This is a genomic window from Sphingomonas hankookensis (assembly GCF_028551275.1).
Lineage (GTDB): Bacteria > Pseudomonadota > Alphaproteobacteria > Sphingomonadales > Sphingomonadaceae > Sphingomonas > Sphingomonas hankookensis_A.
Genome location: NZ_CP117025.1, coordinates 1,980,816 through 2,036,325 on the forward strand (window position 1 = coordinate 1,980,816; position 55,510 = coordinate 2,036,325).

57 protein-coding genes (2 of these 57 only partly in view) are annotated in these 55,510 nt (G+C 65.8%); 30 read left to right on the top strand and 27 right to left on the bottom strand.

From position 1 onward, the window contains the following. From nuoN to PPZ50_RS09500, 5 genes are all read left to right on the top strand, one after another. Positions 1-1,174: the 3' portion of an NADH-quinone oxidoreductase subunit NuoN gene (nuoN, locus tag PPZ50_RS09480; protein WP_066687318.1), read on the top strand. 272 nt of this gene lie to the left of the window's left edge; the window shows 1,174 of its 1,446 coding nt (coding positions 273-1,446); its start codon lies off the left edge, out of view; it ends in the stop codon at positions 1,172-1,174. Next, entirely contained in the window at positions 1,141-1,872 is a 732-nt protein-coding gene (locus PPZ50_RS09485) for a biotin--[acetyl-CoA-carboxylase] ligase (RefSeq protein ID WP_066687321.1), read from the top strand. The genes nuoN and PPZ50_RS09485 overlap by 34 nt, the downstream gene beginning before the upstream one ends. Positions 1,873-1,983: 111 nt before the next feature. Further along, the gene (locus PPZ50_RS09490; RefSeq protein ID WP_066687324.1) at positions 1,984-2,772 is read left to right on the top strand and encodes a type III pantothenate kinase; all 789 of its coding nucleotides are present in this window, start codon (positions 1,984-1,986) and stop codon (positions 2,770-2,772) included. 48 nt (positions 2,773-2,820) lie between these two features. After that, complete coding sequence (locus tag PPZ50_RS09495) at positions 2,821-4,461, top strand: ribonuclease J (RefSeq protein WP_066687327.1); 1,641 nt, start codon at positions 2,821-2,823, stop codon at positions 4,459-4,461. A gap of 5 nt (positions 4,462-4,466) precedes the next feature. Then, positions 4,467-4,727, top strand: a complete 261-nt coding sequence (locus PPZ50_RS09500) for a DUF1467 family protein (protein WP_066687336.1) — start codon at positions 4,467-4,469, stop codon at positions 4,725-4,727. 200 nt (positions 4,728-4,927) lie between these two features. Here PPZ50_RS09500 and PPZ50_RS09505 read toward each other — a convergent pair whose 3' ends face one another. Next, positions 4,928-7,213, bottom strand: a complete 2,286-nt coding sequence (locus PPZ50_RS09505; protein WP_066687340.1) for a hypothetical protein — start codon at positions 7,211-7,213, stop codon at positions 4,928-4,930. A 79-nt stretch (positions 7,214-7,292) separates the two neighbouring features. Between PPZ50_RS09505 and PPZ50_RS09510 the strand changes: the two genes are divergently transcribed. Continuing rightward, the gene (locus PPZ50_RS09510) at positions 7,293-7,583 is read left to right on the top strand and encodes an Hpt domain-containing protein (RefSeq protein ID WP_066687343.1); all 291 of its coding nucleotides are present in this window, start codon (positions 7,293-7,295) and stop codon (positions 7,581-7,583) included. Here the strand turns inward: PPZ50_RS09510 and PPZ50_RS09515 are convergent, their stop codons facing one another. The 8 genes from PPZ50_RS09515 to PPZ50_RS09550 form a co-directional block, all read right to left on the bottom strand. Continuing rightward, a complete protein-coding gene (locus PPZ50_RS09515) occupies positions 7,584-8,762 on the bottom strand; it encodes a vWA domain-containing protein (RefSeq protein ID WP_126012219.1) in 1,179 nt (392 codons plus the stop codon). 9 nt (positions 8,763-8,771) lie between these two features. Continuing rightward, positions 8,772-10,124: a hypothetical protein gene (locus PPZ50_RS09520; protein ID WP_157092658.1), complete on the bottom strand. Its 1,353-nt coding sequence runs from the start codon at positions 10,122-10,124 to the stop codon at positions 8,772-8,774. Between the two features lie 53 nt (positions 10,125-10,177). Continuing rightward, entirely contained in the window at positions 10,178-10,720 is a 543-nt protein-coding gene (locus PPZ50_RS09525; RefSeq protein ID WP_066687352.1) for a CHAP domain-containing protein, read from the bottom strand. 103 nt (positions 10,721-10,823) lie between these two features. Continuing rightward, positions 10,824-11,669 (bottom strand): AAA family ATPase, encoded by an 846-nt coding sequence (locus PPZ50_RS09530; RefSeq protein ID WP_066687355.1) that lies wholly within the window; start codon positions 11,667-11,669, stop codon positions 10,824-10,826. A 48-nt stretch (positions 11,670-11,717) separates the two neighbouring features. Next, on the bottom strand, positions 11,718-12,368 hold the full coding sequence (locus tag PPZ50_RS09535; protein WP_232307825.1) for a DUF6975 family protein: 651 nt from the start codon (positions 12,366-12,368) through the stop codon (positions 11,718-11,720). A gap of 174 nt (positions 12,369-12,542) precedes the next feature. Continuing rightward, positions 12,543-14,582 carry an RNA polymerase sigma factor RpoD gene (rpoD, locus tag PPZ50_RS09540; RefSeq protein ID WP_066687359.1) on the bottom strand — a complete coding sequence of 680 codons (2,040 nt, stop codon included), beginning with the start codon at positions 14,580-14,582 and terminating at the stop codon, positions 12,543-12,545. A 165-nt stretch (positions 14,583-14,747) separates the two neighbouring features. Continuing rightward, positions 14,748-16,553, bottom strand: a complete 1,806-nt coding sequence (gene dnaG, locus PPZ50_RS09545; protein ID WP_066687361.1) for a DNA primase — start codon at positions 16,551-16,553, stop codon at positions 14,748-14,750. A 35-nt stretch (positions 16,554-16,588) separates the two neighbouring features. Beyond that, entirely contained in the window at positions 16,589-17,041 is a 453-nt protein-coding gene (locus PPZ50_RS09550; RefSeq protein ID WP_066687363.1) for a GatB/YqeY domain-containing protein, read from the bottom strand. 146 nt (positions 17,042-17,187) lie between these two features. On the opposite strand from PPZ50_RS09550, the gene carA reads away from it, so the two are divergent. The 5 genes from carA (at position 17,188) to PPZ50_RS09575 (ending at position 23,177) form a co-directional block, all read left to right on the top strand. Continuing rightward, positions 17,188-18,381 (top strand): glutamine-hydrolyzing carbamoyl-phosphate synthase small subunit, encoded by a 1,194-nt coding sequence (gene carA, locus PPZ50_RS09555; protein WP_066687365.1) that lies wholly within the window; start codon positions 17,188-17,190, stop codon positions 18,379-18,381. A 15-nt stretch (positions 18,382-18,396) separates the two neighbouring features. Next, the gene (locus tag PPZ50_RS09560; protein WP_066687367.1) at positions 18,397-18,618 is read left to right on the top strand and encodes a hypothetical protein; all 222 of its coding nucleotides are present in this window, start codon (positions 18,397-18,399) and stop codon (positions 18,616-18,618) included. Positions 18,619-18,620: 2 nt separating this feature from the next. Next, positions 18,621-21,953 carry a carbamoyl-phosphate synthase large subunit gene (gene carB / locus PPZ50_RS09565; protein WP_066687368.1) on the top strand — a complete coding sequence of 1,111 codons (3,333 nt, stop codon included), beginning with the start codon at positions 18,621-18,623 and terminating at the stop codon, positions 21,951-21,953. Between the two features lie 84 nt (positions 21,954-22,037). Next, positions 22,038-22,514 carry a transcription elongation factor GreA gene (gene greA, locus PPZ50_RS09570; RefSeq protein ID WP_066687369.1) on the top strand — a complete coding sequence of 159 codons (477 nt, stop codon included), beginning with the start codon at positions 22,038-22,040 and terminating at the stop codon, positions 22,512-22,514. Between the two features lie 6 nt (positions 22,515-22,520). After that, positions 22,521-23,177 carry a rhomboid family intramembrane serine protease gene (locus PPZ50_RS09575; RefSeq protein ID WP_066687370.1) on the top strand — a complete coding sequence of 219 codons (657 nt, stop codon included), beginning with the start codon at positions 22,521-22,523 and terminating at the stop codon, positions 23,175-23,177. Positions 23,178-23,344: 167 nt separating this feature from the next. Here the strand turns inward: PPZ50_RS09575 and PPZ50_RS09580 are convergent, their stop codons facing one another. The 5 genes from PPZ50_RS09580 to PPZ50_RS09600 all read right to left on the bottom strand — a co-directional run bounded on the left by PPZ50_RS09580 (position 23,345) and on the right by PPZ50_RS09600 (position 25,261). Then, positions 23,345-23,566 (bottom strand): DUF4170 domain-containing protein, encoded by a 222-nt coding sequence (locus tag PPZ50_RS09580; RefSeq protein ID WP_066687371.1) that lies wholly within the window; start codon positions 23,564-23,566, stop codon positions 23,345-23,347. Positions 23,567-23,657: 91 nt separating this feature from the next. Then, entirely contained in the window at positions 23,658-24,107 is a 450-nt protein-coding gene (locus PPZ50_RS09585) for a hypothetical protein (RefSeq protein WP_066687373.1), read from the bottom strand. A gap of 4 nt (positions 24,108-24,111) precedes the next feature. Next, complete coding sequence (locus PPZ50_RS09590) at positions 24,112-24,417, bottom strand: hypothetical protein (protein WP_066687375.1); 306 nt, start codon at positions 24,415-24,417, stop codon at positions 24,112-24,114. Then, entirely contained in the window at positions 24,414-24,749 is a 336-nt protein-coding gene (locus PPZ50_RS09595; protein WP_066687376.1) for a phage holin family protein, read from the bottom strand. The genes PPZ50_RS09590 and PPZ50_RS09595 overlap by 4 nt, the downstream gene beginning before the upstream one ends. Before the next feature lie 8 nt (positions 24,750-24,757). Beyond that, positions 24,758-25,261, bottom strand: a complete 504-nt coding sequence (locus PPZ50_RS09600; protein ID WP_126015163.1) for a hypothetical protein — start codon at positions 25,259-25,261, stop codon at positions 24,758-24,760. Positions 25,262-25,405: 144 nt separating this feature from the next. Here PPZ50_RS09600 and eno point away from each other — a divergent pair, with 144 nt between their 5' ends. Both eno and PPZ50_RS09610 read left to right on the top strand, forming a co-directional pair. Continuing rightward, on the top strand, positions 25,406-26,680 hold the full coding sequence (eno, locus tag PPZ50_RS09605; protein WP_066687378.1) for a phosphopyruvate hydratase: 1,275 nt from the start codon (positions 25,406-25,408) through the stop codon (positions 26,678-26,680). Positions 26,681-26,793: 113 nt separating this feature from the next. Further along, the gene (locus PPZ50_RS09610; protein ID WP_066687384.1) at positions 26,794-27,705 is read left to right on the top strand and encodes a hypothetical protein; all 912 of its coding nucleotides are present in this window, start codon (positions 26,794-26,796) and stop codon (positions 27,703-27,705) included. An 8-nt stretch (positions 27,706-27,713) separates the two neighbouring features. Here the strand turns inward: PPZ50_RS09610 and PPZ50_RS09615 are convergent, their stop codons facing one another. Continuing rightward, positions 27,714-28,439 (bottom strand): hypothetical protein, encoded by a 726-nt coding sequence (locus PPZ50_RS09615; protein WP_066687386.1) that lies wholly within the window; start codon positions 28,437-28,439, stop codon positions 27,714-27,716. A gap of 113 nt (positions 28,440-28,552) precedes the next feature. Here PPZ50_RS09615 and PPZ50_RS09620 point away from each other — a divergent pair, with 113 nt between their 5' ends. After that, a complete protein-coding gene (locus PPZ50_RS09620) occupies positions 28,553-29,905 on the top strand; it encodes a hypothetical protein (RefSeq protein WP_066687389.1) in 1,353 nt (450 codons plus the stop codon). Here the strand turns inward: PPZ50_RS09620 and PPZ50_RS09625 are convergent. Then, a complete protein-coding gene (locus PPZ50_RS09625; protein ID WP_066687391.1) occupies positions 29,902-30,270 on the bottom strand; it encodes a tRNA-binding protein in 369 nt (122 codons plus the stop codon). The two genes, PPZ50_RS09620 and PPZ50_RS09625, sit on opposite strands and share 4 nt — an antisense overlap. Positions 30,271-30,332: 62 nt before the next feature. Between PPZ50_RS09625 and PPZ50_RS09630 the strand changes: the two genes are divergently transcribed. From PPZ50_RS09630 to PPZ50_RS09640, 3 genes are all read left to right on the top strand, one after another. Beyond that, positions 30,333-30,689, top strand: a complete 357-nt coding sequence (locus tag PPZ50_RS09630; protein ID WP_066687393.1) for an FtsB family cell division protein — start codon at positions 30,333-30,335, stop codon at positions 30,687-30,689. Positions 30,690-30,791: 102 nt separating this feature from the next. Next, the gene (gene pdhA / locus PPZ50_RS09635) at positions 30,792-31,841 is read left to right on the top strand and encodes a pyruvate dehydrogenase (acetyl-transferring) E1 component subunit alpha (RefSeq protein ID WP_066687398.1); all 1,050 of its coding nucleotides are present in this window, start codon (positions 30,792-30,794) and stop codon (positions 31,839-31,841) included. 1 nt (position 31,842) lies between these two features. Continuing rightward, positions 31,843-33,282 (top strand): pyruvate dehydrogenase complex E1 component subunit beta, encoded by a 1,440-nt coding sequence (locus PPZ50_RS09640; RefSeq protein ID WP_066687404.1) that lies wholly within the window; start codon positions 31,843-31,845, stop codon positions 33,280-33,282. Positions 33,283-33,392: 110 nt separating this feature from the next. Here PPZ50_RS09640 and PPZ50_RS09645 read toward each other — a convergent pair whose 3' ends face one another. From PPZ50_RS09645 to PPZ50_RS09655, 3 genes are read right to left on the bottom strand one after another with little or no spacing between them, the layout of a single operon-like run. Continuing rightward, positions 33,393-34,067, bottom strand: coding sequence for a TadE/TadG family type IV pilus assembly protein (locus PPZ50_RS09645; RefSeq protein WP_066687407.1), 675 nt, complete (start codon positions 34,065-34,067; stop codon positions 33,393-33,395). After that, positions 34,064-34,615, bottom strand: coding sequence for a TadE/TadG family type IV pilus assembly protein (locus PPZ50_RS09650; protein ID WP_066687410.1), 552 nt, complete (start codon positions 34,613-34,615; stop codon positions 34,064-34,066). Before PPZ50_RS09650 ends, PPZ50_RS09645 begins: the two co-directional genes overlap by 4 nt. Before the next feature lie 26 nt (positions 34,616-34,641). Then, positions 34,642-36,618 carry a TadE/TadG family type IV pilus assembly protein gene (locus PPZ50_RS09655; protein ID WP_066687416.1) on the bottom strand — a complete coding sequence of 659 codons (1,977 nt, stop codon included), beginning with the start codon at positions 36,616-36,618 and terminating at the stop codon, positions 34,642-34,644. Positions 36,619-36,727: 109 nt separating this feature from the next. Here PPZ50_RS09655 and PPZ50_RS09660 point away from each other — a divergent pair, with 109 nt between their 5' ends. From PPZ50_RS09660 to PPZ50_RS09675, 4 genes are read left to right on the top strand one after another with little or no spacing between them, the layout of a single operon-like run. Then, on the top strand, positions 36,728-37,366 hold the full coding sequence (locus PPZ50_RS09660) for a squalene/phytoene synthase family protein (protein WP_066687418.1): 639 nt from the start codon (positions 36,728-36,730) through the stop codon (positions 37,364-37,366). Between the two features lie 39 nt (positions 37,367-37,405). Continuing rightward, positions 37,406-37,870: an EF-hand domain-containing protein gene (locus PPZ50_RS09665; RefSeq protein WP_066687420.1), complete on the top strand. Its 465-nt coding sequence runs from the start codon at positions 37,406-37,408 to the stop codon at positions 37,868-37,870. Between the two features lie 32 nt (positions 37,871-37,902). Continuing rightward, a complete protein-coding gene (locus PPZ50_RS09670; RefSeq protein ID WP_084401208.1) occupies positions 37,903-38,346 on the top strand; it encodes a MerR family transcriptional regulator in 444 nt (147 codons plus the stop codon). A 4-nt stretch (positions 38,347-38,350) separates the two neighbouring features. Beyond that, positions 38,351-40,153, top strand: a complete 1,803-nt coding sequence (locus PPZ50_RS09675; protein ID WP_066687425.1) for an acyl-CoA dehydrogenase C-terminal domain-containing protein — start codon at positions 38,351-38,353, stop codon at positions 40,151-40,153. Between the two features lie 122 nt (positions 40,154-40,275). Here PPZ50_RS09675 and purC read toward each other — a convergent pair whose 3' ends face one another. The 3 genes from purC to PPZ50_RS09690 form a co-directional block, all read right to left on the bottom strand. After that, positions 40,276-41,055: a phosphoribosylaminoimidazolesuccinocarboxamide synthase gene (gene purC / locus PPZ50_RS09680; protein ID WP_066687427.1), complete on the bottom strand. Its 780-nt coding sequence runs from the start codon at positions 41,053-41,055 to the stop codon at positions 40,276-40,278. Positions 41,056-41,149: 94 nt separating this feature from the next. Continuing rightward, a complete protein-coding gene (locus tag PPZ50_RS09685) occupies positions 41,150-41,956 on the bottom strand; it encodes a hypothetical protein (RefSeq protein WP_066687429.1) in 807 nt (268 codons plus the stop codon). Positions 41,957-42,009: 53 nt separating this feature from the next. Beyond that, positions 42,010-42,846, bottom strand: a complete 837-nt coding sequence (locus PPZ50_RS09690) for an alpha/beta hydrolase family protein (RefSeq protein ID WP_066687432.1) — start codon at positions 42,844-42,846, stop codon at positions 42,010-42,012. Between the two features lie 182 nt (positions 42,847-43,028). Between PPZ50_RS09690 and PPZ50_RS09695 the strand changes: the two genes are divergently transcribed. Genes PPZ50_RS09695 through PPZ50_RS09705 form a run of 3 tightly spaced genes read left to right on the top strand, consistent with a single transcriptional unit; the run spans position 43,029 to position 47,733 of the window. After that, positions 43,029-43,610, top strand: a complete 582-nt coding sequence (locus tag PPZ50_RS09695) for a TetR/AcrR family transcriptional regulator (protein WP_126014137.1) — start codon at positions 43,029-43,031, stop codon at positions 43,608-43,610. Positions 43,611-43,670: 60 nt separating this feature from the next. Further along, positions 43,671-45,923, top strand: a complete 2,253-nt coding sequence (gene parC / locus PPZ50_RS09700) for a DNA topoisomerase IV subunit A (RefSeq protein ID WP_066687438.1) — start codon at positions 43,671-43,673, stop codon at positions 45,921-45,923. Between the two features lie 55 nt (positions 45,924-45,978). After that, entirely contained in the window at positions 45,979-47,733 is a 1,755-nt protein-coding gene (locus PPZ50_RS09705) for a putative bifunctional diguanylate cyclase/phosphodiesterase (protein ID WP_084401210.1), read from the top strand. On the opposite strand, the gene PPZ50_RS09710 is transcribed toward PPZ50_RS09705, so the two are convergent. The 4 genes from PPZ50_RS09710 to PPZ50_RS09725 form a co-directional block, all read right to left on the bottom strand. Then, positions 47,703-48,839, bottom strand: coding sequence for a CCA tRNA nucleotidyltransferase (locus tag PPZ50_RS09710; RefSeq protein ID WP_232307846.1), 1,137 nt, complete (start codon positions 48,837-48,839; stop codon positions 47,703-47,705). The genes PPZ50_RS09705 and PPZ50_RS09710 overlap by 31 nt on opposite strands. 61 nt (positions 48,840-48,900) lie before the next feature. Beyond that, positions 48,901-49,491, bottom strand: coding sequence for a CoA pyrophosphatase (locus PPZ50_RS09715; protein WP_066687449.1), 591 nt, complete (start codon positions 49,489-49,491; stop codon positions 48,901-48,903). Then, positions 49,488-50,051 carry a DUF1285 domain-containing protein gene (locus PPZ50_RS09720; RefSeq protein WP_066687456.1) on the bottom strand — a complete coding sequence of 188 codons (564 nt, stop codon included), beginning with the start codon at positions 50,049-50,051 and terminating at the stop codon, positions 49,488-49,490. The genes PPZ50_RS09715 and PPZ50_RS09720 overlap by 4 nt, the downstream gene beginning before the upstream one ends. 41 nt (positions 50,052-50,092) lie before the next feature. After that, complete coding sequence (locus PPZ50_RS09725) at positions 50,093-50,590, bottom strand: GNAT family N-acetyltransferase (RefSeq protein WP_066687458.1); 498 nt, start codon at positions 50,588-50,590, stop codon at positions 50,093-50,095. Positions 50,591-50,728: 138 nt separating this feature from the next. On the opposite strand from PPZ50_RS09725, the gene PPZ50_RS09730 reads away from it, so the two are divergent. Both PPZ50_RS09730 and PPZ50_RS09735 read left to right on the top strand, forming a co-directional pair. Next, complete coding sequence (locus tag PPZ50_RS09730) at positions 50,729-51,100, top strand: dihydroneopterin aldolase (protein WP_066687460.1); 372 nt, start codon at positions 50,729-50,731, stop codon at positions 51,098-51,100. Continuing rightward, positions 51,097-51,846 (top strand): SDR family oxidoreductase, encoded by a 750-nt coding sequence (locus PPZ50_RS09735; protein ID WP_066687462.1) that lies wholly within the window; start codon positions 51,097-51,099, stop codon positions 51,844-51,846. The genes PPZ50_RS09730 and PPZ50_RS09735 overlap by 4 nt, the downstream gene beginning before the upstream one ends. 7 nt (positions 51,847-51,853) lie before the next feature. Here PPZ50_RS09735 and PPZ50_RS09740 read toward each other — a convergent pair whose 3' ends face one another. Beyond that, positions 51,854-52,714 (bottom strand): hypothetical protein, encoded by an 861-nt coding sequence (locus PPZ50_RS09740; protein WP_066687467.1) that lies wholly within the window; start codon positions 52,712-52,714, stop codon positions 51,854-51,856. A gap of 224 nt (positions 52,715-52,938) precedes the next feature. Between PPZ50_RS09740 and PPZ50_RS09745 the strand changes: the two genes are divergently transcribed. The 4 genes from PPZ50_RS09745 to PPZ50_RS09760 all read left to right on the top strand — a co-directional run. After that, complete coding sequence (locus PPZ50_RS09745) at positions 52,939-53,631, top strand: energy transducer TonB (RefSeq protein WP_066687468.1); 693 nt, start codon at positions 52,939-52,941, stop codon at positions 53,629-53,631. An 85-nt stretch (positions 53,632-53,716) separates the two neighbouring features. After that, positions 53,717-54,511, top strand: a complete 795-nt coding sequence (locus PPZ50_RS09750) for a MotA/TolQ/ExbB proton channel family protein (RefSeq protein WP_066687469.1) — start codon at positions 53,717-53,719, stop codon at positions 54,509-54,511. A gap of 76 nt (positions 54,512-54,587) precedes the next feature. Next, positions 54,588-55,073, top strand: a complete 486-nt coding sequence (locus PPZ50_RS09755; RefSeq protein ID WP_066687470.1) for an ExbD/TolR family protein — start codon at positions 54,588-54,590, stop codon at positions 55,071-55,073. A 12-nt stretch (positions 55,074-55,085) separates the two neighbouring features. Next, positions 55,086-55,510 carry the 5' portion of an ExbD/TolR family protein gene (locus tag PPZ50_RS09760; protein WP_066687471.1) on the top strand. The gene runs 4 nt beyond the window's last position, so only the first 425 of its 429 coding nucleotides appear in the window; the start codon lies at positions 55,086-55,088; its stop codon lies beyond the right edge, outside the window.

Genomic DNA, 55,510 nt, shown 5'->3' on the forward strand with positions numbered 1-55,510 from the left:
TGCGCCGCGCTTTTTCGAACGGACCAGCGGCGACGACCTGAAGCCCGAATATCCGGTGCTGATCCTGTTGTCGGCCTGCGGCATGGGCATGATGGTGTCGGCGTCCGACCTGTTGCTGCTCTATGTCGGTCTCGAGTTGCAGAGCCTTGCGGCGTACGTCCTCGCCAGCTTCATGCGGCGCGACACGCGTTCGGCCGAAGCGGGCCTGAAATATTTCGTGCTGGGTGCGCTGGCGTCGGGCATCCTGCTGTACGGCATCAGCCTGGTCTATGGCTTTGCCGGCACTACCCTGTTCGACGATATTGCGATTGCCTATGCCGGCCCGCGCAACATGGGCTTGCTGTTCGGGCTGGTGTTCGTGTTCGCCGGGCTTGCGTTCAAGCTCGCCGCCGTGCCGTTCCACATGTGGACGCCGGACGTTTATGAAGGCGCGCCGACGCCGGTGACCGCCTTCTTCGCCTCGGCGCCGAAGGTTGCGGCGATGGCCATGGCGCTACGCGTGGCGGTCGAGGCGATGGGCCCGGCGGTCCTCGAATGGCGCCAGATCGTGATCTTTGCGGCGCTCGCTTCGATCATTCTCGGTGCGGTCGGTGCGATCGGGCAGAGGAACATCAAGCGGCTGCTCGCTTATTCTTCGATCAACAATGTCGGCTTCGCGCTTATCGGCCTCGCCGCCGGATCGGCGCAGGGTGTCGCGGGCGTGCTGTTCTACCTCGCCGTCTATATCGTGATGACGCTGGGGTCGTTCCTGATCGTCCTGCAGATGCGCGACGAGAACGGCCAGCCGGTCGAGACGGTTGCCAGCCTGGCAGGCCTGTCGCGGACGCGGCCGGCACTGGCGTTCGCGCTGATGATCTTTATGTTCTCGCTCGCCGGCATCCCGCCGCTGTTCGGTTTCTGGGCGAAGTACGCGGTGTTCGAAGCCGCGGTGCAGGCAGGCCTGTTGTCGCTGGCGGTGATCGGTATCGCCGCATCGACCATCGGTGCCTTCTATTACCTGCGCGTCGTCAAGACGATGTATTTTGACGAACCGGCCCCGGCCTTCGGACGTGAGCCGGCGCTGGTCGAAGGTGGCCTGACCCTGGCGGCGGCGATCGTGATTTCGCCGGTCAGCCTGTTCCTGATCGCGCCCTTGTCGGCATGGTCGCTGGCCGCGGCGCGGGCGCTGTTCTGACGGTTCGCGTTATCGGCGAGACGGGGTCGACCAACGCCGACCTCCTTGCCGCATCGCAGGCCGGTGCCGCGGAAGGCATTTGGTTGCGGGCGGAACGCCAGAATGCCGGGCGGGGACGGGTCGGGCGTCCCTGGTCGGATGGTGCGGGCAATTTGTTTGCCAGCACGATCGTGCGGCTGGCGCCCGGCGATCCGCCGGCACCAACGCTGACGCTCGTTGCGGCGATTGCGCTGGCGGAGGCGGTGGCAGCGGTCGCGCCCGGGCTGGCAACGATCAAATGGCCGAACGACTTGTTGATCGGCGGCGCGAAGTTGTCAGGTATTCTGCTGGAACGCGGCGACGGTAACGCCGTCGTGATCGGATTCGGGGTTAATCTGGCGAGCCACCCGCATCTGACCGATCGCCCGACGACGAGCTTGTTGGAGCATGGCGTAGCCGCCGACCCCGCGATGTTGCTCGACCTGTTGCGCGATCATTTTGCAGTTTGGCTGGACCTGTGGCGCGGTCATGCGATGACCATGATCCGCGACGCGTGGGAAGCATCCGCCCATCCCCGCGGCACTCCGCTCCGGGTCCGTCTGCCGGACGGTGGCGAGCGGCAGGGACGGTTCGATGGGCTGGATTCCGATGGCGCGCTTCGCCTGTTGGATGGCGATGGCGTGGTAATCCTGGTCCACGCGGGTGACGTCTTTGCTTGAACGAGGCTGCCTGGCCCTGCGGCGTCAGCTTCGACGGCAGAGCTTGTCGTCGGTCGGCGGACCCTCTACCGCGGGACGAAGCGTGCCGTGCGGGCATGGCGGGGAAATTCGATGCTGCTAGCGATCGACGCCGGCAATACCAATATCGTGTTTGCGCTGGTCGATGGCGATGCGATCGTCGCACGCTGGCGCATCGCGACCGATCCCCGCCGTACGGCCGATGAATATGCGGTATGGCTCAGCCAGTTGCTGGCGCTCGACGGCCGCGACCGTTCGGTCGTGACCGGCGTCATCATCGGCACTGTCGTCCCGCGCGCACTCCACAATCTCGAAGTGCTGGCGATCAAATATTTCGGGGTCGAGGCAGCGGTGGCAGGACGCGGCGCGGCGGCATACGGCATCGCGCTCGACGTCGAGGAACCGCATGCGGTCGGCGCGGATCGTGCGTTGAACGCAATCGCGGCGCACGCGGCGCATCCCGGTGACCTGATCGTCGTGGATTTCGGCACGGCGGCTACGTTCGATGTCGTCGATTATTCGGGCGCCTATAAGGGCGGCATCATCGCGCCGGGAATCAACCTATCGCTCGACGCGCTGGTGACGGCGGCGGCGAAACTGCCGCGCATCGCGATCGAGGCACCGGTGTCGACAAGCGTCATCGGCCGCAACACCGCCGATCAGATGCATATCGGCATCTATTGGGGCTATATCGCGATGATCGAGGGGCTGGTCGCGCGGATGAAGGCGGAAATCGGCCGCCCGGTCCGCGTGATCGCCACGGGCGGTCTGGCGATCCTTTTCGAGAAACATACGCAGGTGTTCGACCATGTCGAACAGGACCTGACCATCACGGGACTGGCGATGCTGTGGCGCCGCACCCATATCACTACAGCACCATAACGAAGCAAACCGAACCCGCGAATGGGCGCGGGCATTGAAAGAAATTGAGTGACACCAAAGAAAGAACTGCTCTTCGTCGCGCTCGGCGGATCGGGCGAAATCGGCATGAACGTCAACCTGTACGGCACCGCCGGCAAGTGGCTGATGATCGATTGCGGCGTGACCTTTGCCGACCCGGCCTATCCGGGCATCGACGTGATGCTGCCCGACCTCCAGTTCATCGAGGAACGCGGCGACCAGTTGCTCGGCATCGTCATCACCCACGGGCATGAGGACCATATCGGCGCGCTGCCCTATCTAGCCGCCGATCTGGGCGTGCCGATCTATGCGACGCCGTTCACCGCCGGGCTGATCCGGGGCAAGCTGGACGAAGAAGGCATTGCCGACCGGGTGAAGCTGAAGATCGTGCACCTGGGCGGCAACGTGAACGTCGGGCCGTTCGGCGTGAAGTTCGTGCCGATGGCGCATTCGATCCCCGAATCGACCTCGCTGGTCATTTCCACGCCGCATGGGAATGTTTTTCATTCGGGTGATTGGAAGCTGGATGCGCAACCGATGGTCGCGACCCCCGCGACGCCGGAAGAGCTTACCGCGATCGGGGACGAGGGCATTCTCGCGCTCGTTTGCGATTCGACCAACGTCTTCAATACCGAAGCGTCAGGTTCGGAAGCGGACGTCCGAAAGGGGTTGTTCAAGCAGATCTCGTCGGCGCAGGGGCGGCGGGTGATGGTCACCAGCTTCGCGTCGAACGCGGCGCGATTGCACACGCTGGGCGAAGTGGCGCGCGATACCAACCGCAAGGTCTGCGTGGCGGGCCGTTCGCTCGACCGAATCCTGAAGGTCGCGAAGGCCACCGGTTATCTGAAGGATTTCCCGCAGACGGTCGATTTTGACACCGCGATGCGGCTGCCGCGCGATCAGGTGCTGATCATCGCAACCGGTGGACAGGGCGAGCAGCGTGCCGCGCTGGCACGCATTGCGAACCGCGAACATCAGCTGAGCCTCGAAGCCGGCGACCGGGTCATCTTCTCGTCGAAGCAGATTCCGGGCAACGAAGTCGCGATCGGCCGAATCCAGAACCAGCTGGCCGCGGCCGGGATCGAGATGATCACCGACCGGCAGGCGCATGTGCACGTGTCGGGCCATCCGGGCCGACCGGAACTGGCCAAGCTCTATGGCTGGCTGCGGCCCAAGGTGCTGATGCCGGTGCATGGCGAAATGCGGCACCTGATGGAACATGCCCGGTTCGGCCTGTCGCAAGGGATCAAGCAGACGCTGGTCCAGACCAATGGCGACATCGTGCGCCTGGCCCCGGGCAATCCGGTCAAGGTCGGCAACGCGGTCGTCGGGCGTCTGGCGCTGGATGGCGACGTCATCCTGCCCGCCGACGGCACGACGATCAACGAACGGCGCAAGCTGGCGGCCTATGGCCACATGTCGGTGGCGGTGGCGGTCGACCGGCGCGGGCAATTGATCGGCGAACCGCAGATCCGCGTGCAGGGCGTGCCGGTCGAGGAAGATCGCGAACCCTTTCTCGAGGAAGCGGTCGATGCCGCGGTGGAGGCTGTCGCGTCGAAGGGGCGCGAGCGGTCCAAGCTGCCCGAGGCGATCCGTCTGGCGGTGCGCCGCGTCGCGACGCGCTGGACGGGCAAGAAGCCGGTCGTCGACGTCCTCATCATCCCGGCCTGACCGACATGGCATGGCAGTCGGCGCTGGCGATCTACCTGCTCTTCTGGGTGTTCGCCATGTTCCTGGTCCTGCCGTTCGGGGTTCGCACGACGCATGAAGCGGGCGAACCCCCGGTGCCGGGACAGGCCGACAGCGCGCCGGCGGGGTTCAGTTTCGGGCGGATGGCGTGGCGGACGACCATCGTCGCGACCGTGCTGTTCGCGATCTTCTATCTGAACTTCGTGTTCGGATGGGTGACGGCGGATATGCTGGATTTCTATCGCTGAGGGCGGCTTTTGAGCGTAGCGTGTCATCCGCGCTCGTTTGTATGAACCCTTCAGCCGTTTGCTTCGGGCGCAGGTTCGAGCTTGTCGAGAACCGTAGTCGAGAAGGGGTTGCCCCAAACTACGGCGTTCTCGACAAACGCTTCTCGACAGGCTCGAAGCTGCTCGAACTGAACGGTGGTGATTGGTGATGAGCCTGAGCCTCAGCTCCGCAACCGCTCGATCGCCTGCGCCAGCACCACGTAGAGCTTGCCCATATCCGACGACAGCAAGGTCACACCCATCGGCGATCCGTCGCGAAGGGTCAGGATGTGGCGCAGCATCGCTTCGAAATCATGGATGTAGCGGTTCACCTGATCGCGGAAGCCGTCGTCCTGATCGTACAGCGACGCGATCTCACGCGCCTGCGCGCTGTCGATCAGGCGGACCGCGCGGCGGGTGAAGACCCCTCGGTCACCCTTGAGGTAGGCGGCCCATGCCGTGTCCGACACATCGGTCGACAGCGAACGGGCAATGTCGATCGCGGCGGAGTTCATCGCTTCGATCAGCAACGACACCCGGCGCGAGAATTGATCGCTGTCCGCCGCTTCGCGCTCGGCACGGGCAGCGGCGATGCGTTCGTCCAACTGCTTGCTGGTATCCGCGATGTCGAGCATCTGCCGCGACAGCCGTTCGGACGCCTCGATCGCCGAAGCAACCGCATGGTTCGCGATGGTCGAAAGCTCGGCCACCTGCGCGGTCACGGCATTGTCGACGGCATTCGCGAGCGCGCGGGCGCCCTGTGTCTCCAGATCGCGGGCGGCGTCAGGCAAGACCTTGGCCAGCGTATCGCGCGCCTGTTGACTGGCCGCTTCGGCGGTGTCGCGGATGCGCAGCATCGCCTCCGACAGGCGGGGCGCGGCGTCCTCTGCAAAGCGGACGGTCGTCGCGATGGTATCGTCAACGATGGTGCGGACGCCCTCGATCCGCTCCGCGCCCCGGTCGAGCGTGTCGAGCAGCGACTGCTGCACGGTCGACAGCGTGTCGCGCTGCATCGCCACCACGCCGGCAATCGCCTCGATGGCGTCATGGGTGCTCTCGGCGGCGGTGACGAGGGCCAGCAATTCAGGCTTCGACCCGGCAACCACTGCGCGGCTGTCGGCGATCCGGGCGTCGAGCCGGTCGAGCGCCCCCGGCAGGGTCTCGTCCATTTCGCGCGCGGCGGCGTCGAGTGCGGTCAGCACCTCTTCCGCCGTGGCGATCACCCGGCGGGCGGTGTCGTCGCCATTGGCCAGCGCTTCCGCCAACGCATCGGCGACCTGGGTCAGCGCGCCGACCGATCCGGCAACCGCCTGCGCACGTTCGACGCCGGTCGTGCGCAGCACGTCGAACCGTTCGTCGACACCCGACAGGCCGTCATTGAGCAGAGTGAGCAATGCCTCGCTGTCCCGGCGGCGATCGTCCAGCTGGGCGGCAAGGCTGCGGATCGAACCGTCGATCTGGGCGACGCGGGTGGCGAGTTGCTCGGCGCCTTCGCGGCCGGCGCGTTCGATCGCCGAACCGTTCGCCTCGATCATCGCGATGGTCGCGTCGCCCTGCGCGGTGATCGCCTTGCGCGATTCGTCGATGGCGGCGGCAGCACGGTCGAGCACCGCATCGATCGCGCCGGACATGGTGGCGATGACGCTTTCCAGACGGGCACCGGCGCTTTCGCTGGTCGCCTCCATCCGGTTCATGTGCGCGGCAAGGCGTTGGGCAGCGCCCCCGGCAAGCTCGTCCGCTTCGCGCGACTGCTGGGCCACGTTCGCGAGCTGCGCGTCGAGCGCGGCGACCCGTTCGCTGGCGGTCAGGCCGGTCGCGTCGAGCAGCGCGGCCAGTTCCGCCGTTTCCGAATGCGCCCGCGGCAGGGTGGCGAGGACGGTGGCCAGACGCTGTTCGGTGGTCTGGCTCATGCGGTCGAGTGTCGCGGTCGTTTCGCCGATCGCCGCGATCTGTTCGCGCATATCGGCGCTGATGCCGCGCAGCCGGCCGGTGGCGGCATCGCCCAGCATCATCAGTGACGCACTCTGCTCGACCACCTCCGCGCGCGATTCGGCGAGGGTTCGGCGGACCGATTCCAGCACCTGTTCGAGTGCAAAGGCTTCGGCGCGCATCGACTGCGCGGTCGCGGCGAAGCGACGGGCTTCGCTGCGGCTGTTGCGGCGTAGCAGCAGCCAGCCGATACCGACCAGCATCGGCGGCACGCATAGCGCAGCGATGAACGACGCCATGCCGATCGGCCCGAGCGCGGGGAGGGAGGGGGCGCTCCATGCCAGCATGCCGCCGATCCATGCGACCACGACCAGTCCGGCAATCGAAGGGCCGATCCAGTTGCGTCGGATCGGTTCGGCATCCGGAAACGCCTCTGCCAGCCAATGTTGAGTGTCGTCGGTCACGGCATGCGGTGCCGTGAACCCGTCGTCGGCGTCGTGGCGATGCTGTTGCAGCCCGTTGTTCGAACCCCCGTTCATGGCCTGCGTCTAACACGATCGAGGGGGCAGCGACAGCCGGGTAAGAATCCATTAACCCCGTTCGCACTATGACGATTCCATGGCTTATGATCCCGGTGCGATCGATGCGACGCTGGCGGCGGCGGTAGGCGACGAGCCGCTGCTGATCGCCGAGCTGCGCGGAGCGTTCATCGACAGCGCGCGGCGGGTGCTGGCCACGATGGAAAGCGCGACCGGCGAGCAATGGGCGGGGGCGGCGTTCCGGCTGAAAGGGCTTGCCGCCAGCTTCGGCGCGGTGCGGCTGATGACGCTGGCGGCCGAGGCTGCGCTCGCGCCGGTTGGCGATCCGACGACGTTGCGTCGCCTCCACCGGGCGATCGACCGCTTCTGATCAGCGACGGCGCGATAGCTCGCGCATCGCTGCCTCCAGTCCGTCGATCGTCAGCGGATACATTCGTCCGGCAAACAGGTCGCGGATCAGCTGAGTGGATTGGGTCCAGCCCCAATGCGCTTCGGGTGCCGGGTTAATCCATGCCGCCGACCGCCAATGCGCGGTCAGGCGTTGCAGCCATACGGCGCCCGCTTCATCATTATGGTGTTCGACCGACCCGCCGGGATGGACGATCTCATAGGGGCTCATCGCCGCATCACCCACCACGACCAGTCGATAGTCGGGGCCATAGGTCCGCAGCAGCTCGGAGGTCGATTGGCGTTCGGCAAAGCGCCGCCGATTGTCGCGCCACACCCCTTCATAGATACAATTGTGAAAATAGAAGAATTCGAGATGCCGAAACTCGGCGGTGGCGGCGGAGAATAACTCCTCGACCTGCTCGATGAACGGGTCCATCGACCCGCCGACATCGAGGAACAGCAGCAGCTTCACCGCATTGCGCCGCGCCGGACGCATCGCGACGTCGAGCCAGCCGCGCCGTGCAGTGTCGGCAATGGTTGTATCGAGGTCTAGTTCGTCGGCGTTCCCCTCCCGCGCGAAGCGACGCAGGCGGCGCAGAGCGACCTTCAGGTTGCGGGTGCCCAGCTCACGGTCGTTGTCGAGGTTGCGAAACTCGCGCCGTTCCCAGACCTTTACCGCCCGGCGATGCCGGCTCTCGCCACCGATGCGAATGCCTTCGGGGTTATAGCCGCCATGGCCGAACGGGCTGGTCCCGCCGGTGCCGATCCATTTCGATCCGCCATGATGTGCCTCGTCCTGCTCGGCAAGGCGCTGACGGAGTGTCTCCATCAGCTGATCCCAATCGCCGATCGCCGCGATCTTAGCCATCTGTTCGTGTGATAGATATTGCTCCGCCACCGCCCGCAACCAGTCCGCCGGGATCGCGACCGGGTCGACTCCAGAGGGCGAGGTGATGCCGCCGAACACTTCGCCAAAGGCACGGTCGAACCGGTCGACCATCGCCTCGTCCTTCACGAACGTCGCGCGGGCGAGGTGGTAGAAGGCGTCGATCGTCGGTTCGATGACGCCGCGATCGATCGCTTCGATCAGGACGAGCTGTTCGCGGATACCGACCGACATGCCGGTGCGCCGCAGCGCTTCGACGAAGGAATGGAACATCGCGGCAGGTTACCGCATCGCCCCGTACAACCGCCAGTGCGTACCCGAAAGCCCGGCGGGGTCGCCGCGCGCGATCTCGCGATAGGTGCGGCCGCACCAGAATGGCCGGTCGGGGAAGCGCGTGTCGCCATCGCGTTCGACGAGATGAAAGCGGGCGGGCGGGCAGGCGGTTTCGGCGACGGTCAGGGAATAGCGTTGCGAGCGAGCGGCGGCGATCAGGATTGCGCTGGACCGGCTATAGTCGACCGATACGATGGCCCCGCCCGGCGCGACGCGTGCCAGGGTCGCGACCGCCCGGCCGGGGTCGCCGCGCAGGTTGCGGATTATTGCCCTGTCGGCGACTGCTGCGGTGAGGAGGAAGGTGAGCGAGATAGCTGCGGCAATCCACCGCTTTACAGGATGATTCCATGCCATCGGCAGGATGATGACGGTCAGCAACAGCAGGGGCGGGACGACGACGGCATAATAGCGCGCAGCACCGCTATTCGGCAGCGCGAGGAGCGCGACCGCCAAGGGCAGTGCGCAGGCGATCAGCGCAAGCGTCGCCAGCCGGTCGCTCGTGCCGCGCGCCAGATAGAGGAGCGGCACGGCCAGGATTGTGGCGCCGAACATGCCGGCAAGCAGCTGGCGCATCGCATCGGACCATTTGAGCCAGTCGTGCGGCTCGCGATTGCCGATATGGAACCCGCCGCCTCCAGCCGCGGCAGCCCACGCGCCGGCAACCAGCAGGACAGCGACCGCCGCCGCCGGAGCGAACAGGGCGATGGTGTCGGGCAATCCTTTGCGCCAGCCTGCATTGCGGCATCGTTCCACCGTGACCCATAATGTCAGGATCACAAGCGCAAACATCATCGTCGCCTGGGCAAGGCAGCCGAGCAGGGCGGCAATCGTCAAGGCGCTCGACGGCTTCGGCCGTGTGGGATCGGCCAACCAGCCATCTATGATGGCGATGGCGGAAACGCAGGCGAGTAGCATCGGGGCATAGCCGCGCGCCTCCGCGCCATAGGTCAGCAGGAAGGGCGCGACGGCGAACGCGACGGCCGCGCAGATTGCCGGTGCTGGCCCGCGTCGCGCAGCGATCGCTGCGGCAACGACGATGGTCGCGGAGCTGCTGACTATGGAAAGGGCGCGCTGGAGGATCGGTGGTGCTGCCGGACCGACCAGTTGGAGCCACAGCGTATTCAGATGGTGGTTGTTGTCGTGATTGATCTGGAACAGCACGCCCGCCGGCGTCGCCACTTCCTGCGCGAAGACTGCCGACCATGCTTCGTCTAGCCAAAGCCCGCCCCGCGCCGCAAAACAGCGCAGGACCAGTCCCGCCAGCGCGATCCCGACGATCCAGAGCCAATGTTCCCGCCGCATGCCCATCCCCCCGGGCGCGGGTCTAGCCGAGCGAGTATCCAGTCGTCACGCCCTCAGCGGGCATAGGCGTCGATCAGCGACCCGACATAGTCGGGCGCCGCGCTGCTCAGTTCGGTGGCGGGACGGGGGCCGTAGATGAAGCCGTGCGTCGGATAGACCGAACTGCCCAGTCCTTGCGAATCACGATACCAGACCTTCACCTGCGTCCAGTCGCCCTTCGGCGAAACGTCGAACACCGTCACGTCCTGTTCTACGCCGCCGCGCACCCCGTTGATCCGCGACCAGTTGGCATGCGTCACCATTGCCACGCGCGGTTCGACGACCCGACTGATGACGAGGACATGGCCGAGCGGGAGGCGGGACGTCCTGGCAAAGGTCAGGACCGCGCCGACCTTCGGCGTGTGGCCACGCGGATAGCGTCCATTGGCCTGATCCCACCATGTCCAGGCATCGCCGTAGATTTCCACACCCGACGCGGCCCGCGCGAAGGGAACGCATTGCCCGACATAATCGAGCAGTGAACGTGCCCCGAGCGGGAAACTGGCGGCACCGGCAAAGACGAGGAGCAACAGGCCCCGGACAAGCGAACCGAACATGGCGCCATAGTGCGACCGCGATGGTGACCGATCGGTTGGCGATCGTGGTTAACGAAATCTTCCGACCACGCATCGTCGCGTCATGGCAACGGCCTGGCCGATGTCAGCCGCCCGTGCGCCGGTGCAGGAAGGCGAGCCGTTCGAACAGCATCACATCCGCCTCGTTCTTCAGCAGCGCACCGTGCAGCGGCGGGATCGCCTTGCTCGGATCATGCGACGCCAGCACGTCCAGCGGCATGTCGTCGTGTAGCAGCAGTTTCAGCCAGTCGATCAGTTCGCTGGTCGACGGCTTCTTCTTCAACCCCGGCGTCTCGCGCACCGCAAAGAACAGATCGAGCGCGCGGTTGACCAGCACGCGCTGGATACCCGGGAAATGCACGTCGAGGATCGACTGCATCGTCGCCCGGTCGGGAAAGCGGATATAGTGGAAGAAGCAACGGCGCAGGAAGGCGTCGGGCAGTTCCTTCTCGTTGTTCGATGTGATGACGACGATCGGCCGCTCGCGCGCCGTCACCCGCTCGCCGGTTTCATAGACGTCGAACGCCATGCGATCGAGTTCGTGGAGCAGGTCGTTCGGGAATTCGATATCGGCCTTGTCGACTTCATCAATCAGCAGCACCGGCAGTGTCGGGCTGACGAACGCGTCCCACAGCTTTCCCCGCCGGATGTAGTTGCCGATGTCGTGGACGCGCGGGTCGCCGAGCTGCCCGTCGCGCAGCCGCGCCACGGCGTCATATTCGTACAGGCCCTGCTGCGCGCGGGTGGTCGATTTGACGTTCCATTCGATCAGTGGCGCATCGATCGCCCGCGCGATCTCCTGCGCCAGCACGGTCTTGCCCGTGCCCGGCTCGCCCTTGACCAGCAGCGGACGGCGCAGCGTCACTGCCGCATTGACCGCGACCTTCAGGTCGTCGGTCGCGACATATCCTTCGGTTCCTTCGAAGCGCATCGGTGGTGTCGTCATGGCCGCGACGATAGGCGGCGAAGCGAACGGGCGCTAGCCGCGGCTTTCCGCCCGGGCGAGCAGCAGGTCCCACAGCCCGCGATGCTGGGCCAGCAATTGCTGCAGGCCGAAGGTCATGGCGCGCTCGATCGGCGCCGCGTCCGTTACCTGATCGATCACGCGCAGCGTCTGCGCGGGCGACGGCAGCGTGAGCGGGATTGTCTCCAGCCCCAGCCGGATCGCCGCGGCGTCCAGCGGCCGGCGGATCACCGGCCAGTCGAGCGTCACCGCGATGGCCGCCCCCAGCGCGCAGCCGGGCCGCCCCGATCGCGCCAGCAGGTCGATCGCATGGCGCTGCGCCGCCAGTGCCGCTTCCGCAGCAGCCTGTCCCGGCGTGCCCGGCGGCGGGCCTGCTGCGGCCGATACGCGGATCAGATAGGCGCGTTCCTCGGCAAATGCGGCAGCCGCCTGTTCCAGCCATGGCGCGGCAGCCGGGTGGACGTCGGCGCGCGCCGCATGATCGACCACGCCCGGATGGCGGCCGTGAAGCGAGCAGAGCTGGTGCAGCGCGTCGGCGATATCGCGCAACAGCGCATCGTTTCGCGACAGGCGGTCGGGCGCGACATGCCCGGCGCTGCCATCGGCGAGAACGATCCGCGCCAGCCGTTCCGCGGTATCGCATCCATCCCTGTTCGCAATTGCCACTATCAACCGCCGGCTCCCATGATGTCGATGGAGCCGGTATGCCGACAATAGATAACCCAAGCGCGTAGGAACACGGTTGCCGCTATTTTAACCGCGATGACGCGCGGATTAACGGGATCGAAACTGTCCCGAAACGAAGCGCCCCGGCACTTTGGTAAGGGCCGGGGCGGTCGATTACTGGTCGAGGAAGGAACGCATCTTGCGACTGCGGCTCGGATGCTTGAGTTTCCGCAGCGCCTTCGCCTCGATCTGACGAATGCGTTCGCGGGTCACGCTGAACTGCTGGCCGACTTCCTCCAGCGTGTGGTCGGTGTTCATGCCGATGCCGAACCGCATGCGCAGCACGCGTTCCTCACGCGGGGTCAGGCTGGCAAGGACGCGGGTGACCGTTTCCTTCAGGTTCGCCTGGATCGCGGCATCGACCGGGATGATCGCGTTCTTGTCCTCGATGAAGTCGCCCAGATGCGAATCCTCCTCGTCGCCGATCGGCGTTTCGAGGGAGATCGGCTCCTTGGCGATCTTCATCACCTTGCGAACCTTTTCGAGCGGCATAGAGAGGCGCTCGGCCATCTCCTCCGGCGTCGGCTCACGGCCCTGTTCGTGCAGGAACTGGCGGCTGGTGCGCACCAGCTTGTTGATCGTCTCGATCATGTGGACCGGGATGCGGATCGTCCGCGCCTGATCCGCGATCGAGCGGGTGATCGCCTGCCGGATCCACCAGGTCGCGTAAGTGCTGAACTTGTAGCCACGGCGATATTCGAACTTATCGACCGCTTTCATCAGCCCGATATTCCCCTCCTGGATCAGGTCAAGGAATTGCAGCCCGCGATTGGTGTATTTCTTGGCGATGGAGATGACGAGGCGCAGGTTCGCCTCGACCATTTCCTTCTTGGCGATCCGCGCCTCGCGCTCGCCCTTCTGCACCATGTTCACGATGCGGCGGAATTCGCTTAGCGCCATGCCGGTCTGCTGCGCAATTTCGGCGATTTCGGTGCGGATGCGGTCGACGGCGGCGCCTTCGTTGTCGGCGAACGCCTTCCACTTCTTGTCGATCGTTGCGACCGAGGTCAGCCACTGTTCGTCGAGCTCGTGATCGACATAGCTGTCGAGGAACGCCTTGCGCGGTACCTTGTGACGCTCGGCGAGACGCAGCATCTGCCCGCCCAGCGCCGTCAGGCGACGGTTATAGGCATAGAGCTGATCGACCAGATATTCGATCTTCGCCTGATGGAACTGCACGCTTTCGACCTCGGCGGTCAGTTCCTCGCGCAGCTTCTGGTACTTGCGCTCCTCAGCCGCGTTCAGCCCGTCGCCGGCTGCCATCGCATCCAGACGCTGCGACTGCATCTTCGAGAATTTCTTGAAGATGGCGGTGATGTTGGCGAACTTTTCCAAAGCCTGGGGCTTCAGCTGTTCTTCCATCTGCGCGAGGCTGAGGGTGTTGTCCTCGTCATCATCATCGCTCGGACGCGGGGCGCGGCGTTCGCCGTCCTCGTCCTCGTCGGCCGATGCTTCCTCGGGCTCTTCCTCTTCCTTGAAGCTGGGGCCGGCGTTCTTCGACGAGATTTCGCCATTGTCGTCGGCGTCTTCGTCGTCGGACAGCGATTCCGGTGCCGGGTCCTTCGACAGCATCGCGTCGAGATCGAGGATCTCGCGCAGCTGCATCGTGCCTTCGTTCAAGGCGGTCGACCAGCCGATGATCGCGTTGAAGGTGATCGGCGATTCGCACAGGCCGAAGATCATCGTGTCGCGACCGGCCTCGATCCGCTTGGCGATGGCGATTTCGCCCTCGCGGCTCAGCAGTTCGACCGCGCCCATTTCGCGCAGGTACATGCGCACCGGATCGTCGGTCCGGTCGACGGTTTCCTTCTTCTTGACCGGTTCGAACGCGGCGGCGGAATCGTCCTGATCGGCGGACGAGTCGTCGTCGCCGTCCTCGTCCTGCTTGGCGCGTTCCTCGCCTTCGCCGTCCTCGCCCGCGTCTTCATTCTCGACGACGTTGACGCCCATGTCGTTCAGCGCCGACATGATGTCCTCGATCTGCTCCGAGGTCATCTGATCCTGCGGCAGCATTTCGTTCAGCTGGTCGACGGTGATGTAGCCGCGCTTCTTGGCGCGGGCGACCAGCTTCTTGATCGACCCTTCGTTCAGGTCGATCAGCGGCGCGTCGCCGGTATCGATCGTGTCGTCGCCGCCACCATTCGCCTTGGCCATCAATAACCCTCAAGAAATTTTACGCAGCGCGTCGTTCGCGCGATTTTACCCGTCGTCTTTGTCCGAGCCAGCGCGATTTGCAAGCAATCAGCGTGCAATCCGGCGTGCGACGGGTGGATTTCGGGCGATTCTATGCGCCGGATATGGGAGGGAGGCGAAGGGGGATCAAGCCGCCTCGTCCAGTTCCTCCATCCAGTCACGAATCCGGGCCTGCACCGCCGCATGGTCGGACCGCGCCTGCTGATATTCGGCGAAGGTCCGCTCGGTCGTGTCCTGACGACAGCGTTCGGCGGCAGCATTTTCCGCACGGCGGCACGCCTGTTCGTCGACCAGGATCTGGATCACCCGCAACAGGTCGGTTTCGGCGACCTCAGGAGCGGTCCCGCGCAGCCAGAAGCTGAAGGCGAGATCGGTTTCCTTGTTCCGTCGCGCCATGTCGACCAGCTGCCGGTCGGCGGCGATCGTGTCGGTCAGCAGGCTTTCGGTCAGGTCGTTGCGATAGATCGCCAAGTCGATCAAGTGATTGCGCCAGCGCTGCAATTGCCCGTTCAAGATCGGCAGCTGCGCGACGAGTTCGCAATGCCGCTTTAGCACGTCGACATGCTGCATCAGGCCCATCAGGATGGCACGCTGGAACGCGAAGACCAGATCAACCTTCCGCACGTCGGCCGCCGCCGCCATGTCGTTCGCGACGATGCGCAGGCGACGGTCCTTCGCCCCGAACAGCGCGAAGAACTGATCCTTGAAGGTCCGGAAATATTCGCGGCGAATGCCTTCATGGGTGATCGTCCCCGCCAGGCGCGCCAGTTCATGCTCGAACGCGGCGCGCTCGTCGGGGCCGGCGCCGGGCGGCAACGTCGCCAGCTCCAGCCGCCACAGGAAATCGGATAGCGATTCGCGGCGGGCGAGCAGGTCCTCGAACGCCTGCGGTCCCTCGGCACGAACCAGATCGTCGGGGTCCATGCCGTCGGGAATGGTGACGATCGAAATGCTCTTGCCTGGTTGCAGCAGCGGCAGCGCGCGTTCGGCCGCGCGCCGCGCCGCCTTGATCCCGGCCGCGTCGCCGTCGAAGCACAGGATCGGACAGTCGGCCATCCGCCACAGCCGTTCGAGCTGATGCTCGGTCAGCGCGGTGCCTAGCGGGGCTACGACTTCATCGAAACCAGCCTGGGCCAGCGCGATGACGTCCATATAGCCTTCGACCGCGATCACCCGCTTCGCCTTGCGCGCGGCGGCCTGGGCACGGTCGATATTGTAGAGCGTCCGCCCCTTGTCGAAGAGCGGGGTTTCGGGCGAGTTCAGATATTTCGGCTCGCCGTCGCCGAGGATACGCCCGCCGAACGCGATCGTCCGGCCACGCGCGTCGCGGATCGGGATCATCAGCCGGCCGCGGAACCGGTCGTACGGCTCCTTGCCCTCGACCGATATCAGCATGCCCGATTCGACCAGCATCGGGTCGCCGTAGGACGCCAGCGCGGCCTTCAATCGGCCACGGGCATCGGGGGCGAACCCCATGCCGAACGCACGGGCGGTTTCCGGCTTGATCCCGCGCTTGGCGAGAGCGTCGCGGGCGATGCCGCCTTCGTCGCCCAGCCGGTCCGCGAACCAGCCCTGCGCATCGGACATCAACTCGTGCAGCCCCTTGGCGCGTTCCGCCTGCCGCGCCGAGCGCGCATCCTGCGCCGGCATCTCCATGCCGGCGGCGGCGGCCAGTTCCTTCACCGCGTCGATGAAGGGCAGGCCGCGTTGGTCGGTCATCCAGCGGATCGCATCGCCGTGCGCGCCGCAGCCAAAGCAATGGTAGAAGCCCTTGTCGTCATTGACCCAGAAGCTCGGCGTCTTCTCGGTATGGAACGGGCAGCACGCCTTGAACTCGTTGCCCGAGCGCTGGAGCTTCACCGACTTGCCGACCAGCGCCGACAGGGTCGTGCGGGTGCGCAACTCGTCAAGGAACTGGGGGGATAGGGTCATGGCTTCCTGTGGCTCGCGTGCCCGCTATCGGCTGTTCAGCTTAGCGCCGCTTTGACCGCCGCGCTAGCCTTGCTCATGTCAAGTTCGCTGCCGTGGCGCGACTTCAGTTCGGCCATCACGCGGCCCATGTCCTTCATGCCGCTGGCGCCCAGATCGACCTTGATCGCCTCGATCGCCGCCGCCGTCTGCGCCTCGTCCATCGGGGCGGGCAGGAAGCGTTCGATGACGGTGACTTCGCGCGCTTCGCTGGCGGCGAGTTCGGGACGGTTGCCCTTCTCGTACATCTCGATCGATTCGCGGCGCTGCTTCACCATTTTCTGCAGCACTTCGACCACCAGCGCGTCGTCGCTCTCAGGCGCCTTGCCGGTGCGTGCCTCGATATCGCGGTTCTTGATCGCCGACTGGATCAGGCGGATCGTGGCGGTCGTCTCCTTATCGCCGCCCTTCATGGCGGTGACGAGGGCGTCCTTGATGGTATCGCGAATCATGGCGGTTCCGATGTCGTTCGTTTGGATAAGCGAATACCCATAGCCGCAATCGATGCGCGATCACAGGATTGACGCGACGCGGGGTTGGGACTAGCCGCCACCGCTTAGCGACATCATCAGACAAACCCGAGGAGTGCCCGCCCATCATGGCCGACGCCAAGCCATTCGCCATGCCCGAAGGAGCTACCGGGGTTCTTGTCCTTGCCAATGGCGACGTGCTGTGGGGCCGTGGCTTCGGCGCGGAAGGCGCTGCGGTCGGTGAGGTGTGCTTCCACACTGCGATGACCGGCTATCAGGAGATCATGACCGATCCGTCCTTTGCCGGGCAGATCATCACTTTCACCTTCCCGCACATCGGTAACGTCGGCACCAATGTCGACGACGTCGAGGCGAACGACCCGCACGCGCTGGGCATGATCGTTCGCGAGGACGTGACGGCGCCGTCGAATTTCCGTTCGAATGAACACCTTGATGCCTGGATGGCGCGGCACAACCGGATCGGTCTTGCGGGCATCGATACGCGGGCGCTGACCCGGCGGATCCGGGAGGGCGGGGCGCCGAACGGGGTGATCGCGCATTCGGCGAGCGGCGAGTTCGATATTCCGGCGCTACTGGCGCAGGCACAGGCATGGCCTGGGCTGGAGGGCATGGACCTTGCCAAGACCGTGTCGTGCGAGACGCATTATGGCTGGGCCGGCGGGGCTTGGCATCTGGGCAAGGGCTATGACGACAGCACGCACGCGGAAGGTCGCGAAGGTGTCGCGAAACGCGATTCGCGCCCGCATGTCGTTGCGATCGATTATGGCAGCAAACGCAATATCTTCCGCAACCTTGTTCACGCGGGTGCTGAAGTAACCGTGCTACCCGCCACCGCGACCTATGAAGAGGTCATGGCGGCGAACCCGGACGGCATCTTCCTGTCGAACGGTCCGGGGGATCCCGCGGCAACCGGCGAATATGCGGTGCCGGTGATCCGGAAGCTGCTGGATACCGGCAAGCCGTTGTTCGGCATCTGTCTGGGGCACCAACTCCTTGGACTCGCTGTGGGTGCAAAGACCACCAAGATGCATCAGGGGCATCGCGGCGCGAACCATCCGGTCAAGCGGCTGTCGGACGGTGCGGTCGAGATCACGAGCATGAACCACGGCTTCGCGGTCGAACGCGACAGCCTGCCGGACGGCGTGGTGGAGACGCATGTATCGCTGTTCGATGGTTCGAATGCCGGCATCGAAGTTGACGGCGGTCGTGCGTTTAGCGTGCAGTACCATCCCGAAGCGTCGCCCGGTCCGCAGGACAGCTTCTATCTGTTCGAGCGGTTCGTGGGGATGATGAAGAATTAGGCGAGACCCGACGGAATGCGCTTTCGCATCAAACCGGAATGTATCGACGCTGCACTTGCGGACTTCCGCGATGCTGGTGTCGAGCCGGACCGGATCGAAGCGCGGCCGGAAGAAGGCGAAGTCGCCGTCGAGTTTCACCGTTTGACTTACGATGACGCGGCCAAGCTGGTTCGCGCATTCAACCCTGAATATTCCGCGATCATTGGTGTGATCGGCGGGCCGCCGTTCGAGGACTAACTATGCCAAAACGCACCGACATTTCGTCCATCCTCGTCATCGGCGCGGGGCCGATCGTCATCGGCCAGGCTTGCGAGTTCGATTATTCGGGCGTGCAGGCGATCAAGGCGTTGAAGGAGGAGGGCTATCGCATCGTCCTCGTCAACTCCAACCCCGCGACGATCATGACCGATCCGGAACTGGCCGACGCGACCTATGTCGAGCCGATCACCCCGGCGGTCGTGGCCAAGATCATCGAGAAGGAGCGCCCCGATGCGGTGCTGCCGACGATGGGCGGGCAGACGGCGCTGAACACCGCGCTGGCGCTGGCCAATGACGGCACGCTGGAAAAGTTCGGCGTGCAGATGATCGGCGCCGATGCGGAGGCGATCGACAAGGCCGAGGACCGTCAGAAGTTCAAGGTCGCGATGGAGAAGATCGGCCTCGAATCCGCGCGCAGCCATATCGCGCATAGCGAGGCGGAGGCGCTGGCCGGGTTGGAGCATGTCGGGCTGCCGGCGATCATCCGCCCGTCTTTCACGCTGGGCGGGACCGGCGGCGGCGTCGCCTATAACCGCGACGAGTTTCTGAAGATCGTCCGCGAAGGGCTGGACGCGTCGCCGACCACCGAGGTGCTGATCGAGGAATCGCTGCTAAGGTGGAAGGAATATGAGATGGAGGTGGTCCGCGACCGTGCGGACAATGCCATCATCGTATGTTCGATCGAGAATGTCGATCCGATGGGCGTGCACACCGGAGATTCGATCACGGTCGCCCCGGCGCTGACACTGACCGACAAGGAATACCAGATCATGCGCAACGCATCGATCGCGGTTCTCCGGGAAATCGGTGTGGAAACAGGGGGTTCGAACGTACAGTTCGCGGTCAATCCGAAGGACGGCCGCCTGATCGTCATCGAGATGAACCCGCGCGTGTCGCGGTCGTCGGCGCTGGCGTCGAAGGCCACGGGCTTTCCGATCGCGAAGGTCGCGGCGAAGCTGGCGGTCGGCTATACGCTCGACGAGATCACCAACGACATCACTGGTGCTACGCCGGCGTCGTTCGAACCGACGATCGATTATGTCGTCACCAAGATTCCGCGCTTCGCCTTCGAGAAGTTCAAGGGGTCGCAGGCGGTGCTGTCGACGGCGATGAAGTCGGTCGGCGAGGTCATGGCCATCGGCCGCAACATCCATGAATCGATGCAGAAGGCGCTGCGCGGCCTCGAGACCGGGCTGTCGGGCTTCAACCAGGTCGACCGGCTGGTCGGCGCGCCGCGTGCGGAGATCGAGGCGGCTTTGGCCGTCGCCACGCCCGACCGGCTGCTGGTCGCGGCGCAGGCGCTGCGCGAAGGCTTCACCGTCGCCGAAGTGCACGCCATCGCCAAATACGACCCGTGGTTCCTCGAACGCATGGCGGAAATCGTCGCGGCCGAAAGCGAAGTTTGCACCAACGGCCTGCCGCAGGACGCGGCGGGGATGCGTCGCCTGAAGGCAATGGGCTTTTCGGACAAGCGTCTGGCATGGCTGGCGCTGCAATCGGCCAATCTGCGCGGCATGGAACGCGGTATCCAGCGCGGGTCCGGCCTGATCCACGAGGTCGTCAAGATGATGACCGGCGGCGTGACCGAGGACGAGGTGCGTCAACATCGGCACAAGCTGGGCGTGCGGCCGGTATTCAAGCGGATCGACACCTGCGCCGCCGAGTTCGAGGCGAAGACGCCGTATATGTACTCGACCTACGAAGCGCCGACCTTCGGCGAGCCGGAGGACGAGAGCCAGCCGTCGGATCGCAAGAAGATCGTCATCCTGGGCGGCGGGCCGAACCGGATCGGGCAGGGGATCGAGTTCGATTATTGCTGCTGCCATGCGTGCTTCGCGCTGAGCGATGCCGGGTTCGAGACCATCATGGTCAACTGCAACCCGGAAACGGTATCGACCGATTACGACACGTCGGACCGGTTGTATTTCGAACCGCTGACCGCCGAGGACGTGCTGGAAATCCTGCATGTCGAGGCGTCGAAGGGTGAGCTGGTCGGGGTGATCGTGCAGTTCGGCGGGCAGACGCCGCTGAACCTCGCCCGCGCGCTGGAAGCGGCCGGTATCCCGATCCTGGGCACCACGCCGGATTCAATCGACCTGGCCGAGGATCGCGAGCGGTTCGCCGATCTGGTCACGTCGCTGGGCCTACTCCAGCCGGCCAACGGCCTGGCACGCAGCCGCGACGAGGCGGCGGTGATCGCCGAGCGGATCGGCTATCCGGTGCTGATGCGGCCGAGCTATGTGCTGGGCGGACGCGCGATGGAGATCGTCGACTCGCTCCAGCAGCTCGACGACTATATCCAAACGGCGGTGCAGGTGTCGGGGGACTCCCCCGTTTTGATCGACCAGTATCTGCGCGACGCGATCGAAGTCGATGTCGATGCGATCGCCGATGGCGACGATGTCGTGGTCGCCGGCGTGCTGCAGCATATCGAGGAAGCGGGCGTCCATTCGGGCGACAGCGCGTGTTCGATGCCGCCCTATTCGCTGGGCGCCGACGTCATCGCCGAGATCGAGCGGCAGACGGTGGCGCTGGCCAAGGCGTTGAGCGTGAAGGGGCTGATGAACATCCAGTTCGCGGTCAAGGACGGCAAGGTCTATCTGATCGAGGTCAATCCGCGCGCCAGCCGCACGGTGCCGTTCGTCGCCAAGGCGATCGGCACGCCGGTCGCCAAAATCGCGGCGCGGGTGATGGCGGGCGAGAAGCTGGCCACCCTGCCGACTATCGATCGGGACATCGATCACGTCGCGGTCAAGGAAGCGGTATTCCCGTGGGGCCGCTTCCCCGGCGTCGATCCGGTGTTGTCGCCGGAAATGAAGTCGACCGGCGAAGTCATGGGGATCGACAGCGATTTCGCCACGGCTTTCGCCAAGGCACAGATGGGCGCGAACATCGTCCTGCCCAAGAGCGGCACGGTGTTCGTGTCGGTGAAATCAAGCGACAAGCCGGTGATCCTGCCGGGCGTGCAGTTACTGGTCGAGCTGGGCTTCAGGATCGTCGCGACCAGCGGAACCGCCGATTATCTTGCCGAGAACGGCGTGCCGGTCGAGCGTGTAAACAAGGTGGCGCAGGGTCGTCCGCATATCGTCGACAAGATCTTCGACGGCGATATCGCGATGATCTTCAACACCACCGAAGGGTGGCAGTCGCTGAAGGACTCCGAATCGATCCGCGCGTCGGCGCAGTCGCAGAAGGTGCCCTATTTCACCACGGCGCCGGCGAGCGTCGCTGTGGCGCAAGCCATTCAGGCGCTGGGTGCCCGGTCCCTTGAAGTGCGGCCGTTGCAGTCCTATTATTCGCAATCGCACAACTGATCCCCATCAGCGGAATGTTGCGCGCGGACGGGCAGGGAGGCCCGTCCGTGTGGCGGGGGTAATGACAAAAGGGACGCGCGCGCGATGGCGACGGTCGAAAAGATGCCGATGTTGCAGGAGGGCTATGATCGCCTGACGGCGCACCTCAAGCAGCTGAAGGTGGAACGGCCGCAGATCATCGACGCGATCGAGGAAGCGCGCGCCCATGGCGACCTGTCGGAAAATGCCGAATATCATGCGGCGAAGGAACGGCAGGGTCAGATCGAGGCGTCGATCGCCGATATCGAGGACAAGCTGTCCCGCGCGCAGGTGATCGATCCGAAGGACCTGTCGGGCGACAAGGTCGTGTTCGGCGCGACCGTGACGCTGCTCGACGAGGACGACAAGGCGATCACCTATCAGATCGTCGGCCAGACCGAGGCGGACGCCAAGTCGGGTCGCATCTCGTACAATTCGCCGATGGGCCGCGCGCTGATCGGGCGCAAGGTCGACGACGATGTCGAGGTGACGGTGCCGTCGGGCGACCGTTATTATCAGATTTCGAAGATCGAGTTCATCTAAGCCGCCATGTTCGAACGGCGTCCGTCACCGGCGATCCTGACGATCGGCGGGCTGATTGCGATCGTCAGCGGGTGGCTGATCCTTACCGGTGGCGTGTGGAGCGCGTCGATCGCGGCGGGCTTCGTACCGTTGCGGATGACGAGCGACCCGGCGTCGATCGAGGGGTTCGCCTCGTTCTTTCCGGTGTGGCTGACGCCGATCACCGCGGCGTTCATCCATGACGGGTGGCTGCATCTGGCGTTCAACCTGCTGAGCCTGGCGATCGTGGGTACGCCGACGCAGCGCGCGGTGGGGTTGCGTGGCGTCCTGGTACTGCTGCTGGTCGGGGCCTATGCGTCGATCGCGGCACAGTGGCTGGCCGGGCCGACATCACCCGCGCCGATGATCGGGGCGAGCGGCGCGATCTCCGCATTGATCGGGGCCTATGCGCTGCTGTTCGGCGGGGGGAAGGCCAAGCCGATCGGACCGATCCCGGCGCATGTGGTCCATGCGATCTGGCTGGGCGTCTTCTGGACCGCGCTGAACCTGTTCATCGGCTGGTCGAGCGCGGGCAGCGAGATGCCGATCGCCGGCGCGGCGCATGTCGGCGGGTTTATTGCCGGGATGGTGCTGTTGCGGCCGTTGTTGGTGTGGCGCTGGGGCGGGCGTCGCGGAGAGGGTTAGGCTTCGCCCTTCACCCTACTGCCAATCCCGTTTGCTTCGAGCGTAGGTTCGAGCCTGTCGAGAACCAAAGTCGAGAAGGGGGTGCTTCAAACGACCGGGTTCTCGACGGACGCTTCTCGACTTCGCTCGAAGCTGCTCGAACTGAACGGGTAGGGTAGCGAGACCCCTTACGCCGCCGGCAGTTCCGGCTCGAGCAGGCGGTGAAGGTGGACCACCACATATTTCATCTCGGCATCGTCGACGGTCCGCTGTGCCGCGGCGCGCCATGCCTTTTCGGCGCTGGCATAGTCGCCAAAGATGCCGACGACGTCGATCGCCTTCAGGTCGGCGAAGTCGAGCGTGCGCGGATCGGAGACGCGGCCGCCGAAGACGAGGTGGAGTTTGCTCATGGTCGTTCCCGCAGTGCAAAAAAGGATACGCCCCGTCGCATAGCGAACGGGGCGCACCCTTCAACCCATAAGTTGCGGACCGCGATGCGGATCAGCCCTTGATGGCGCTTTTCCCGCTGTCGGTCGCGGCCTGTACCACGTTCGAGAAGACCGAACGCAGCTGTTCCTTCGCGCCGTCCTTGCTGGGCAGCGCGGCGGCGAGCTGTTCCTTGCCCACGTCGCGGGCGGTCGTCGCGGCGGCGGTGGCGGCGGCCGACAGCTTCTTGCCGAGCGGGGCGAGCGCCTTGGTCTCCTGTGCGGTGCGCGGCAGCAGCGCGCCGACGACGGCGCCGAGCGCCAGGCCGCCCGCGAGGACGGCGAGCGGGTTCGCCTCGATCGTATCGGCCGCGCGCTGGCTCGCGTCATGGGCGACTTCGGAGGCGCGCTTGGCGGCGTCGTGCGCGGCGTCGCTGGTGGCGTGGGCGGCGGTCGCGGCCTTGTCCTTGATCGTGTCGATCGTGCCGGTGGTGGTCGCGGTCGGGGCGGTCTTGAGTTCGCTCATGATACTATTCCTTTGTCGGGGCGGTCGGGGGCAGGGGCGGCGGCGGGGGTGGAGGAGCCTTGCGGAACAGGCCCATGATCCGCTTGCGGGCGAGCAGCGCGACGATGCCGGTCGCGACACCGGCAGCGACGCCGGGCCGTTCGCGGACGATGGCGACGCCTTCTTCCGCCTTGTCGCGCAGGTCGTCGGCGACGCCCGAGGCGATGGTGGCGGGTGACAGGCGATGCTTCGCCTCGGCAAGGCTGGCCTTCAGCCGGGCGCGCTTGACGAGGACGTCGGCCTGCGCGGCGGCGAGCGAGGGCGGGATCAATGCTTGTCTCCCAGCGGTGCGGTGACCCGCTTGAGGCCGGACAGCGCCATCTTGGCCAGCAGGCCGGCGATGGCCAGCGCGACGACGACGACCAGCAACGTCGCCCAGCCCGGCCCCATGACCGGCCGAAGCGACAGGATCGCGCCGACGAGCAGCGCGGTTACCGCCGACAGCGCGATGACCACCGCGCCCGCCGCCAGCCCGGCGGCGATGCCGGCCTGCGACCCGCGCGTGCTGGCGACCGTCTTCCACAACGTCACCTCCGCCTGGGCATAGGCCTTGGCATCGTCGACGACGCGGGTGACGACCGTTCCCAGTCCCTCGTCCCCCATGATCGGGCTCAGCCCTTGGTCGACGGGGTGGTGTCGGTATCGACGCCGGCCTTCACGATGCGCGCCAGCACGAAGCCGAGCGCGGCGGCGGTGCCGATCGCGATCGCCGGGCTCTTGCGCACGAAGTCGCTGGCATCGGCGAGCAGGTCCTCGACCTCCTTGCCGCGCAGGCCGTCCGAAAAGCCCGAAATCGCCTTCGCGGCCGAGCGGGCGTACTGGCCATACTGTTCACCGAGCTTTTCATCGACGGTGCCGGCGGCGTCTTCCATCAGCTTCGAGAATTCGTCGAGCGCGCCGGTGGCGCGTGCCTTGCCTTCATCGGCGAGGCTGCGCGCCTTGTCGGTCGCCTTGGCCGACAGCTTCGACGCTTCATCCTTCAGCGTCTGCTTGGCGCCGCCGACGGTGTCGGTCGTGGTGGTGGTGCTGCCCGTCACGGGTGACAGGTCGGTGTCGAGCACGACGCTGTTGTCGCTGGTCGTCGGCGAGATACCGGTCCGATTAAAGTCGGTCATAACGAATCCTTTCGTCGTTTCGGTAGGAAAACCATGTCGCGGTGCGGCGGTTCCGTGGTCCGCAGAGGATTTGCGGGCAGCGGGCCGAATGGATAGAGGGGCCGCGACCAAGCCGCTTCGCGCGACAATAGAAGGAGTCGTTACGTGACCGCAATCATCCAGGTGCATGGCCGCCAGATCCTCGACAGCCGCGGCAACCCGACCGTCGAGGTCGATGTGCTGTTGGAGGACGGCAGCTTCGGCCGGGCCGCGGTCCCGTCGGGCGCGTCGACCGGCGCGCACGAAGCCGTCGAGAAGCGTGATGGCGACAAGTCGGTCTATCTGGGCAAGGGCGTGCTGGCCGCGGTCGAGGCGGTGAACGGCGACATCGCCGAAGCCGTGCTGGGCATGGATGCCGAGGACCAGAGCGACATCGACGAGGCGATGATCCAGCTGGACGGCACCGACAACAAGGGTCGTCTGGGCGCGAACGCGATCCTGGGCGTCAGCCTGGCGGTGGCGAAGGCGGCGGCGGATGCGCGCGGGCTGCCGCTGTATCGCTATGTCGGCGGCGTGTCGGCGCATCTGTTGCCGGTGCCGATGATGAACATCATCAATGGCGGCGAACATGCCGACAACCCGATCGATTTCCAGGAATTCATGGTGATGCCGGTCGGTGCCGAGAGCATCGCCGAAGCGGTCCGCTGCGGTTCGGAAATCTTTCACACGCTGAAGAAGGGCCTGTCGGAAAAGGGCCTTGCCACCTCGGTCGGCGACGAGGGCGGCTTCGCGCCGGCGCTGAACAGCACGATCGACGCGCTCGACTTCATCATGGCGAGCATCGAGCGTGCCGGGTACAAGCCGGGCGAGGACGTCATGCTGGCGCTCGACTGCGCCGCGACCGAATTTTTCAAGGGCGGCCGCTATGAGATGGTCGGCGAGGGCAAGTCGCTCTCCCCTCACGAAATGGCCGATTACCTTGCCGATCTTGCGGCGCGTTATCCGATCCTGTCGATCGAGGACGGCATGTCGGAAGACGATTTCGAAGGCTGGAAGGCGCTTACCGACAAGATCGGCGACAAGGTGCAGCTGGTCGGCGACGATCTGTTCGTGACCAATCCAAAGCGGCTGGCGATGGGTCTGGAGCAGGGCCTTGCCAACTCGCTGCTGGTGAAGGTCAACCAGATCGGCACGCTGACCGAGACGCTGGAGGCGGTGAACCTGGCGCATCGCAACCGCTACACCGCCGTCATGTCGCACCGTTCGGGCGAGACCGAGGACTCGACCATCGCCGACCTGGCGGTCGCGACCAACTGCGGCCAGATCAAGACCGGCTCGCTCGCGCGGTCGGACCGGCTTGCCAAGTACAACCAGCTGATCCGGATCGAGGAAGAGCTGGCCGGCGCGGCGCGCTATGCGGGGCGTTCGATCCTGCGCTAATCGGCAGCCTGTGGGGAAGGGGGCGTCGGTGCGAGCCGGCGCCCCATTTTCATGGCCGATCGATCGGAGCGCTTTCCGGTTGCGACTGAAAGGTCACGCGATAGGTTGTCGGCATGCGCATGCCTCTTGTCCTTGCCGCGATGGTCGGCGGTCTGACGGTCGCCGTCCCCACGATGGCTCGTCCGGCTGAGGAATGCCGCATCCCGGACGGATGGGCGCAGGTGGTGCGCAGCGATCCGCGCTACGTCGTGTTTGGCGAAATTCATGGCACGCAGCAGTCGCCGGCGTTCATCGGCAATCTCGCCTGCGCGCTGGCGATGCGCGGTGAACGGGCGCTGGTCGCGGTGGAGCTGGGATCCATCCACGACGCCGCGTTGCAGGTAGCGTGGCTGGTGCCCCATAAGCAGTTTCCGGCGGCATTGGTCAAGAATGGCTGGGCCGGACAGAATGACGGCGTCGGCAGCGTCGCGATGCGCGACATGCTCGTGCGGCTCCATGCGCTGAAAGATGCCGGCCGACCGATCGCAGTGGTCGCGTTCAACGGCGCCCGCGATGCGACACAACGGACGAAATTCGCCGATCAGCCGGGGCAGGGGCCGCACGAAGCGGCGCAGGCCGAGAATATCCGCAACGCTGCCAATGCCGGACGCTATGACCGCGTGCTGGTACTGGTCGGCAATCTTCACGCGCGCAAGCAGCCGGTCGAACGGCAGGCGGCGACATTCCGTCCGATGGCAATGCAACTCGCTCCCGCTGGGACGGTCGTCTCGCTCGATATGGCGACGGCGGGCGGGGCGTCCTGGAGCTGCCAGCTGCGCGAAGGCATAAAGCCGTCGCCCGGGACGCCGCTGACGCGGGAGATGATGGACTGTGCGGGCCATCCGCTGCGGGGCGATGCGACGATCGACCGCGCGCCGTTCATCACGCTCCAGCCGTTGCCGGGCGCGACGCGCGACCCGGGCTATGACGGCAGCTACTGGCTCGGACCGGTCAGCGCCTCGCCGCCCGCCGTGGCGGGTGACTGACGGCGATCCTAGTCGATATCGCCCGGGTCCCAGAACAGCCCGAGCGTGACCAGCGCGGCGATGGCGGTGCGACGTTCGGCCGGGGCGCGGGGCAGGACCAGTCGCCGGCTTCCGGTGCCGTTGGTTTCGATCGCGCCGACCGCCTGTCCGGCGGCGTTCGACACGATGTAGCCGATCGGCTGTTCGGCCGGATGGCGCACGCCGGTCATCGCGTGGCGGGATTCGACGGTCAGTTCGGTGCCGTCGAGATCGACCGTGCCCAGCCGGGGTTCGGCGAGCGTCGGGCCGACCGGCAGCACGCCCGACAGGTCCATGCCGCCCGCGTCGCGCCCGTCGAAGCGATAGGCGCAGGCGAGGCGCAGCGGGCGGGCGGGTTCGCTGACGCTCAGCGGGCCGCTGCGTTGCTGGACCTCCATCCGGCCATAGCGGCAGCGGCCCTCGATCCGGCCACCAACCTCCGTGCCCGACACGTCGAAGCGGAGCGTGCCGGTGCGTTCGATCACAGCCTGCGTCACCTCACCCCACGGATCGTCGCCCCATTCACGGGTCGCGCCGAGTGCGCGCCGCCGCACATGGCCCTCCGCGGTGCCGAGGCGGAAGCTGCCGTCCTGCCAGCCGGGGATACCGGTCAGGCCGATGCGTTCGCCCTGCGGCGCGATCGTGTCGAACCCTTCCATCGTCGCCAGCGTGCATCCGCCGAGCAACAGCGCCGCCAAGCCGATCCCGATCCGCATGTTTCCCCTCCCTGTCGTTCCCTGTGCGCAACGATCGGCGACGCAAGGTGGCTGGACGCTGAACGGGTCGTGGTTAACCGGTTCGTAGCTTCGATACCGCTAGGCGGGTGGGGATGACCGATCCGAGCGACCGCGATCCGCTTTTCCCGCCGGCCGAAGGGTGGCGGTACTGTGTCGTCCGCGCGGCCGTGGTTGCCGTCGCCTTGGCGCTGGCGATCTTCGGGCTGTTCCAATGGATGGCGATGGCCAGCCTGAGCGTCGACCGGAACAGCTTGGTGCAGCCGGTCGTGGCGGCCTTTGCCCATGGGGCGCTGGATGCCGATGCAAGCTGGCTGCATGGCAATACCGAGATCGGATCGCATCAATATAATGACTGCCTGATCCTGTTTCAGGCGATGGACGACCGGGCACCGGCACGGTTGCGCGCGATCAGTCCGTTATCGGTGCCGGTCGACACCGACAATAGCTGCGCGACGTTGCAGGGGTTTGCCGAAGGACGGGTCGAGCCGCCGCGGCGTTTCTATCACCAGTATCTGCATGGCCATACGACGCTGGCGCGGTGGCTGGTCCCGGAGCTGGGGGTGGCGGGGCTGCGCGGGCTGTACAAATTGCTGGCGACGCTGCTGGTTTTGGCGGGGATTGGCTACGCGCTGATGGGGCTGGCCGGCGGTGCGCGGGCGGCGGGGGCATGGCTGGCGATCTTCGTGGTGTTCGCACGCTGGTTCGGGTTGGAGTCGTTCGGGCAGTCGCTGGGCCATGGGCCGGCGGACTTGGTATTCCTCGCCTTCCTGCTGTTCCTGGCGCGCGGATCGGCGGAGCGGCCGCTGGGCGCGCGAGCGGTCGCGGTCGGGGCGGCGGTGTTCGGCGCGCTGACCGTCCAGTTCGAGTTTCTGACCGGGGGACTGCCGCTGGGCCTCGCCATCGTGCTCGGCGCGGTGCCGCTGGCGTTGCCGGAGCGTGAAGGAAGCCCGCGAGCCTGGATCGACGCGGTGGTCGCCTATGGCATGGCGGCGGTCACGACGATGGTCGCCAAGCTGGTGCTGGTCGCTATGGCCTTTCCGGCCGGGGCGTTCGGCGCCATCGAGCATCAGCTGCTGTTCCGGGTCGGGCTGGAACAGGCATCTCGGCGCGATACGGCGGTCGGCGCCGCGGAGTTCGTCACGCACCTCTGGGCCGGGCTGGAAGGGATGGCATCGGGCATGCACCTTCTGGTGCTCGGGTCGCTGCTGATCGCACTGGTCGCGGGCGGCTGGGGCTATCGGCAGTTGCGGTTGTCGGCGGAGGCGGGGGAGAGGTTCCGCGCGGGCGCGCTGGCCGCGTCGCTGCTGGTGCCGCCGCTGTGGCTGGTTCTGTTCTGGCAGCACAGCGCGGAACATGCATGGTTCATGGACCGCATCCTGAGCTGGGACATCGCCGGCGGCATGGCGCTGTTCGCGCTGGCGTTGCGGCGCGCGCGCGCTGCCTAGAACAGTCGTCCGCCGTCCGGGACGCGCTGGTCGGGGGCGAACAGGACGACCGCGCCGGCTTCGTCCGGGAAGCCGAGCGTCAGCACCTCGGACACGAACTTGCCGATCTGGCGCGGTGGGAAATTGACCACCGCGGCGACCTGTCGTCCGATCAGCCGTTCACAGTCATAATGTTCGGTGATCTGGGCGCTCGATTTCTTCCGGCCGATCACCGGCCCGAAATCGATCAGCAGCTTGATCGCCGGCTTGCGGGCTTCGGGATAGGGTTCGGCCGACAGGATGGTGCCGACGCGGATGTCGACCTTCAGGAACGTGTCGAAATCGGTCGGGTCGGTCAGCTTGGCGGGATCGTGGAGAAGGTGCATATCGGCTCGGTTCGCTGTACATACGGCTTGCGTGGAAACGGGCTATACACGACATACGCGCGATGCCGCGACCCTCGCCCCTTCGCCAGATGCTCAAGCGTGCCGGATGGCCGGCGCTGGTGATCCTCGTGATGGGATTCTTCGCCTATCACGCGGTATTGGGGCCGAACGGGGTGCTGGCCTATCGCGATTATCAGCGCAAGCTGACCGTGCGGAAGGCGCAATATGCCTGTCTGGAAAAGGTGCGCGCCGACCTGCGCAACCGGGTCGAGCTGCTCGATCCGCGCCATGCCGATCCCGACATGGTCGACGAACTGGTCCGGCGGAAGCTGAACGTCGCCCATCCGGACGAGTTCATCGTGCCGATCACGGGCGAGCAGGCGGCGCGGACCCGGTGCGGAATCCGGCTGGACGACTGATTTCCGCAGCGTAAGCGGCGCCCCGTCGGTTGCGCGGGGGGATAAATCGCGTCATAGGCGGCGCTCCTAACCCAATCCTTTCAGGAACGAGGCATCCGAACCGTGGCAAAAGCACCGGCGCAAGGCCGCACCAGCGAACCCGTCATTCCCAATCGCGAACGGCCGGGGGAGCCAAAGCGGTACGAAGCGTCGAAAGAGGAACTGCTTTCCTTCTACAAGGAAATGCTGCTGATCCGTCGTTTCGAGGAGAAGGCGGGGCAATTGTACGGCCTTGGCCTGATCGGTGGTTTCTGCCACCTGTATATCGGCCAGGAAGCCGTCGCCGTCGGGCTGCAGTCGGCGCTCGAATCCGGCAAGGATTCGGTCATCACCGGCTATCGCGACCATGGCCACATGCTCGCCTATGGCATCGATCCCAAGGTCATCATGGCCGAACTGACCGGGCGTGAAGCCGGCATCAGCCGCGGCAAGGGCGGGTCGATGCACATGTTCTCGACCGAGCATAAATTCTATGGCGGCCACGGCATCGTCGGTGCGCAGGTGTCGCTGGGCGCGGGTCTCGCGTTCGGGCACAAGTACAGCAACGACGGCGGCGTCTGCATGGCCTATTTCGGCGATGGCGCCGCGAACCAGGGCCAGGTGTACGAATCGTTCAACATGGCCGAGCTGTGGAAGCTCCCGATCATCTTCGTGATCGAGAACAACCAGTATGCCATGGGCACCAGCGTCAACCGCGCATCGTCGGAAGACCAGCTGTACAAGCGCGGCGAAAGCTTCCGCATTCCGGGCATCCAGGTCGACGGCATGGACGTGCTGGCGTGCCGCGGCGCTGCCGAAACGGCGCTCGAATGGGTGCGCGCGGGCAAGGGGCCGATCATCCTCGAGATGAAGACCTATCGCTATCGCGGCCACTCGATGTCCGACCCGGCCAAGTATCGCAGCCGCGACGAAGTGCAGGCGGTCCGCGACAAGTCCGACCCGATCGAAGGGCTGAAGCGCGAGTTGGAAGCCGCCGGCGTCACCGAAGCCGATCTGAAGACGATCGAGCAGGACATCCGCAAGGTCGTCAACGAAGCCGCCGACTTTGCCGAAAGCGCGCCCGAGCCGAACCCGGAAGAACTGTACACCGACGTGCTGGTGGAGACCTACTGAGATGCCGATCGAACTGAAGATGCCGGCGCTGTCGCCCACGATGGAAGAAGGCACGCTGGCCAAGTGGCTCGTCAAGGAAGGCGACACGGTCAAGTCGGGCGACATCATGGCCGAGATCGAGACCGACAAGGCGACGATGGAATTCGAAGCCGTCGATGAGGGCACGATCGCCAAGATCGTGGTCGCCGAAGGCACCGACAATGTGAAGGTCGGCGCGGTCATCGCGATCCTGGCGGCCGAAGGCGAGGATGTCGACGCGGCCAAGTCGGCGCAGCCGACCGAGGCACGCGCGGGCGACGCCGCCGTTGCCACGCCCAAGGCCGACGAGAAGAACGACGACAAGGCGCCGCCGACGCCGGAAGGCACGTCGCAGCAGCACGCCGAGACCGGCGCGCGCCAGCTGTTCGACGCCGCCGACCAGGAAGGCGAGACCGCTCCCGAGATCCCAGAAGGGACCGAGATGGTCAAGACCACGGTCCGCGACGCGCTGCGCGACGCGATGGCCGAGGAAATGCGTGCCGACGACCGCGTGTTCGTGATGGGCGAGGAAGTCGCCGAATATCAGGGCGCGTACAAGGTCACGCAGGGTCTGCTCGCCGAATTCGGCGACCGTCGCGTCATCGACACGCCGATCACCGAGTACGGCTTTGCCGGCATCGGCACCGGTGCGGCGATGGGCGGCCTGCGCCCGGTCATCGAATTCATGACGTTCAACTTCGCCATGCAGGCGATCGACCACATCATCAATTCGGCGGCCAAGACCAACTATATGTCGGGCGGCCAGATGCGCTGCCCGATCGTGTTCCGCGGGCCCAACGGTGCGGCGAGCCGCGTGGGGGCCCAGCACTCGCAGAACTACGGCCCGTGGTACGCCAGCGTTCCCGGCCTGATCGTGATCGCGCCCTATGACGCGGCCGATGCGAAGGGGCTGCTGAAGGCCGCGATCCGCTCGACCGACCCGGTCGTCTTTCTAGAAAACGAACTGATGTACGGCCGTTCGTTCGACGTGCCCAAGCTCGACGATTTCGTCCTGCCGATCGGCAAGGCGCGGATCATGAAGCCGGGCAAGGACGTGACGATCGTCAGCTATTCGATCGGCGTGGGCCTCGCGCTCGAAGCCGCCGAGAAGCTGGCCGGCGAGGGCATCGACGCCGAAGTGATCGACCTGCGCACGCTGCGCCCGCTCGACACCAAGACGGTGCTGAAGTCGCTGAAGAAGACCAACCGCCTGGTCGTGGTCGAGGAAGGTTGGCCGACCTGCTCGATCGCGTCGGAAATCGCCGCGGTGGTGATGGAGCAGGGCTTCGACGACCTCGACGCCCCGGTGCTGCGCGTCACCAACGAAGACGTGCCGCTGCCCTATGCCGCCAACCTCGAAAAGCTGGCGCTGATCACCAGCGACAAGGTGGTCGAGGCGGTGAAGAAGGTCACCTACAAGTAATCGGCAATTGCGCCGGGCGATGGGTCCGGCGGTCGTCCCGATGCGGAACGGGCTCCCTTCGCGAGGAAGGGAGCCCGTTTTCGTTGATCCGCTTGGCGAAGCGGCGCCGGTCAGGTGGTGTAGCGGTCGCAGGTCATGCGTTCGTCGGCGCGGGGCGCTGGATCGGTGACCCCTACCGCCAGTTCGCGATTGTCGCGAACGATGTAGGACGCGGTCTGCTGCAACTTCCGGCTGCCGAGGAAGTAGGGCGAGATCAGCGGCTGATAGTCGTAATTGATCTCGACGAAGATCACCGCCGCACCTTCCGGTGCGGTGACCGGCTGGGCCGGGTTGCCCATGCCATGGAACGACGTCCCCGCCGCGCCCCCGTCTCCCTCGCGGCCGTAGCTGGAGTCATAGCCCGCGCCGCGCTTCAGTCCGACGCACCGTTGCCAGTGAATCCATTGCGTGCCGTTCTTCGTCTCCAGGCTGGAGATGGTCACGCGGCCGTTGGTGGTCAGCCGGAAATTCTCGGTCTGCCGGCGCAGCCCTTCGATCACCTCGTTCACGTCGACTTCGCGAAGCTGCTGCGTCGCCATGGTGGTGTCGACACCGACGCGCGAAATATTGTCGGACAGGGTGAGCGTTGCCTGGCTAAGGCGCAGTTGCTGCAAGCCGAAGTTGGACAGTTCGACCGCGTACAGCCCGATCGGCAGTATCACCGGCAGCGACAGGGCGAATTCCATCAGCGCGACGCCGCGACGGTCGCGCCGCCACGCATCGAGCCAGTTTCGGTAGCGTATCATCCGCACCTCGTTTCCGGCGCATCGGCCGCTTGCGAGCCATAGGGCTGGTTCTTCAAACGCGTGCTGGCGCTGATTTCCTGCGTTGTAGGCAGGCCCATGAAGCCGGTCAGGGGGAACAACCGGGGGTAGGTGACGGTCATCGTATAGACGGTGATGTCGTTGGCGCCGCCCTGGCCGCTATTGCCCGGATCGGTGTCCCAGCGATTGTTGTTGTTGATGTCGCTGTAGCATTCGCCAGGGTCATATTGGTTGTTGTGGTTGGCGTCGTCGAACGGCTCGGCGCTGATGTTCGAATAGCTGCGATAGAATTTGCGGCTGCTGGACCAGGTCAGGTTGTTCGCGACGGCACGCATCTGGCGGATGACGGCTTCGTCCAGCGCGGCGGTGGCGGTCGTGGAGGAATTGCCTTCCAACGTTCCGCGACGGCCTGCTGCCTGCACTGCACCGGTCAGGATCGACTGGGCATAGGCGCGGTAGCACAGGTCGAACAGGCCCATCAGCAACAGCAGCATTACCGGCGCCACCAGCGCGAATTCGACGATCGTCACTCCGCGCTGGTCTCGCGCGAACCGCCTCACCGCGACACTCGCAGCTTGGCGATCTGCGCCGCGATGTTGCTGAATGCGGTATTGAGCTGCGCGGTATTCGCCGCCTGAAACGCCCGGCCGCCGGCGGCGCATTGTTCCAGCATCGGGCTGAGGGTCGTGCCGAACGCGATGACCCAGACGGTGATATTCTTGCGGCGCGCGACGTCGCACAACGCGCTCAGACGGTTGGCCACGATGTTGTTCTGTTGCGTATCCGTCGGCATGCCGTTGGTGCGACGCTGGTCGAGCGCGGACAGGCCGTACGCCTCGTAGATCTGCCGCCCGGTATCGGTCTGACCATCCGTCATGAAGATCAGGTGGCGGGAAATTTGGCTTCCGTTCGACGCAGCCGCATTCTCACTCGCGAATAGGCCAGTCGGCGATATGAGGCGAAGACCCCACAAAAATCCGATATCGTGGTACGTGCCGCCGCCAACCTGCAGTTGCTTCACATAGCTAACGAGGTTTCCGCGGTTTGTAACTTGCAGCTTCATGGCCGGACTGGGGCAATAGGCCAGCCGGTTACCGTTGACATTATAGTCGCCGATATTTTGGTAATTCGAACTGGTTCTAACCATTTGGGTTTGCCAGTTGTTTATGTCGTATCGTGCGTACACCAGGAAAGGCAGCCACGGTTTCCACTGTGTTGCCGGATCAGTTGTCGGGACCATGTCGACATCAAGGTCGTAGGCTGCAGCCGGAATCGTCGGGTAAGTGTCCTGCTTAACCGTCTGGCGTTCTTCAATGCACCCCGATGAGGAATTCCAGGAGATATCACGGAATGTGTGATTATTGCCAACTTGCACGCTGATCGTGCCACCACTGACTGTGGGACCACTGCCTTTCAATGGCCTGACGTCATACCTAACCGGCTGATATTTCCAGATGTAGTTTGTCGTTGTGGTGGTGGTCGTTTTCCCCTTGTTCGGGTTCGGTTTGCGGTAGTCGGTCCGCGTCTGGACTGTGTTGCTGAACCAGTCTTCCGTAATCGTACAGATGCCGTTCGACAGCGATGCGGAAAACTTGCTGCCGGTAATCGTCCATCGACTGAACTGGGACTGCCGGCCGTCTGCCGGTCCGGTCCAGTTTCCGTACTCAATCGGCGTCTCTTTATAAGTGTCTCCCGGTCGGACGCAGCTTTCGGCCGGTTGACGCGATATGCGTCGGCCGGTGTCACCGCTTTCCTTCGTCCATCCGGACCAGCCATCCCATACGTACGGATTGTTGTCAGTCGACGTCGAACTGGAATTCGAGGTGCCATCGGGAATTCGTGATTGGTAGGTCCATTCATCAACGACCCATTCGGGTTTCAGCAACATGCCGACATTGACGTTGGAAGAGTAGGGAACAGCACCGTAGCGGACTTGGGTGCCGGTCTTCTTGGCCGATTCCACCGTGTCGTAGAAATTGACGACGGCGTTGCGCAGGCCGGTGATCTTGTTCGTGCTGTCGCCCGGATTAGTGTCCGCCATCGACCCGGTCGTGTCGAGAACGAACATGATGTCGAGGTTCGGGATTTCCAGCTTCGCTTCGCAAGTGACCGAAATGTTGACCGGCGCAAAACCGGCCATTCGCATCAACGTCATCGGCACGGTGGTGCTGGCCGTGCCCGCAACCTGATTCTCGATCGTGCGCACGGGCACGAAGGACGGGGACTGGGACCCCATCATCCCGGCCCTGAAATTGTTGGCGAAGAACGCATGCGCCTGCTGTTGAGCGTTGGTGTCGAAATCGGTGCCGTTCATGAACTTGCGGCCGGCGAGCACACCCGCGTCGCACGCCTGCTGGAGGCGCACCTTCACATAATAGACGCGGGCCGTGTCGATCGCCGATCCGGCCAAGCCGACGAGCGGGATCAGCGAGATCGCCATCATCGCCAGCGTATTGCCGCGGCGATCGCGAGCAAGGCGGCCGAGAATGCCTCCCGCCCGTACCTTGTCCTGCTCGCCTGCCGATCCGCCCATGCCCCGCCCAGTCCATCTGCCATGGCGCGGAGTCGCACCCCGCGCATTTCACAGGCTTTCATGCCCGAGTGGGGTTGACGGATGTTTAATAGGCAGGCTGATCGCCGCGATGCACCATGATCCCGAACGCGACCTCGCCCTCGCCTATGCCCCCGATGACGGCCGCCGTGCCGCGCTGTCCGCGCTGCTGGCGCTGGATGCGGCGATGGGCGATGTCATCCGCTCGACGACGCAGCCAGCGCTGGGGCAGATCCGCCTGGCATGGTGGCGCGAGCAGTTGGCGAAGCTCGACTCCGCCCCGCCGCCGGCGATGCCGGTGTTGGAAGCGCTGGCTGCCGACGTGCTGCCACGCGGCGTGACCGGAGTCGATCTGTCGAGGATCGTCGACGGCTGGGATGTGTTGATCGAGGAAGAGGCGCTGGACGACGACGCTCTCGACCGGTTCGGGGCGGGGCGGGGCGGTGTCCTGTTCGCGGCTGCGACCAGGGTGCTGGGCGGTGACCGCGCGGCGGCCGAGCGACTCGGGCGGGGATGGGCGTTGTTCGACCTGGCGCGGCACCAGAGCGATGCGGCGACCGCTGCGAGGGCGGATCGGCTGGCGGGTGAGGCGCTGGCCGGATCGCTGCGCGGGGCGGCGCGTCCGTTGGGGATGCTGGCACTGTCCGCACGGCTGGAACTCGCAGGGGTGCCGCAGGGCGGCCCGAAGCGCGCCGCGCGGCTGATGTGGTTCGGGCTTGCCGGACGGTGATCGCTGGCGTGTAACGGGGTGAACTTCGGGGAGCGGGCGATGTGGCGATTCTTGGCGGGGGTGGGGTCGGCGCTGGCGCTGGTCGCGGCGGGGCTGTTCCTGTTTCGCAGCGATGCGGCGGTGGAGAAACTGCCGCCGCCGCCAAAGGTGACGGCATCCACCGCCGGCATCGATACCCCGCTTGCCGATGATCCACCGGCAGCGACGCAGCGCACGCGCGAGCAGAAGCGTTTCGACCGGTATGACAAGGATCGCGACGGCCGCATCACCCGCGACGAATATCTGGCGTCGCGGCGCAAGGCCTATGCGAAGCTCGACACCAATGGCGACGGGCGGCTGAGCTTCGACGAATGGGCCGCCAAGACGACGACCAAGTTCGCAACCGCCGACAAGGGGCGCGACGGAACGCTGGATGCGGCCGAATTCGCGACGACGGCGGTGAAGCGCAAGCCTGCGCGGCGGGCCGACTGCCCGCCCGCGCCTCCACCTGCAGACGAAGGTTGACGTTCACGTCAACGTAAACTAGGTTTATGGGCATGGAAGCATCTCCTGCCCAGACCATCGAATCGACCGAGGCCGACCGTTTCTCGATCACCGACCTGTGCAACGAGTTCGGCGTGACGGCGCGGGCGCTGCGCTTCTATGAGGATGAGGGGCTGATCGCGCCGGAACGACGTGGTCTGGCGCGCATCTATTCGCAGCGCGACCGCGTGCGTCTCGCCTGGATCCTTCGCGGCAAGCGGGTCGGGTTCAGCCTCGCCGAAATTCGCGAGATGATCGACCTGTACGATATCGGCGACGGCCGCGTCGTGCAGCGACAGGTGACGGTCCAGAAATGCCGCGACCGGATCGCCCTGCTCGAAAACCAGCGGCGCGATATCGATGCTGCCATCGCCGAACTCAGCGACTTCGTGACCACGATCGAAGCGCTCCCCTTGCAGGCCGCCCCGTCAGAGGGCGCATCCCCGGAGAAGGATTGACCCCATGCCCAGCTACACCCCGCCGGTCCGCGACACGCGCTTCATCCTCGACCATGTCCTGAAGATCGGCGACCATGCCGCGCTGCCGGGCTTCGCCAATGCCACGCCCGATACCGTGGAGGCGGTGCTGGAAGAGGGGGGGCGCTTCGTTGCCGAAGTGCTGTTCCCGCTCAACGCATCGGGTGACCAGCAGGGCTGTACCCGTCATGCCGATGGCAGCGTGACGACGCCTGAGGGGTTCAAGGATGCCTATCGCCGTTTCATCGAATCGGGCTGGGGCACGCTGTCGGCACCGGAGCAGTTCGGCGGGCAGGCGATGCCGCATGTCGTGGCGACCGCGTTCGAGGAATATCTGATTTCGGCCAACATGGCCTTTGCCATGTATCCGGGGCTGACCCATGGCGCGATTGCCGCGCTGCTGGTGAAGGGCAGCCCCGAACAGCAGGCGATGTACGTGCCCAAGATGGTGTCGGGCGAATGGGGCGGCACCATGAACCTGACCGAGCCGCAATGCGGCACCGATCTGGGCCTTATCAAGACGCGCGCAGTGCCGAACGACGACGGGTCGTGGGCGATCACCGGCACCAAGATCTTCATCTCGTCGGGCGAGCATGACCTGACCGACAACATCATCCACCTCGTCCTAGCCAAGACGCCGGGCGCGCCGGAAAGCTCGAAGGGGATTTCGCTGTTCGTGGTGCCCAAGTTCCTGGTGAACGAGGACGGGTCGCTGGGTGATCGCAATCCGGTCAGCTGCGGTTCGATCGAACACAAGATGGGCATCCACGCCAATTCGACCTGCGTCATGAACTATGACGGGGCGAAGGGCTGGCTGGTCGGCGAGGAGATGAAGGGCCTTGCCGCCATGTTCATCATGATGAACGCCGCGCGGCTGGGTGTCGGGTTGCAGGGGCTGGGCGTGGCGGAAACCGCGTACCAGAACGCGGTGATCTATGCCGGCGACCGGCGGCAGGGGCGGGCGCTGACCGGCCCGAACGAGCCGGGCGAGAAGGCCGATACGCTGTTCGTCCATCCCGATGTCCGCCGGATGCTGATGGAGGGGAAGGCGCTCACCGAGGGGCTGCGCGCGCTGTGCCTGTGGGGCGCGTTGCAGGTCGACCTCGCGCATATGAGCGAGGACGCGGCGGCGCGTGAGCTGGCCGACGATCTGGTCGGGCTGCTGACCCCGGTCATCAAGGGCTATGGCACCGACAAGGGCTATGACGTCGCGACCAACGCGCAACAGGTCTATGGCGGCCATGGCTACATTGCCGAATGGGGCATGGAGCAGTATGTCCGCGATGCCCGGATCGCGATGATCTATGAAGGCACCAACGGCGTGCAGGCGATGGACCTGGTCGGGCGCAAGCTGGCGCAGAATGGCGGGCGCGCGATCCAGCATTTCTTCCGTATCGTCGCGGAAGAGATCGCGACCGCCAAGGGTGCCGACGCGACGCGCGACTTCGCCGAGCGTCTGGAGCGCGGACTCAAGGACCTGCAGGCGGCGACGATGTGGTTCATGGGCAATGGCATGCAGAACCCGAACCATGTCGGGGCGGGCGCGCATTCCTACATGCACATCATGGGCATCGTCGCGACGGGCCTGATGTGGCTGCGGATGCTGACGGCGGCGGAAGCGCTGGCCGCGGCGGGCGAGGGCGATCCGGCGTTCATCGAGGCCAAGCGGGTGACCGCGCGCTTCTATGCCGAGCGGATCATTCCGGACACCGGCGCGCTGCGGCGGAAGATCGAAGGCGGGGCCGATGCGGTGATGGCGCTCGACCCGGCGCTGTTCGCGCGGGGGTAAGGGGTTTCACAAACATGTACCCCCGCGCAGGCGGGGGTCCAAGGTCGCAACCGGCACGTTGGCGTGTCGGGCTCTGGACCCCCGCCTGCGCGGGGGTACGTCATGTTGCAGGCGTTGTAGCCTTACTTCTCGCGCTTCTTGCGATGTGTCTCAAGGTCGAGCACCGCCGAATCCGCGCCTTCCGGCAACAGACCAAGCCGCCGCGCGACTTCCTGATACGCCTCGACCTCACCACCGAGGTCACGACGGAAGCGATCCTTGTCGAGCTTTTCGTTAGTGGTCATGTCCCACAACCGGCAGCCATCGGGGCTGATTTCGTCGGCCAAAATGATCCGGCTGAAATCATTGTCCCAAATGCGACCGAATTCGAGCTTGAAGTCGACCAGGCGGATGCCGATCCCGGCGAACAGGCCCGACAGGAAATCGTTCACCCGGATCGCCATGTCGGCCATCTCGTGCAGTTCGTCCTGCGCCGCCCAGCCGAAGCACAGGATATGTTCGTCCGACACCATCGGATCGCCGAGTGCGTCGTCCTTGTAATAATATTCGATGATCGTGCGCGGAAGCTGCTGGCCCTCCTCGATACCCAGCCGCTTGCTGATCGAACCGGCCGCGACATTGCGTACCACGACCTCGATCGGCACGATCTCGACCTGCCGGATCAGCTGCTCGCGCATGTTCAGGCGCCGGATGAAGTGGGTCGGCACGCCGATATTGCCGAGCAGCGTGAAGACATGCTCGGAAATCCGGTTGTTCAGCACGCCCTTGCCGTTGATCGTGCCCTTTTTCTGGGCGTTGAAGGCGGTGGCGTCGTCCTTGAAATACTGGATCAGCGTACCCGGTTCCGGACCCTCATAAAGGATCTTTGCCTTGCCTTCGTAGATCTGGCGGCGGCGAGCCATGCGATTCCCTTCAACGAAACGGCATGGGCCAGAGCGATTATGTCCGGCCCCCTGCGGAAAGCCGCCGCATAGCCGAAGGGGGCCGCTCGCGCAATCAGCCCGCGAGGGGGACCCGCTTCGGCAGCAGCGGCCGGACGCGGCGCCACAGCAGCAATCCGAGCAACGCCAGCGCCAAGGGCGGCAGGGTAAGGCCGATCAGGGCAAGTGCGGTGCCGATGGTCCAGCGCGCCGAGGCGACCGACAGGTCGGCGGCGCGGGTGAAGGGCGATGCCGGATCGAAGCTGCGGATCGCCTCGCCCGATCGATAGTCGAACACCACCGGCGTTGCGGCAAGCGCGGGCCGCTGTTCGGCGATGGCGGCGCCAGCCTCCCGTTCCGATCCGACGGCGGCGGCGCGTTGTCGTTCCAGTTCGGCGCGGGCTTCGCGACTGGTAGTGCCGCTGCGGGCGTCGATCGCCGAGCGGTCGGCGGTTGCGGCATCGCGCGCCTGTGCCAGCTGGTCGATCTTCGCGCCGGCGTCTTCGCCGGTGATTTCTGAATCGAGCAGCATGCCCTCGGCACCTTCGACCCCGCGAATACCGTCGCGCCCGAAGCTGCGGGCAAGTTCCGGGGCAAGCGAGAAGCCGAGCATTGCGGAAATCTCGTTATCCTCGCTGCGGGTATAGCGCATCGCGGTGATCCGGCAGCGCGCGATGCCGAGCCGTTCGCAGGCGGCGGCATGCGCCTCCTGCACGGCGGCGATCCGTGCGGCGGGCAGGCGGAAGCCGTAGCGATAGCTGAAGGCGACACCGGGTGCGGCGGTGACGTCGACGCCGGGGGCGGCCTGTTCGGACGGGTCGCCGGGCGCTTGGCTGCAACCGGCAACGACCAGCAGGGCGAATAAGGAAGCGCGATATCGCATGATCCACCTTTGCCTTAATTGAGGCCAAAATGTGGCTCAATCATGGCAATGTGTCAAATTTCCAGTTGTCTGCCGGGAGATGCAGCGCGCCAGACAAGGTTGATCGCCGCCTCCCAGGCCGGCGTTCCGGGGGAGATCAGCTCGACATGGCCCGTATCGGCGACCTCGTGGACGGTGACCTCGTCACCCTTCTCCTGCGCCATAGTGGCAAAGGCCGGCGCCATCCGTGCCGGCACGATCCGGTCGTCGCGTCCGTTGAGAAGGTCGACCGGCACGCCGATCGGAAGCAGGCACGGCACCGACGTGTCGGCGAAGCGATCGGGCCGGTCGCCGACCAAGCGGGCGATGACATCGGTGCCGCAACCATTGTCGGGGCTCGATTCGACTGCGGCCAGATCGGGCAGGCCGCCCAGGCTGACGACATGGGCGATCGGCAGCGGGTCGCCGTCCGCCAGCACGCTCCCGACCGGCAGGCGGTGGCGGGCAGCAAGCCACAAGGCAAGATGACCGCCCGCCGAATGTCCGACCGCGACGACCCGCGACAGGTCGAGGTGACAGGCATCGGCATGGTCGCGCAGCAGGTCGGCCGCTGCGGCGACGTCGCGGAAGGTGCCCGGATAGCCGCCTCCGTCGCGGTCGACTCCGCGATAGTCGATGTTCCACACCGCAAAGCCCCGGTCGCGCAGGTCGCCTGCGGCCCAGTCCATCAGCCGCCGGTCGGCGATCGCGCTCTGCCAGCATCCACCATGAACCATCAGGATCGTCGGCCAGCGGCCCTTTGTCGTGCCCTTCGGCAGCCACAGATCGACCACCTGCAAACTGTCGCCGCCGTAGCGGAAAACATGATCCGGTTCGGATCGGGGGCGCCCGGTCAGGTCGGGCCAGGTCATCGGAACCCAGGGACGGTCCGGCGTAACGGATTGTGACATGAAGAAAATCTGCAACAGCCGACAGAAAACAACAATGCTGTCGACAACATCGTATAATAAATTTGTGCGTATCCGGCTGGTTGGGTAAGAAGCGGTTGGGGAAAGACTTTGCTATCCGGGGAGATAGCCGCAGGGGGCGTTGCGTGGGTAGAATTCGTACGATCGAGCGGGACAAGCTGTTGGACGCTGCCGAGGCGGTAACGATGGAAAAGGGGCCGGCCGGCCTGACCATCGCCGCCGTTGCCGAACGCATGGGCATCACCAATGGCGGGGTACAGTACAGCTTTCGCAGCAAGGAATCGCTGATCGCGGCGATGTTCGAACGCTGGCAGGAAGAATATGCCGAACACATGATCGAACTGGGTGCGGTGCCGGACGATGAAGTGTCACGGATCCGGGCACATATTGCCTATGGTTCGAACTATGACGACCGGTCGCGGCGGGGCGCGCCGACGCTGCTCGTCTCGCTGCTCAATTCGCCACAGCACATGGTGCAGGTGCGGCGCTGGTATCGCAATCGATTGGATGCGATCGACGTGTCGACCGACGAGGGGCGCTGGCTGCGGCTCGCCTTTCTGGCGATGGAAGGGGCGTTCCTGATGCGCCTGTTCGGCCTGGTCGAGATGGACAGCGACGAGTGGCGCTCGATCGTCGCCGATGTCTGGGCATTGTGCGACGGAAAACTGCCGCAGGCGCAGGACGCTCCGGGCCGACAGGCCGCCTGATCCCGGTTCGTTCCATTTCGCCCCTCGCAGGGGTCGCATTCCCCTGCTATCGCATCCGCGATGGCAAGTGATCTGACCGACCCCGCGACGCCGATCGGCGTGTTCGACGCACCGTTTGACAGCGCCCTGTCCGAACGATATCTCGTCTATGCGCTGTCGACGATCACCGCCCGGTCGCTGCCCGACGTCCGCGACGGGTTGAAGCCGGTGCACCGCCGCCTGCTATGGGCGATGCGGCTGCTGAAGCTGGACCCCGCATCGGGGTACAAGAAATGCGCGCGCGTCGTCGGCGACGTGATCGGCAAATACCACCCGCATGGCGACCAGTCGGTCTATGACGCGATGGTCCGCCTCGCGCAGGATTTCGCGCTGCGCTACCCGCTGGTCGACGGGCAGGGCAATTTCGGCAATATCGACGGCGATAATGCCGCTGCGTACCGGTATACCGAGGCACGGCTGACGCAGGTCGCGATCGACCTGATGGCGGGCCTGGACGAAGACGCGACCGATTTCCGCCCCACCTATAATGGCGAGGAGCAGGAGCCGGAGCTGTTCCCCGGCATGTTCCCCAACCTGCTGGCCAATGGTGCCAGCGGGATCGCGGTCGGCATGGCGACCAGCGTGCCGCCGCACAATGCCGCCGAATTGTTCGACGCGGCGATCGTGCTGGTCGATCAGCCCGAGGCGGACGACGCGGCGGTGCTGGCGCATGTCCGGGGGCCGGATTTCCCGACCGGCGGCATCGTGGTCGATTCGCCCGCAGCGATCCGCGAATCCTATGCCACCGGACGCGGTGGCTTCCGGGTGCGCGCCCGGCACGAGATCGAGCGGGAAAAGGGCGGCGGCTGGCAGATCGTCATCACCGAAATTCCCTACGGCGTGCAGAAGGGCAAGCTGATCGAACAGATCGCGGCGCTGATCAACGACAAGAAGCTGCCGATCCTGACCGATGTCCGCGACGAATCGGATGCCGAGATCCGCATCGTGCTCGAACCGCGCAGCCGGACCGTCGACCCACAGGTGCTGATGGACGGGCTGTTCCGCCTGACCGACCTCGAAACGCGGGTGCCGCTCAACCTCAACGTTCTGGACAAGGACCGCACCCCGCGCGTGATGCCGCTGCGCGAGGCGTTGAAGGCGTGGGTCGATCACCAGTTCGTCGTGCTGCGCCGGCGCAGCGAACACCGGCTGGCGAAGATCGCCGACCGGATCGAGCTGCTCGACGGCTATCTTGCCGCCTATCTCAACCTCGACCGGGTGATCGCGATCATCCGGACCGAGGACGAACCGAAACCGGTGCTGATCGCCGAGTTCAGCCTGACCGACCGGCAGGCGGAGGCGATCCTCAACATGCGGCTGCGCTCCCTGCGCAAGCTGGAGGAAATGGAAATCCGCGGCGAGCGGGCGAAGCTGGAAAAGGAGCAGGCCGAACTGACCCTGCTGCTGTCGAGCGATGCGCGGCAGCGCACCCGGATGAAGCGCGACCTGACCAGGATGCGCGACCGCTACGGCCATGAAACGCCGCTGGGCAAGCGCCGGACGACGGTCGAGGAAGCCGCCCCCGCGCGCGAAATCCCGGCCGAGGCGATGATCGAGCGCGAGCCGCTGACCGTCATCCTGTCGCAGCGCGGCTGGGTACGGGCGCTGCGCGGCCATGTCGACCTGGCCTCGGCCGATACCGCGCGGTTCAAGGAAGGCGACGGGCCGGCCTTCGCCTTCCATGCGCATACCACCGACAAGCTGTTGCTGGCGACCGATGGCGGACGTTTCTACACGCTGGGCGCGGACAAGCTGCCGGGCGGGCGCGGCTTTGGCGAACCGGTGCGCGCGATGATCGACCTCGATGGCGATGCACGGATCGTCGGACTGTCGCGGGCGGCGGCGTCCGACCGGCTGTTGCTGGCGGCGACCGACGGGCGCGGCTTCGCGGTCCGGGTGGCCGATGTGCTGGCCGAGACGCGCAAGGGCAAGCAGGTCATGTCGCCGCGTCCGGGCGCGAAGCTGAAGGTCGTCCGCCCGATCGCGGCGGAGGACGATTATGTCGCGTCGATCGGCGACAACCGCAAGCTGGTGCTGTTCCCGCTGACCGAACTGGCGGAAATGGCGCGTGGGCAGGGGGTGCAGCTGCAACGCTTCCGCGATGGCGGACTGTCCGATGCACGCACGCTACGCTTTGCCGACGGGCTGCACTGGACGATGGGCGGCGAGACCGGGCGGATGCGGACCGAAAGCGACCTGTCGCCATGGCGCGCCGCGCGCGGTGCCGCCGGACGGATGCCGCCCAACGGATTTCCCCGCGACAATCGTTTTTGATCGAACCGTATTCGGTTTCAGAAGCTTTTAACCTCCGTCGGCCATAGCGGTAGCAATGGCGTTCGGCAGGCAGATATTTTCGGCGTTCAGGTCGCAGGCGTTCCCGATCCCGGAGCAGGGCGTGCGGATTCCGTTCGCCGACCTGTCCGCCTGCCAATTGGACGCGACGCCCGCGCTCGATCCGCGCGAAGCCATTCTCGACCTGTTGCCGGTGCCGACGGCGATCGCGTCGGTCGTATCGGGCGCGGTCGTGTTCGATACGGTGAATATCGCCTTTCGCGCGGCCGGCTTTGCGGCGCGTGAAGGGCGGGCCGCGCTGCTGAACGAAATCGGCGACCAGATTCTCGTGTTCCTGCTGTCGGGCGATACCCGGCGGCGGATGGCGCTGCGGCTCGGTGATGCGGTCGATAGCCGCCATTATGACGTGACGCTCGCCCGGCGGGAGGAATCGGCCGGTACGCCGCGCTGTATCATGTCGCTGGTCGACCAGACCCCGGAACAGCGCACCGAAACCAGCCTGCGTCGCGAAATGAACACCGATTCGCTGACCGGCCTACCGAACCGCACAGGCTTCGGCGATCTGGTCGAGGAACGCGTCGCGACGGGCGACCGGGCGCGCTATGCGGTGCTGGCGATCAACCTCGACCGGTTCAGCCGGGTCAATGCCTGTATGGGATCGCTGTCGGGCGACGAATTGCTGATCTCCGTGGCGCGCCGGTTCAAGGGCGTACTGCGCAGTTCCGACGTGCTGGCGCGGACCGGCGGGGACGAGTTCGCCGTGCTGTTGGGCCTGCGCGACGGGGCCGACGACGCGCTGCACGCCGCGACCCGGCTGCAACAGGCGTTGATCCAGCCGTTCCAGCTGTCCGACTTCACCATTCGGGTCGAATGTTCGATCGGCATCGCGTTGGCCGAGGATAGCGATGCCGAGGCGGAGGACGTGATCCGCCACGCACAGTTCGCGGTCAAGCGATCGAAACGGACCGGCCAGACCGAGGTCTATCGCCCGCACCTGTTCGACATCGTGCGCAGCCAGTTTTCGATCGAGACCCAGCTGCGGCATGCGCTGGAGGCGCGCCAGCTCCACCTCGCATTCCAGCCGATCTGCGACCTGTCCAACGGCCGGATCAGCAGTTTCGAAGCGCTCGCCCGCTGGCGGACGGCCGAAGGCGAAAACATCTCGCCGGTCGATTTCATCCCGGTCGCCGAGGAATCGGGCCTGATCGTCCCGCTCGGCCGCTGGGCGATGGACGAGGCGGCGCGCACGCTGTCCGACTGGGACCGGATGGCGGGCGGCGATTGTGGCGCACGGATGGCGGTCAACCTGTCGGCGGTGCAATTGCAGCGCGACAATGTCGAGGCGATGTTCGCCGAGGTGCTGGCACAGCACCAGCTGTCCGGCCACCGCTTCACCATCGAACTGACCGAAAGCGCGTTCGTCGTCGATCCCGACCGGACGCTGCGGACCATGCTGGCGCTGAAGGAAATGGGCGCGCAGATCGCGATGGACGATTTCGGCACCGGCTATTCCAACCTCGCCTATCTGCAGAAGCTGCCGATCGACAAGCTGAAGATCGACCGCAGCTTCATTACCGGCATGCTCGCCGATCGCGACAAGGTGGCGATCGTGCGCGCGATCCTCAGCCTTGCGCAGGCGTTGGGGCTGCGGACGACGGCCGAGGGGATCGAGACGCAGGAGCTGGAACACACGCTGGTCGCGCTCGGCTGCGCCTTCGGGCAGGGCTATTTCTATTCGCGGCCGATCGATGCGGACGCGGCTTACGCGTTGCTGCTCGCCCGCAACGCCTGATCCACCACGGCATCGGCGATGGCCGCGGTCCGCTCGGCGTCGGGGAAACCCTCGGCGATCCAGCGATCCTCGACCTGCCGCAGCGCCCGCGCAACGTCGGGGCCGCGCGCTAGGCCGCGTTCGACCAGCGCCCCGCCAGTCAGCGGCAGGCTCGGCCGCGTCCAGCCGGCGACCTTCTCCGCCGCCGCCGGATCGCCGGTCAGCAGCAGGCGGTCGACGGCGCTCTCCACCCCCAGGCGATAGCCCAGCGCCAACGGATGGTCAGCCGCGTCGCCCAGCGCAACGGCGACGCGCTTGCGCTGGGCATTGGACAGTTTAAGCCGGGCGGTGACCCCTTCCGCATTGCCGGTATCGAGCAACGCGGCGAGGCGACGGATCGGGTCGGGCGCGAGGCCCGCCGCCGCTTCTGCCGCGACCAGTGCGGCCAGACGGTCGACCGCGGCTCCGTCGAGTTCGGGCAGCACCGGTTGCCAGATCGCGTTATCGACCATCAGCCACAGCACGCCGACCGCATCGCGCGCGACCAGGAGCTTGAGCAGTTCGTCGGCGATCCGCTCCCGCGACAGCGCCATCAGGTCGTTGGCCCGCGCGACGCAGGCCGCCAATCCCTCGGCATCGGGCGTATCGCCGAACCGCGCGAGGAAGCGGAAGAAGCGCAGGATGCGCAGATGATCCTCGGCGATACGGCGCAATGGATCGCCGATGAAGCGGACGCGCCCGGCGCGCAGGTCGGCGATCCCGCCGAAATAATCGTGCAGCCGATGATCGCCCATGTCCGCGTAGAGCGCGTTCATCGTGAAATCGCGGCGGGCGGCATCGGCCTGCCAGTCGTCGGTGAAGGCGACCTCGGCATGCCGGCCGTCGGTGCTCACGTCGCGGCGCAGCGTCGTCACCTCGACGACCGTGCCGTCGGCGACCGCGGTGATCGTGCCATGCACGATTCCCGTGGGCACCGCCTTGATTCCGGCGGCCTGCAGCCGGCGGACGACTTCCTGCGGCGGATGGATCGTCGCGACGTCGATGTCGGCGACCGCAAGGCCCAGCAGCGTGTCGCGCACCGCGCCACCGACATAGCGCGCCGCGCCCTCCTCGGCACCGAGCGCCATGGCCAGCCGGTCGAGGCCGGGCCGCTGCGTCCAGTCGGCGGGGGCAGGGTGGTGGGTTCGTTCACGGCCATGTCAGTCTTTGCGCCAGGTTGACGATCATCGCCGCCGTCGCACCCCAGATGCGCCGTTCGCCGAAGATCAGTTCGTAATAATGCCGCTCGCGCCCGTCATGCCACCGGCTGCCCCGCCCGTGATTGGCGGCGTCGAGCAGAAAGGCGAGCGGGACTTCGAAGATCGCGTCCACCTCGCGCGGGTTGGCGACGAGCGGCAGGTCGGCCGGCACGGTCGCCAACACCGGCGTCACCTCGAACCCGGTCACCGTATGATAGCGATCGAGCGTCGCGACCACCTCCGCCGTGCCGATCGGCAGCGCGATCTCCTCGGCCGCCTCGCGCAGCGCCGCGTCGACCGGTCCCGCGTCAGCCGGATCGATACTGCCGCCGGGAAAGGCGACCTGACCGGCATGGGTGCGCAAATCGCCGGTCCGCTGCGTCAGCAGCACGCCGGGTTCCGGGGAATCGGTCACCGCGACCAGCACCGCCGCCGCGCGCCATCCGCCCTCGGGCATCGGCGCCTCGCCGTTCAGGTCCCCCACCAGCAGCGGTCCGGCGGGCGCCGCGAGCCGCGCCCGCAGCCGCTCCGCCAGCGTCATGCCGGTTCGAACGGAAAGAACGCGCCCTCGCTCCACAGCCCGCGCCGCCCGTCCGGCCCCTCGACCAGCTGCTCGACCAGCTCGTAGAATACGGTCCGCGCGATCAGCGCATCCATCCCGCCGCGAACCCGCAGATAGGGCCGGGGCGCGTCCGCCGTCCCCTCGATCCGGATCGGATGCTCGGCATCGGCGACCGCGACCTCGTCGGTGTTCAGGCGAAACGCGATGCGGCCCTGATCGCCTTCGCCCGACAGCTTCGCCTCGACCGCGACGAACGGTGCGTCGTCGACCGTGATCGACAGTTTTTCGACCGGCGTCACCAGGACATGGGAGCCGTCGGGTTCGCGCCGCAGGATCGTCGCGAACAGCCGCACCATCTCCGCCCGGGCGATCGGGCTGCCCTGATGGAACCAGCTGCCATCGGCGGCGATCCGCATCTCGCTGTCGCCGCAATGCGTCGGGTTCCAGCGATCGACCGGCGGCAGCTTCGCCTCGGCGGCAAGGCGCGCCACCTCAGCAAGCGACAGCGAAGCGAAATCGGCGGGGGGCTGCATGGGCATGGGAAATCCGTTAGCTCGCTCGGGGCGCCCGCGACAAGGGGTCAGGCGACGAGCGACAGGCGCGGCGCGAGCATGCCGTTTCGCAGCGGCACGTCGCCCCGCGCCAGCACCCGCGCCGGATCATACGGCCCGGGCATACGCCATCCGCCGGTCCGCTCCACCGTAAACCCGAAGCGCGCATAATAAGGTGCATCGCCGACCAGCATCAGCGGCGCATCGTCGCCCGCCGCCGCGATTGCCCGCTGCATCAGGTCATGACCGATCCCGGTGCCCTGCCGATCGGGCGCCACCGCCACCGGGCCGACCATGGTCAGCGGCAATACGTCGCCGTCATCCCCCTCCAGCTGCACCGGCCAGCACTGGATCGCACCGACCAGCCGCCCGTCCTCCACCTTCGCAAAGCTCAGATGGCCGATCGGCGACAGCCCTTCGCGCACCCGATAGGCGGTGCGTCCATGCCGGTCGGGTCCGAAGGCGGCATCGAGCAACGCTTCGACATCGGCGGCGGGGACGGAGGCAAGGGGCAGCAGGTCGGGCAAATTCGGTCCAGTCGATCGGGTATGAAAACGCGCCTGTACCGCCCCGTCGGCGTCGCACAAGCGAAGATTGGCGAACGGCTTACGCGCCCGCCGGCTTCTGCTATCGCGCGGATATTCCCTTTCGATGACAGGTGCCGTTTGCACGATTCGCTTCAACTGGAAGTCCACGACATCGAAGTGAATGTCCTGACGGGCATTTACTCCGAGGAAACCCATCTGCCGCAACCGTTGCGCATTTCGATGACGGTCGATCTCGACTGTCCGGAGCGCTTCACGCCCGACACGCCGCTGTCCGCCTCGAAAAGCTATATGGACCTGAAGGAAGCGGCAACCAGCTCGCTGCCGCCCGGCGTCCATTTCACCCTGATCGAAGGGGTCGCGGACCATATCGTCGATACGCTGTTCATGTCCGACCCGCGCGTGCAGCGGGTAAAGATCCGTATCGTCAAGCTGGCCATTGCCGAAGCGGGCGAATCGATCGGCGTCACCATGGTCCGGCACCGGCGGTGAGCCGCCCGCTGGCGCTGATTACCGGCAGCTTCCGGCGGCTGGGCGGGCATATCGCCGGGCGGCTGGCGCAGGCGGGTTATGACGTGGCGCTCCACGCGTCGCATGCCGGCGAGCCGGAGGCGGAGGTCACCGCGACCATTGCGGCCGCCGGTGCGACGCATCATTGCTTCGCCGCCGATCTGGCCGATGGGGACGCGACGCAGGGGCTGATCCCGGCGGTCGCGGCGCGGTTCGGGCGGCGGGTCGACCTGCTGGTCAACAATGCGTCATGCTTTCGTGCCGACGATGCGAGCCATCCGACGCCGGAATCGCTGACGTCGCATTTCGCGGTCAATGCCGCTGCGCCGTTCGTGCTGGCGACCAAGCTGGCGGAACAGGGTGGATGCGTGGTGGTCAACATCCTCGACCAGCGCATCGCCCATCCGCACCGCGATCAGCTGGCCTATACCGTGTCGAAACAGGCGCTGGGTGAAGCGACGCGAACGCTGGCGCTGGCGCTGGCGCCGGCGGTGCGGGTCAACGGCGTCGCCCCCGGGCTGACCCTGGCGACCGACGACTATAGCCCGGAACAGGTCGATCGGCTGGCGGCGCTGATGCCGCTCGGCCGGCTACCCGATATCGATCAGGTCGCCGATGCGGTGCTGTTCCTCGCCCGTGCGGAGGCGTCGACCGGACAGACGCTGTTCGTCGATGGCGGCGCCGGGCTGGTCTGGTTCGAACGCGACTTCGTGCACCTCGCCCGCTGAGGCGAGGTCAGCCGGTGCGTCCGTCGTCGCACCGGCCCAGCGATTCGCGCACGAACGCATAATCCTCGCGCGCGATCGCGGCATTGTCCGCATCCTGCGACTGCAGGCTGGTGTCGGGCAGCGCATCGGGCAAGCCGCAGCTCAGCCGATACCAGGCCAGCGTATCGGGCTTCGGCGCGCCGCCGGCCTCGTCGATGATGTCGCCCAGCGACAGCGCCCAGCGCTTCTGCTCGCCCGGACGGCGCAGGATCAGCAGCGACACCGGTGCTCCGGTGGTCGTTTGCAGGAAGATCTGCGTCTCGCCTTCGCCCGGCAGCGTGCCCGGTACGTGGAACGCATTGCCGATCCCGGTGATCGCGGGCGGTGCATCCGGCGCGATCACCTCGCGCACGACGTCGCGCACCCGCTGGTCGAGCGCCGGTGCCCAGGTAAATTGTGCGTCTGGCGTCACCAACTGTACCTGATCGGGACGCCCGGCCACTGCGCGGGCAAAGGCGATGATGCGCTGCCGCTTCAGGTTGGGCGCACGGCCGCGCGGGTCGAACGGGACGTCGACCAGATAGCCGACACGGGCGGGCAGGGGGCCGTTGGCGCGAATCAGCGCACCGACATCGGCGGTGACGTAGAAACGGACATGGCCGGGCGCCAGGCCGGGCGCTTCCGCCGGCGCGATCCGCGCGACCGAGCGAATCGTGGCATCCAGCACGATATCGCTTTCCAATGCCAGCCGCGCGACCCGGGCATAGGGAATGGCCGCCGATTCGCCGATAACGTTAACAGGAACGGGTGGGCCCTGGCGTGCCGACACCGGCGAACATGCGACCAGAAATGCTGAAAATGCTGCGGTGCAGAGCGGGATGCGTTTCATGCAACTGCTCTTAACCCGCGGAAAACCGTGGTTACAGACTTATTTCGGTAATGGCGCGATTGTACGAATGTTTCGTCCGACAAAGCGTTTGCGTCGTTTGTAAGGCCGCGATAGACAATCGCGGTCCGGAATGCCGCGTAGCCCCGGACACGACGGTCGTTGCGTGCCGGTTTCCGCCGGACGGACCGACCCAATGTACCGGGCTAGAGGAGTTTGGTTGCTGAATGGCTTACGCTGACCAAAAAGCAGGTAGTGGCCGGATCGTCGCGCTGATCATCGTGGGTATCCTCCACGTCGTGATCGGGTACGCGTTCATCTCCGGCCTTGCCTACAAATATGTGAAGAAGGTGACTGAGGATACCGAGACGTTCGACGTCGAGGAGCCGCCACCCCCGCCCGAGGAGATTCCTCCTCCCCCGCCGCCGCCTGAACAGCCGCAGCCGCAGTCGCCGCCGCCGGTCGTGACGCCGCCGCCGATCGTCCGTACGCAGGCACCGCCGCCGGTGGTGATCCAGTCGGTGACGACGCCGCCGCCGACCTACGCGCCGATCCCGACGGCCGGTCCGCCTGCGCCGCCGGCTCCGGTTGCGCCGCCGGCGCCGCCCGCGCCCGTGGTCAGCAAGGCCGCAGGTGCGAAGGGCGATCCCGCGCAGTGGATCACCAACGACGACTATCCGCCCAGCGCGCTCAACAGCGGCGACGAAGGTGTGACGGCGATCGCTTGGGACATCAACACGCAGGGTCGTGTCGAAAACTGCCGCGTGACGTCGTCGTCCGGTTCGGCCGCGCTCGATCGCGCCGCCTGCTCGGCGATCACCCGTCGCGGCCGGTACAGCCCGGCGCTCGACCAGTCGGGCAACCCGATCCGTTCGAGTTCGTCGCGTCGCGTCCGCTGGCAGCTGCCGGCCGATCGGTAAGACCGGGTGTCCCGCGACCTTCGGGTCACGGGACGGTCCGGGGCAATATTCTTCAAGAACATATCAGCTCTAAGGAAACTATCCGATGCTCACCCCCATCCTTGCTGCCGGCGCACCTGCCGGAGCTCCGAACTTCGGCTTCTGGGAAGCGCTTCAGCAGGGCGGCGCGATCGCGTTCGGCACGCTGGGTATCCTGGTCATCATGTCGGTCGGCTCGTTCTACATTCTCTTCACCAAGCTGTTCGAACAGCAGAAGATCATGAACCAGGCGAAGCGCGTCCGCGCCACCTTCTGGCAGTCGAACTCGCTGCGTGAAGGCGCCGCGAAGCTCGACAAGAACTCGGCCTATCGCCAGATCGTCGACGACGGCCTCGCCGCGCAGGAACAGCATGGCAAGCTGACCGATCCGGTCGAAGCGCATGACTGGCTGCACGGCTCGCTCGCTCGCTCGGAAGCCTCGATCAACTCGAAGCTCAACGGCGGCCTCGCCTTCCTCGCGACCGTCGGCGCGACCTCGCCGTTCGTCGGTCTGTTCGGTACCGTGGTCGGCATCTACCGCGCGCTCGTGAAGATCGGTGCCGCCGGTCAGGCCGCCATCGGCGACGTCGCCGGTCCGGTCGGTGAAGCGCTCATCATGACCGCCATCGGTCTGGTCGTCGCGGTTCCCGCCGTGCTCGCCTACAACTGGCTGCAGCGCCGTAACAAGTCGATCGCGGAAGACCTGTCGGCCTTCTCGAACGACGTGCTCGGCTACCTCGCCTCGAACGGTGCGGTCCGTCCGACCGTCGCCGCCCGTGGCCCGGCTCCGACCGCCAAGCCGGCAGTCGGCAGCACCACCGCCGGCCAGGCCGGTGGCGTGCCGACCGCTCCGCGCGTCTGATCGCACGGTGCTGATGCCGCCGGGGCCGTGACCGGTCCCGGCGGTTCGATTGAGTAGAAGTGGATAGGATAGCCTCATGGCGATGAGTGTTGGCGGCGGCGGCGATGAAGCCCCCCTCTCGGACATCAATACCACGCCGCTCGTGGACGTCATGCTCGTGCTGCTGATCATCTTCCTGATCGCGGTTCCGGTCGTGGTCCAGCAGGTGAGCGGCCTCAAGGTCCCGAAGGTCGTGTTCGAACCGACGACGACCAAGCCGGAGAACGTCTCGTTGTCGGTGCAGGGCCTCGATGGCCAGTGCGCGGTGTACTGGGGCCTGACCCGGGTCACGGCGGACGAACTGCGCACTCGTGCGGTCAAGAAGCTGGAAGACGAACTGGCCCGTCAGGGTGGCGTCGGCAACCCGAACCTCGAACTGCCCGAAGTGCACATCCGGGGCGACGTGAATACGCCGTATCGCTGCATCGGCGGCACCATCTACACGATGCAGTCGGCCGGGTTCACCAAGGTCGGGTTCATTTCCGAACCGGACCCGAACACCACGCCGCGTACGCGTCAATAGGAGTAGCCTGACATGGCAATGAGTGGTGGCGGTCGCAGCGACGACGAACCGATGATGGACATGAACACGACGCCGTTGATCGACGTGCTGCTCGTGCTCCTGATCATGTTCATCATCACCATCCCGATCCAGAGCCACGCGGTGAAGGTCGACCTTCCGCAGCCGGACAACCGGCCGCAGAACAATATCGACCCGCAGAAGAACAAGATCACGATCAACGCGCAGGGCCAGACCTTCTGGAACGGTTCGCCGGTCGATGAGGTCACGCTGACCCAGTATCTTGATCAGACCGTGGCGATGAGCCCGCAGCCCGAACTGCACTTCCAGCCCGACGCAACCGCGCGGTACGAAGTGGTCGACGGCGTGCTGGCGATCATCAAGCGCGCCAACGTGACGAAGCTCGGCTTCGTCGGCAACGAGCAGTATCGCGGCGATTT

Bases quoted from the DNA above. Each gene is read 5' to 3' on its own strand.
- PPZ50_RS09485 (WP_066687321.1), top strand. From the start codon at position 1,141: ATGGTCGCTGGCCGCGGCGCGGGCGCTGTTCTGACGGTTCGCGTTATC.
- PPZ50_RS09490 (WP_066687324.1), top strand. From the start codon at position 1,984: ATGCTGCTAGCGATCGACGCCGGCAATACCAATATCGTGTTTGCGCTG.
- PPZ50_RS09500 (WP_066687336.1), top strand. From the start codon at position 4,467: ATGGCATGGCAGTCGGCGCTGGCGATCTACCTGCTCTTCTGGGTGTTC.
- PPZ50_RS09505 (WP_066687340.1), bottom strand. From the start codon at position 7,213: ATGAACGGGGGTTCGAACAACGGGCTGCAACAGCATCGCCACGACGCC.
- PPZ50_RS09510 (WP_066687343.1), top strand. From the start codon at position 7,293: ATGGCTTATGATCCCGGTGCGATCGATGCGACGCTGGCGGCGGCGGTA.
- PPZ50_RS09515 (WP_126012219.1), bottom strand. From the start codon at position 8,762: ATGTTCCATTCCTTCGTCGAAGCGCTGCGGCGCACCGGCATGTCGGTC.
- PPZ50_RS09520 (WP_157092658.1), bottom strand. From the start codon at position 10,124: ATGCGGCGGGAACATTGGCTCTGGATCGTCGGGATCGCGCTGGCGGGA.
- PPZ50_RS09525 (WP_066687352.1), bottom strand. From the start codon at position 10,720: ATGTTCGGTTCGCTTGTCCGGGGCCTGTTGCTCCTCGTCTTTGCCGGT.
- PPZ50_RS09530 (WP_066687355.1), bottom strand. From the start codon at position 11,669: ATGCGCTTCGAAGGAACCGAAGGATATGTCGCGACCGACGACCTGAAG.
- rpoD (WP_066687359.1), bottom strand. From the start codon at position 14,582: ATGGCCAAGGCGAATGGTGGCGGCGACGACACGATCGATACCGGCGAC.
- dnaG (WP_066687361.1), bottom strand. From the start codon at position 16,553: ATGACCCTATCCCCCCAGTTCCTTGACGAGTTGCGCACCCGCACGACC.
- PPZ50_RS09550 (WP_066687363.1), bottom strand. From the start codon at position 17,041: ATGATTCGCGATACCATCAAGGACGCCCTCGTCACCGCCATGAAGGGC.
- carA (WP_066687365.1), top strand. From the start codon at position 17,188: ATGGCCGACGCCAAGCCATTCGCCATGCCCGAAGGAGCTACCGGGGTT.
- PPZ50_RS09560 (WP_066687367.1), top strand. From the start codon at position 18,397: ATGCGCTTTCGCATCAAACCGGAATGTATCGACGCTGCACTTGCGGAC.
- carB (WP_066687368.1), top strand. From the start codon at position 18,621: ATGCCAAAACGCACCGACATTTCGTCCATCCTCGTCATCGGCGCGGGG.
- greA (WP_066687369.1), top strand. From the start codon at position 22,038: ATGGCGACGGTCGAAAAGATGCCGATGTTGCAGGAGGGCTATGATCGC.
- PPZ50_RS09575 (WP_066687370.1), top strand. From the start codon at position 22,521: ATGTTCGAACGGCGTCCGTCACCGGCGATCCTGACGATCGGCGGGCTG.
- PPZ50_RS09580 (WP_066687371.1), bottom strand. From the start codon at position 23,566: ATGAGCAAACTCCACCTCGTCTTCGGCGGCCGCGTCTCCGATCCGCGC.
- PPZ50_RS09585 (WP_066687373.1), bottom strand. From the start codon at position 24,107: ATGAGCGAACTCAAGACCGCCCCGACCGCGACCACCACCGGCACGATC.
- PPZ50_RS09595 (WP_066687376.1), bottom strand. From the start codon at position 24,749: ATGGGGGACGAGGGACTGGGAACGGTCGTCACCCGCGTCGTCGACGAT.
- PPZ50_RS09600 (WP_126015163.1), bottom strand. From the start codon at position 25,261: ATGACCGACTTTAATCGGACCGGTATCTCGCCGACGACCAGCGACAAC.
- PPZ50_RS09610 (WP_066687384.1), top strand. From the start codon at position 26,794: ATGCGCATGCCTCTTGTCCTTGCCGCGATGGTCGGCGGTCTGACGGTC.
- PPZ50_RS09615 (WP_066687386.1), bottom strand. From the start codon at position 28,439: ATGCGGATCGGGATCGGCTTGGCGGCGCTGTTGCTCGGCGGATGCACG.
- PPZ50_RS09620 (WP_066687389.1), top strand. From the start codon at position 28,553: ATGACCGATCCGAGCGACCGCGATCCGCTTTTCCCGCCGGCCGAAGGG.
- PPZ50_RS09625 (WP_066687391.1), bottom strand. From the start codon at position 30,270: ATGCACCTTCTCCACGATCCCGCCAAGCTGACCGACCCGACCGATTTC.
- PPZ50_RS09630 (WP_066687393.1), top strand. From the start codon at position 30,333: ATGCCGCGACCCTCGCCCCTTCGCCAGATGCTCAAGCGTGCCGGATGG.
- PPZ50_RS09640 (WP_066687404.1), top strand. From the start codon at position 31,843: ATGCCGATCGAACTGAAGATGCCGGCGCTGTCGCCCACGATGGAAGAA.
- PPZ50_RS09645 (WP_066687407.1), bottom strand. From the start codon at position 34,067: ATGATACGCTACCGAAACTGGCTCGATGCGTGGCGGCGCGACCGTCGC.
- PPZ50_RS09655 (WP_066687416.1), bottom strand. From the start codon at position 36,618: ATGGGCGGATCGGCAGGCGAGCAGGACAAGGTACGGGCGGGAGGCATT.
- PPZ50_RS09660 (WP_066687418.1), top strand. From the start codon at position 36,728: ATGCACCATGATCCCGAACGCGACCTCGCCCTCGCCTATGCCCCCGAT.
- PPZ50_RS09665 (WP_066687420.1), top strand. From the start codon at position 37,406: ATGTGGCGATTCTTGGCGGGGGTGGGGTCGGCGCTGGCGCTGGTCGCG.
- PPZ50_RS09670 (WP_084401208.1), top strand. From the start codon at position 37,903: ATGGAAGCATCTCCTGCCCAGACCATCGAATCGACCGAGGCCGACCGT.
- PPZ50_RS09675 (WP_066687425.1), top strand. From the start codon at position 38,351: ATGCCCAGCTACACCCCGCCGGTCCGCGACACGCGCTTCATCCTCGAC.
- purC (WP_066687427.1), bottom strand. From the start codon at position 41,055: ATGGCTCGCCGCCGCCAGATCTACGAAGGCAAGGCAAAGATCCTTTAT.
- PPZ50_RS09685 (WP_066687429.1), bottom strand. From the start codon at position 41,956: ATGCGATATCGCGCTTCCTTATTCGCCCTGCTGGTCGTTGCCGGTTGC.
- PPZ50_RS09690 (WP_066687432.1), bottom strand. From the start codon at position 42,846: ATGACCTGGCCCGACCTGACCGGGCGCCCCCGATCCGAACCGGATCAT.
- parC (WP_066687438.1), top strand. From the start codon at position 43,671: ATGGCAAGTGATCTGACCGACCCCGCGACGCCGATCGGCGTGTTCGAC.
- PPZ50_RS09705 (WP_084401210.1), top strand. From the start codon at position 45,979: ATGGCGTTCGGCAGGCAGATATTTTCGGCGTTCAGGTCGCAGGCGTTC.
- PPZ50_RS09710 (WP_232307846.1), bottom strand. From the start codon at position 48,839: ATGGCGCTCGGTGCCGAGGAGGGCGCGGCGCGCTATGTCGGTGGCGCG.
- PPZ50_RS09715 (WP_066687449.1), bottom strand. From the start codon at position 49,491: ATGACGCTGGCGGAGCGGCTGCGGGCGCGGCTCGCGGCGCCCGCCGGA.
- PPZ50_RS09720 (WP_066687456.1), bottom strand. From the start codon at position 50,051: ATGCCCATGCAGCCCCCCGCCGATTTCGCTTCGCTGTCGCTTGCTGAG.
- PPZ50_RS09740 (WP_066687467.1), bottom strand. From the start codon at position 52,714: ATGAAACGCATCCCGCTCTGCACCGCAGCATTTTCAGCATTTCTGGTC.
- PPZ50_RS09745 (WP_066687468.1), top strand. From the start codon at position 52,939: ATGGCTTACGCTGACCAAAAAGCAGGTAGTGGCCGGATCGTCGCGCTG.
- PPZ50_RS09750 (WP_066687469.1), top strand. From the start codon at position 53,717: ATGCTCACCCCCATCCTTGCTGCCGGCGCACCTGCCGGAGCTCCGAAC.
- PPZ50_RS09755 (WP_066687470.1), top strand. From the start codon at position 54,588: ATGGCGATGAGTGTTGGCGGCGGCGGCGATGAAGCCCCCCTCTCGGAC.